At 74.5% G+C, this 47806-nt stretch carries 48 protein-coding genes (1 of these 48 running past the window's edge); 20 read left to right on the top strand and 28 right to left on the bottom strand.

Annotated features, from left to right (window positions below; all coding sequences use genetic code 11):
* Positions 1–133: 133 nt before the first annotated feature.
* Both ACFQ8T_RS17605 and ACFQ8T_RS17600 read right to left on the bottom strand, forming a co-directional pair.
* Positions 134–1456 (bottom strand): MFS transporter, encoded by a 1323-nt coding sequence (locus tag ACFQ8T_RS17605; protein WP_430547775.1) that lies wholly within the window; start codon positions 1454–1456, stop codon positions 134–136.
* Positions 1457–1582: 126 nt separating this feature from the next.
* A complete protein-coding gene (locus tag ACFQ8T_RS17600) occupies positions 1583–2278 on the bottom strand; it encodes a demethylmenaquinone methyltransferase (RefSeq protein WP_430547774.1) in 696 nt (231 codons plus the stop codon).
* A gap of 197 nt (positions 2279–2475) precedes the next feature.
* Here ACFQ8T_RS17600 and ACFQ8T_RS17595 point away from each other — a divergent pair, with 197 nt between their 5' ends.
* The 3 genes from ACFQ8T_RS17595 to ACFQ8T_RS17585 all read left to right on the top strand — a co-directional run bounded on the left by ACFQ8T_RS17595 (position 2476) and on the right by ACFQ8T_RS17585 (position 6918).
* Positions 2476–3831, top strand: a complete 1356-nt coding sequence (locus ACFQ8T_RS17595) for an 8-oxoguanine deaminase (protein ID WP_430547773.1) — start codon at positions 2476–2478, stop codon at positions 3829–3831.
* A 128-nt stretch (positions 3832–3959) separates the two neighbouring features.
* Positions 3960–5423, top strand: coding sequence for a nucleobase:cation symporter-2 family protein (locus tag ACFQ8T_RS17590; protein WP_430547772.1), 1464 nt, complete (start codon positions 3960–3962; stop codon positions 5421–5423).
* Positions 5424–5502: 79 nt separating this feature from the next.
* Entirely contained in the window at positions 5503–6918 is a 1416-nt protein-coding gene (locus tag ACFQ8T_RS17585; RefSeq protein WP_430547771.1) for an isochorismate synthase MenF, read from the top strand.
* 87 nt (positions 6919–7005) lie between these two features.
* Here the strand turns inward: ACFQ8T_RS17585 and ACFQ8T_RS17580 are convergent, their stop codons facing one another.
* Positions 7006–8586 carry a DUF6114 domain-containing protein gene (locus ACFQ8T_RS17580; protein WP_430547770.1) on the bottom strand — a complete coding sequence of 527 codons (1581 nt, stop codon included), beginning with the start codon at positions 8584–8586 and terminating at the stop codon, positions 7006–7008.
* 28 nt (positions 8587–8614) lie between these two features.
* Complete coding sequence (locus ACFQ8T_RS17575; protein ID WP_430547769.1) at positions 8615–9205, bottom strand: DUF6230 family protein; 591 nt, start codon at positions 9203–9205, stop codon at positions 8615–8617.
* 155 nt (positions 9206–9360) lie between these two features.
* On the opposite strand from ACFQ8T_RS17575, the gene ACFQ8T_RS17570 reads away from it, so the two are divergent.
* Positions 9361–9960, top strand: coding sequence for a TetR/AcrR family transcriptional regulator (locus ACFQ8T_RS17570; protein ID WP_430547768.1), 600 nt, complete (start codon positions 9361–9363; stop codon positions 9958–9960).
* 158 nt (positions 9961–10118) lie between these two features.
* On the opposite strand, the gene ACFQ8T_RS17565 is transcribed toward ACFQ8T_RS17570, so the two are convergent.
* The 4 genes from ACFQ8T_RS17565 to ACFQ8T_RS17550 form a co-directional block, all read right to left on the bottom strand.
* Positions 10119–11912 carry a S1C family serine protease gene (locus ACFQ8T_RS17565; protein WP_430547767.1) on the bottom strand — a complete coding sequence of 598 codons (1794 nt, stop codon included), beginning with the start codon at positions 11910–11912 and terminating at the stop codon, positions 10119–10121.
* Between the two features lie 96 nt (positions 11913–12008).
* Positions 12009–13844: a 2-succinyl-5-enolpyruvyl-6-hydroxy-3-cyclohexene-1-carboxylic-acid synthase gene (menD, locus tag ACFQ8T_RS17560; protein WP_430547766.1), complete on the bottom strand. Its 1836-nt coding sequence runs from the start codon at positions 13842–13844 to the stop codon at positions 12009–12011.
* Entirely contained in the window at positions 13841–14857 is a 1017-nt protein-coding gene (locus ACFQ8T_RS17555; protein ID WP_430547765.1) for an o-succinylbenzoate synthase, read from the bottom strand. Before ACFQ8T_RS17555 ends, menD begins: the two co-directional genes overlap by 4 nt.
* Before the next feature lie 91 nt (positions 14858–14948).
* Positions 14949–15116: a hypothetical protein gene (locus ACFQ8T_RS17550; protein WP_429764943.1), complete on the bottom strand. Its 168-nt coding sequence runs from the start codon at positions 15114–15116 to the stop codon at positions 14949–14951.
* 338 nt (positions 15117–15454) lie between these two features.
* On the opposite strand from ACFQ8T_RS17550, the gene ACFQ8T_RS17545 reads away from it, so the two are divergent.
* Positions 15455–17176, top strand: a complete 1722-nt coding sequence (locus ACFQ8T_RS17545; RefSeq protein ID WP_430547778.1) for a BCCT family transporter — start codon at positions 15455–15457, stop codon at positions 17174–17176.
* Positions 17177–17185: 9 nt separating this feature from the next.
* Here ACFQ8T_RS17545 and ACFQ8T_RS17540 read toward each other — a convergent pair whose 3' ends face one another.
* Positions 17186–18586: a PLP-dependent aminotransferase family protein gene (locus ACFQ8T_RS17540; RefSeq protein ID WP_430547764.1), complete on the bottom strand. Its 1401-nt coding sequence runs from the start codon at positions 18584–18586 to the stop codon at positions 17186–17188.
* Positions 18587–18722: 136 nt separating this feature from the next.
* Here ACFQ8T_RS17540 and ACFQ8T_RS17535 point away from each other — a divergent pair, with 136 nt between their 5' ends.
* The 6 genes from ACFQ8T_RS17535 (at position 18723) to ACFQ8T_RS17510 (ending at position 23510) form a co-directional block, all read left to right on the top strand.
* Complete coding sequence (locus ACFQ8T_RS17535; RefSeq protein WP_430547763.1) at positions 18723–19679, top strand: DMT family transporter; 957 nt, start codon at positions 18723–18725, stop codon at positions 19677–19679.
* Positions 19680–19683: 4 nt separating this feature from the next.
* Entirely contained in the window at positions 19684–20661 is a 978-nt protein-coding gene (locus ACFQ8T_RS17530; RefSeq protein ID WP_430547762.1) for a 1,4-dihydroxy-2-naphthoyl-CoA synthase, read from the top strand.
* 90 nt (positions 20662–20751) lie between these two features.
* Positions 20752–22380 (top strand): PQQ-binding-like beta-propeller repeat protein, encoded by a 1629-nt coding sequence (locus ACFQ8T_RS17525; protein WP_430547761.1) that lies wholly within the window; start codon positions 20752–20754, stop codon positions 22378–22380.
* Positions 22381–22401: 21 nt separating this feature from the next.
* Positions 22402–22791 (top strand): hypothetical protein, encoded by a 390-nt coding sequence (locus tag ACFQ8T_RS17520; RefSeq protein ID WP_430547760.1) that lies wholly within the window; start codon positions 22402–22404, stop codon positions 22789–22791.
* Positions 22763–23254 carry a hypothetical protein gene (locus ACFQ8T_RS17515; protein ID WP_430547759.1) on the top strand — a complete coding sequence of 164 codons (492 nt, stop codon included), beginning with the start codon at positions 22763–22765 and terminating at the stop codon, positions 23252–23254. Before ACFQ8T_RS17520 ends, ACFQ8T_RS17515 begins: the two co-directional genes overlap by 29 nt.
* Positions 23244–23510 (top strand): hypothetical protein, encoded by a 267-nt coding sequence (locus tag ACFQ8T_RS17510; protein WP_430547758.1) that lies wholly within the window; start codon positions 23244–23246, stop codon positions 23508–23510. The genes ACFQ8T_RS17515 and ACFQ8T_RS17510 overlap by 11 nt, the downstream gene beginning before the upstream one ends.
* Positions 23511–23531: 21 nt before the next feature.
* On the opposite strand, the gene ACFQ8T_RS17505 is transcribed toward ACFQ8T_RS17510, so the two are convergent.
* Both ACFQ8T_RS17505 and ACFQ8T_RS17500 read right to left on the bottom strand, forming a co-directional pair.
* Positions 23532–24593 carry a DUF3048 domain-containing protein gene (locus ACFQ8T_RS17505; protein WP_430547757.1) on the bottom strand — a complete coding sequence of 354 codons (1062 nt, stop codon included), beginning with the start codon at positions 24591–24593 and terminating at the stop codon, positions 23532–23534.
* Positions 24594–24670: 77 nt separating this feature from the next.
* A complete protein-coding gene (locus ACFQ8T_RS17500) occupies positions 24671–25783 on the bottom strand; it encodes a DUF3048 domain-containing protein (protein WP_430547756.1) in 1113 nt (370 codons plus the stop codon).
* A gap of 122 nt (positions 25784–25905) precedes the next feature.
* Here ACFQ8T_RS17500 and ACFQ8T_RS17495 point away from each other — a divergent pair, with 122 nt between their 5' ends.
* Complete coding sequence (locus tag ACFQ8T_RS17495; RefSeq protein WP_430547755.1) at positions 25906–27210, top strand: AMP-binding protein; 1305 nt, start codon at positions 25906–25908, stop codon at positions 27208–27210.
* Positions 27211–27259: 49 nt separating this feature from the next.
* Positions 27260–28129 (top strand): 1,4-dihydroxy-2-naphthoate polyprenyltransferase, encoded by an 870-nt coding sequence (locus ACFQ8T_RS17490; RefSeq protein WP_430547754.1) that lies wholly within the window; start codon positions 27260–27262, stop codon positions 28127–28129.
* A gap of 11 nt (positions 28130–28140) precedes the next feature.
* Here the strand turns inward: ACFQ8T_RS17490 and ACFQ8T_RS17485 are convergent, their stop codons facing one another.
* Entirely contained in the window at positions 28141–28416 is a 276-nt protein-coding gene (locus ACFQ8T_RS17485) for a DUF4229 domain-containing protein (protein ID WP_430547753.1), read from the bottom strand.
* A 55-nt stretch (positions 28417–28471) separates the two neighbouring features.
* Between ACFQ8T_RS17485 and ACFQ8T_RS17480 the strand changes: the two genes are divergently transcribed.
* The gene (locus tag ACFQ8T_RS17480; protein ID WP_430547752.1) at positions 28472–28828 is read left to right on the top strand and encodes a PLD nuclease N-terminal domain-containing protein; all 357 of its coding nucleotides are present in this window, start codon (positions 28472–28474) and stop codon (positions 28826–28828) included.
* Positions 28829–28876: 48 nt separating this feature from the next.
* Here the strand turns inward: ACFQ8T_RS17480 and ccsB are convergent, their stop codons facing one another.
* From ccsB to ACFQ8T_RS17450, 6 genes are all read right to left on the bottom strand, one after another.
* A complete protein-coding gene (gene ccsB / locus ACFQ8T_RS17475; protein ID WP_430547751.1) occupies positions 28877–29881 on the bottom strand; it encodes a c-type cytochrome biogenesis protein CcsB in 1005 nt (334 codons plus the stop codon).
* A 2-nt stretch (positions 29882–29883) separates the two neighbouring features.
* Positions 29884–31620, bottom strand: a complete 1737-nt coding sequence (locus tag ACFQ8T_RS17470) for a cytochrome c biogenesis protein ResB (RefSeq protein ID WP_430547750.1) — start codon at positions 31618–31620, stop codon at positions 29884–29886.
* Positions 31620–32399 carry a cytochrome c biogenesis CcdA family protein gene (locus ACFQ8T_RS17465; RefSeq protein ID WP_430547749.1) on the bottom strand — a complete coding sequence of 260 codons (780 nt, stop codon included), beginning with the start codon at positions 32397–32399 and terminating at the stop codon, positions 31620–31622. The genes ACFQ8T_RS17470 and ACFQ8T_RS17465 overlap by 1 nt, the downstream gene beginning before the upstream one ends.
* Positions 32399–33031 (bottom strand): TlpA family protein disulfide reductase, encoded by a 633-nt coding sequence (locus ACFQ8T_RS17460; RefSeq protein ID WP_430547748.1) that lies wholly within the window; start codon positions 33029–33031, stop codon positions 32399–32401. The genes ACFQ8T_RS17465 and ACFQ8T_RS17460 overlap by 1 nt, the downstream gene beginning before the upstream one ends.
* Positions 33031–33675 (bottom strand): histidine phosphatase family protein, encoded by a 645-nt coding sequence (locus ACFQ8T_RS17455; protein WP_430547747.1) that lies wholly within the window; start codon positions 33673–33675, stop codon positions 33031–33033. Before ACFQ8T_RS17455 ends, ACFQ8T_RS17460 begins: the two co-directional genes overlap by 1 nt.
* Before the next feature lie 66 nt (positions 33676–33741).
* The gene (locus ACFQ8T_RS17450) at positions 33742–34248 is read right to left on the bottom strand and encodes a MarR family winged helix-turn-helix transcriptional regulator (protein ID WP_430547746.1); all 507 of its coding nucleotides are present in this window, start codon (positions 34246–34248) and stop codon (positions 33742–33744) included.
* 102 nt (positions 34249–34350) lie between these two features.
* On the opposite strand from ACFQ8T_RS17450, the gene ACFQ8T_RS17445 reads away from it, so the two are divergent.
* Positions 34351–34899, top strand: coding sequence for a YceI family protein (locus ACFQ8T_RS17445; protein ID WP_430547745.1), 549 nt, complete (start codon positions 34351–34353; stop codon positions 34897–34899).
* A 119-nt stretch (positions 34900–35018) separates the two neighbouring features.
* Here the strand turns inward: ACFQ8T_RS17445 and ACFQ8T_RS17440 are convergent, their stop codons facing one another.
* Both ACFQ8T_RS17440 and ACFQ8T_RS17435 read right to left on the bottom strand, forming a co-directional pair.
* Positions 35019–35681, bottom strand: a complete 663-nt coding sequence (locus ACFQ8T_RS17440) for a redox-sensing transcriptional repressor Rex (RefSeq protein ID WP_430547744.1) — start codon at positions 35679–35681, stop codon at positions 35019–35021.
* 31 nt (positions 35682–35712) lie between these two features.
* Positions 35713–35949 carry a glutaredoxin family protein gene (locus ACFQ8T_RS17435; RefSeq protein WP_430547743.1) on the bottom strand — a complete coding sequence of 79 codons (237 nt, stop codon included), beginning with the start codon at positions 35947–35949 and terminating at the stop codon, positions 35713–35715.
* Positions 35950–36020: 71 nt separating this feature from the next.
* On the opposite strand from ACFQ8T_RS17435, the gene ACFQ8T_RS17430 reads away from it, so the two are divergent.
* Positions 36021–36824: an HAD family hydrolase gene (locus ACFQ8T_RS17430; RefSeq protein ID WP_430547742.1), complete on the top strand. Its 804-nt coding sequence runs from the start codon at positions 36021–36023 to the stop codon at positions 36822–36824.
* A gap of 97 nt (positions 36825–36921) precedes the next feature.
* Here ACFQ8T_RS17430 and ACFQ8T_RS17425 read toward each other — a convergent pair whose 3' ends face one another.
* Both ACFQ8T_RS17425 and ACFQ8T_RS17420 read right to left on the bottom strand, forming a co-directional pair.
* On the bottom strand, positions 36922–37020 hold the full coding sequence (locus ACFQ8T_RS17425) for a 30S ribosomal protein bS22 (protein ID WP_003792170.1): 99 nt from the start codon (positions 37018–37020) through the stop codon (positions 36922–36924).
* 154 nt (positions 37021–37174) lie between these two features.
* Positions 37175–38350, bottom strand: a complete 1176-nt coding sequence (locus tag ACFQ8T_RS17420; RefSeq protein WP_430547741.1) for an acetoin utilization protein AcuC — start codon at positions 38348–38350, stop codon at positions 37175–37177.
* A 64-nt stretch (positions 38351–38414) separates the two neighbouring features.
* Between ACFQ8T_RS17420 and ACFQ8T_RS17415 the strand changes: the two genes are divergently transcribed.
* From ACFQ8T_RS17415 to ACFQ8T_RS17405, 3 genes are all read left to right on the top strand, one after another.
* On the top strand, positions 38415–39806 hold the full coding sequence (locus tag ACFQ8T_RS17415) for a TrkH family potassium uptake protein (protein ID WP_430547740.1): 1392 nt from the start codon (positions 38415–38417) through the stop codon (positions 39804–39806).
* Positions 39807–39852: 46 nt separating this feature from the next.
* Positions 39853–40524: a potassium channel family protein gene (locus ACFQ8T_RS17410; RefSeq protein ID WP_429764974.1), complete on the top strand. Its 672-nt coding sequence runs from the start codon at positions 39853–39855 to the stop codon at positions 40522–40524.
* 74 nt (positions 40525–40598) lie between these two features.
* Positions 40599–41987: a phytase gene (locus ACFQ8T_RS17405; RefSeq protein ID WP_430547739.1), complete on the top strand. Its 1389-nt coding sequence runs from the start codon at positions 40599–40601 to the stop codon at positions 41985–41987.
* A gap of 84 nt (positions 41988–42071) precedes the next feature.
* On the opposite strand, the gene ACFQ8T_RS17400 is transcribed toward ACFQ8T_RS17405, so the two are convergent.
* The 6 genes from ACFQ8T_RS17400 to ACFQ8T_RS17375 form a co-directional block, all read right to left on the bottom strand.
* Positions 42072–42794 (bottom strand): ABC transporter permease, encoded by a 723-nt coding sequence (locus tag ACFQ8T_RS17400; RefSeq protein ID WP_430547738.1) that lies wholly within the window; start codon positions 42792–42794, stop codon positions 42072–42074.
* Positions 42791–43570 carry an ABC transporter ATP-binding protein gene (locus ACFQ8T_RS17395; protein ID WP_430547737.1) on the bottom strand — a complete coding sequence of 260 codons (780 nt, stop codon included), beginning with the start codon at positions 43568–43570 and terminating at the stop codon, positions 42791–42793. The genes ACFQ8T_RS17400 and ACFQ8T_RS17395 overlap by 4 nt, the downstream gene beginning before the upstream one ends.
* Entirely contained in the window at positions 43560–44228 is a 669-nt protein-coding gene (locus ACFQ8T_RS17390; protein WP_430547736.1) for a TetR family transcriptional regulator, read from the bottom strand. Before ACFQ8T_RS17390 ends, ACFQ8T_RS17395 begins: the two co-directional genes overlap by 11 nt.
* A gap of 23 nt (positions 44229–44251) precedes the next feature.
* A complete protein-coding gene (gene proC, locus ACFQ8T_RS17385; RefSeq protein WP_430547735.1) occupies positions 44252–45115 on the bottom strand; it encodes a pyrroline-5-carboxylate reductase in 864 nt (287 codons plus the stop codon).
* 35 nt (positions 45116–45150) lie between these two features.
* On the bottom strand, positions 45151–45777 hold the full coding sequence (locus tag ACFQ8T_RS17380) for a hypothetical protein (protein ID WP_430547734.1): 627 nt from the start codon (positions 45775–45777) through the stop codon (positions 45151–45153).
* A gap of 179 nt (positions 45778–45956) precedes the next feature.
* Positions 45957–46649: a DUF2087 domain-containing protein gene (locus tag ACFQ8T_RS17375; RefSeq protein WP_430547733.1), complete on the bottom strand. Its 693-nt coding sequence runs from the start codon at positions 46647–46649 to the stop codon at positions 45957–45959.
* A 75-nt stretch (positions 46650–46724) separates the two neighbouring features.
* Between ACFQ8T_RS17375 and radA the strand changes: the two genes are divergently transcribed.
* Positions 46725–47806 carry the 5' portion of a DNA repair protein RadA gene (gene radA, locus ACFQ8T_RS17370; RefSeq protein ID WP_430547732.1) on the top strand. The gene runs 364 nt beyond the window's last position, so only the first 1082 of its 1446 coding nucleotides appear in the window; it begins with the start codon at positions 46725–46727; its stop codon lies beyond the right edge, outside the window.

The raw sequence follows: 47806 nt of genomic DNA, 5'->3' as shown, positions 1-47806 counted from the left end.
CCAACCCCCCCCCCCCCCCCCCACAACACCCCCCCCCCCCGGGTTGTTCGCGGGGGGGTGTTCACTCTCCCCCACACCCCCGGTGCCGAACTGATCCACCCGCTGCCGAACGGACGAGGACCGACGGTCGGGGTCAGCGGACGCCCGAGACCTCCGCGTCGTCGAGGTCGGCGCCGTAGCGCTCCCTCTCGATCTCCTTGAGGCTCTTGCCCGCGGTGTCGGGCGTCCAGACGACGCCGATCACCAGCGAGGCGACGAGCAGCGCGACCATGATCCCGCCCACGAAGGGCACACCCTGCTCGGCGAGCATCGTCGGGAACAGGTAGCTCAGCAGGCCGACCGCGATGCGTGCGACGAAGAAGAGCACGCCCTGCGCCGAGGCGCGGTACGCCGTAGCGAACAGCTCGGCGGTCCACAGCGCGTAGAACGCCTGGGCGCCGATGCCTGCGGACACGCCCCACAGGACGGCGTACGCGATGAGCAGGGGCATCGAGACGTGCGGCACGAAGGCGAGGATCATCCACGCGGCGACGGCCATGACCGCGCCGATGCCGTAGAGCAGGCGGCGACTCACCCGGTCGCCGTACTTCATGAAGCCCCAGAACGTGGCCGCCGACGTGAGGCCCCAGACCAGCACCTGCAGCAGGTTCTGCGCGACGGCGCTCTCGACGCCGGCCGTCTGGTAGACGCGCGGCATGAAGATGCCGGCCTGCCCGGCCACCGTGTTCCACAGGGCATAGACGCCGACGAGGAACAGCAGCGCCTTGACGTTCTGCGGGTGCGAGATCAGCTCGCGGAAGCCGCGGCGCCTGCGACCGAGCGCGACCTGCTTGGCGTTGGACTCCTTCCAGACGTCCGACTCCGCCAGCCCGCGCCGCACCCACCAGGTGACGAACGCGATGACGAACAGGTGCGCGAAGATGATGCGGCTGCCGAGCAGGCCGAGGGGGACCAGCGCCGTCGCGAGCACGAAGCCGACGAACGGGCCGAGCGACCACGCGAGCTGGGCGGTGCCGACGTGCCTGGCGCGCTGGTCGTCGGGCGCCTCCTCCGCGATGTACGTCCACGCGACGGGCACGCCCGCGCCGACGGCGATGCCGGTGAGGACGATGCCGACGAACAGCATCCACGGGGCGCCGGCGAACACGATGAAGGCCGTGCCGAGCATGTAGAGCAGCAGGTCGTAGGTGTAGATGAACTTGCGCCCGTACCGGTCGCCCAGCGGGCCGCCGATCATGGCGCCCACCGCCGCGCCGAACGCGTTGGCGCTCAGGGCCGCGGCGAGCCCGACGGCGAGGTTGCTCAGCCCGAAGTGCTCCTGCCAGAGCGTGAGGCTGGTGGCGAGCGCGATGATCGAGCCCGCCTCGATGTAGTTGGACATCGCGACCGCGACCGTCGCCCGGTAGCCGTGCAGGCGGGTGCCGTCGCCCGCCGTCGCGCCGTGTGGTGTCGTCATCGACCGTGCCTTCCCTGCGTACGTCGTCGTGCCGATCGTCGTTGAATCGTTTCAGGATCGGATCGACGATACGCCGGGGCCCGCGCGGGCGTCAAAGAGCCAGGTCGGGACCGCTCGGCGGGGCGGTCAGGCCGGGCGCACGGCCCGGTGCAGCGCCACGATGCCGCCGGTGAGGTTGCGGTACGACACGCGGTCCCAGCCGGCATCGAGGAGGAGCCGGCCGAGGGCCGCCTGGTCGGGCCAGCTCCGGATGGACTCCGCGAGGTAGTCGTACGACCCGCGGTCACGCGTCACCGCGCCCGCCACCACCGGCAGCGCGCGCATCAGGTACTCCATGTACACCGTGCGGAACGGCGCCCACGTGGGCGTGGAGAACTCGCAGATCACCACGCGACCGCCCGGCCGCACGACGCGCAGCATCTCGCGCAGGGCGGCGTCGGTGTCGACGACGTTGCGCAGGCCGAAGCTGATCGTCACGGCGTCGAACGCGGCGTCCGCGAACGGCAGCCGGGTCCCGTCGCCCGCGACGAAGGACAGGTCGGGGCGCCGCTCCTTGCCCACCGCGAGCATGCCGAGGCTGAAGTCGGACGGGACCACCAGCGCGCCGTCCGCGGCGAACGGCTCGCTCGACGTCCCGGTGCCGGCCGCGAGGTCGAGCACCCGTTCGCCGGGGACGGCCGCGACGGCGTCCACCACCGCGCGCCGCCAGCGCCGGTCCTGCCCGAGGGAGACGAGGTCGTTGACGAGGTCGTACCGCTTCGCGATCCCGTCGAACATCGACGCGACCTCGGCGGGCTTCTTCTCCAGGCTGGCGCGGGACATGGACGTCATGCTCCCACGCACGGCGGTACGCACCGAGGCGTTCACCGAGGCCCGCACCGTTGACGGTGCGCGCGCCGGTCGCCTAGCGTCACCGGCAGAGGACGGCGCGGTGCCGTCGCTCCCTGGATCGGCAGACAGGACCACTGAGCCGGCGCGACGCGGCGCCGCTCCCCGGTGCCGCCGCCATGGAGGCACCGATGAGCACCTGGATCAAGAACCCGCTGGCCGTCTTCACCGCCGACGACGCACCCGGGGCGCCCGACGCCCGCGGCGGCGTCGTCGTCACGGACGGCGTGATCACCGAGCTTGTCGCGGCGGGGGCGAGCCCGTCGACCCCGGTCGACGCCACGTTCGACGCGTCCGAGCACGTGGTCACGCCCGGCCTGATCAACACGCACCACCACTTCTACCAGACCCTCACGCGCGCCTGGGGGCCGGTCGCCGACGCCGAGCTCTTCCCCTGGCTGACCACGCTCTACCCGGTCTGGGCGCGCCTCACGCCGCGCGCCCACGAGCTCGCGACGAAGGTCGCGCTGACCGAGCTGCTGCTGTCGGGCTGCACCACGGCCGCCGACCACCACTACGTCTTCCCGGCGGGCCTGGACGACGCGATCGACCTCCAGGTCGCGGCGGTCCGCGAGCTCGGCATGCGCGCCACCCTGACGAGAGGCTCGATGACGCTCGGCACGGACGACGGCGGCCTCCCGCCGCAGTCCGTGGTGCAGGACCCGGACACGATCCTGGCCGACTCCGAGCGGCTGATCTCCACGTACCACGAGCGCGGCGCCGGGGCACGGATCCAGATCGCACTGGCGCCCTGCTCGCCGTTCTCGGTGACCCCGGCGGCCATGCGCGACACCGCCGAGCTGGCCGAGCGGCACGACGTGCGCCTGCACACCCACCTGGCCGAGACGATCGACGAGGAGGACTTCCTGCGCGAGCGGTTCGGCATGCGCACCGTGGACTACCTCGAGTCGGTCGGCTGGCTCACCGACCGGGCCTGGCTGGGCCACGGCATCCACTTCGACGACGCCGAGATCGCCCGCCTCGGCGCGGCGGGCACGGGCGTGGCGCACTGCCCGACGTCGAACATGCGGCTCGCGTCCGGCATCGCGCGCGTGCTCGAGCTGGAGGACGCCGGCGCGCCGGTGGGCCTCGGCGTGGACGGCTCGGCCTCGAACGACGCGTCGACGATGATGCCCGAGGCCCGCCAGGCCCTGTACCTGCAGCGGCTCAAGTACGGCGCCTCGGTGCCGGTGGCGCGCGCCCTCGGCTGGGCGACGCGAGGTTCGGCCCGCGTGCTGGGCCGCGACGACCTGGGCGTGCTGGCCGTCGGCAAGCAGGCCGACCTCGCGCTGTGGCGGCTCGACGAGCCCCGCTTCTCGGGCTCGCACGACCCGGTCGCCGCCCTGCTGCTGTGCGGCGCGGACCGCGCCGACCGGGTGATGGTCGGCGGCGAGTGGCGCGTCGTCGACGGCGCGGTGGTCGGCCTCGACCTGCCCGCGCTCCTGGCCGAGCACCGTGAGGCGGCGCGCAGGCTCGTGGCGGGCTGAGCTCGCGGCAGCCGCAGATCCACCCCTCGGAAGGGGTTGACACAGATCACACTTGCCGGTCGAATAGTGGAAGGCTTCTTCCGCACACCGGAAGATATGACCATCGATAGCGAACGAGGAGGTCCGCTATGTCACGGTCCGCATCCCCCCGGGCGGCGGCGACCAGCCCCGCCCGCCCCGAGGACGAGCGCCTGCCGCTCGGCGCCACCGTCGGGTACGGCTTCCAGCACGTCCTCACGATGTACGGCGGCATCATCGCCCCGCCGCTCATCGTGGGTGGGGCCGCCGGCCTCACCTCGGCGGAGATCGGCACGCTCATCGCCGCCTCGCTCTTCATGGGCGGTCTCGCGACGATCCTGCAGACCGTCGGTATCAAGTTCTTCGGCTCCCAGCTGCCGCTCGTGCAGGGCGTGTCGTTCGCCGGCGTCTCGACCATGGTCGCGATCGTCGGGGGCGGCGGCGGGATCCCCGCCGTCCTCGGCGCGGTGCTCGTCGCCTCGGCGATCGGGTTCCTCATCACGCCGTTCTTCGCCCAGATCATCCGGTTCTTCCCGCCCGTGGTCACCGGCGTCGTCATCACGACGATCGGCCTGACCCTCATGCCGGTGGCGGCGAACTGGGCGATGGGCGGCAACGCCGAGGCGCCCGACTACGGCTCCACGAGCAACATCGGGCTGGCGTTCCTCACGTTCGCCATCGTCGTCCTGCTGTCCAAGGTGGGCTCGGGCGTCGTGTCGCGACTGTCGATCCTCATCGCGATCGTGGCCGGCACGCTGATCGCCCTCGCGCTCGGGATGGCGGACTTCGCCGGCGTCGGCGAGGGCCCGGTGGTCGCGTTCCCGATGCCGTTCAGCTTCGGCGCCCCGACGTTCGAGGTCGCCGCGATCGTCTCCATGCTCATCGTCATCCTGGTGACGCTCACGGAGACGACGGCGGACATCATCGCGGTCGGCGAGATCGTCGGCACCAAGGTGGACCGCAAGCGCATCGCCAACGGCCTGCGCGCCGACATGGCGTCCTCCGTCGTCTCGCCGGTCTTCGGCTCGTTCACGCAGTCGGCGTTCGCCCAGAACGTGGGCCTGGTCGCGATCACCGGGGTGAAGTCGCGCTTCGTGGTCACCGCCGGCGGCGGCATCCTCGTGGTCCTGGGCCTGCTGCCCGTGCTGGGCCGCGTCGTGGCCGCCGTCCCGACGCCCGTGCTCGGCGGAGCCGGCGTCGTGCTGTTCGGCTCCGTGGCGGCGTCGGGCATCCGCACGCTCGCCAAGGTCGACTACAAGAACTCGATGAACCTCATCATCGTGGCGGCGTCGATCTCCTTCGGCATGATCCCGATCGCGAAGCCCGACTTCTACGACCAGTTCCCCACGTGGTTCGGCACCATCTTCCACTCGGGGATCAGCTCGGCGGCGCTCATGGCGATCCTGCTGAACATCCTGTTCAACCACATCAAGGCCGGGACGCCCGAGAACCCGTCCGTCTTCGTCAAGGGCACCGCGAGCAAGGCCGTCGACGACGAGCAGCTCGAGGACCTCGCCGACGACGGCGTGCTCAACCGGTCCAACCGCCGGGAGGGCGAGGCGACCTCGAGGTGAGGTCGTCCGGCAGCACACGAGGCTTGACCCACGCACCGTGAGCGGGGCGTGGCGGACCGTCGGGCGTACCCTGGAGCCGATGTCCGCCACGCCCCTGCCGGCGCCGCGCCCCCTCCCGGGCGCGACCACCGGCACCAGCCCCGATCCCGCGACCGAGCCCCTCGCGCTCCTGGTCCGCACCTCCCGGATCGACGACCTTCCCGGCGGTCTCACCGCCCTCGTCGACCTCCTGCCGGACACGCGCCCGCTCAGCTGGGTGCGGCGCGGTGACGGCATCGTCGGCTGGGGCGAGGCCCTCCGCTTCGACACCTTCGGACCCGGCCGGTTCGCCGACGCCGAGGCCGCCTGGCAGACCACCCTCCAGCGGGCCGTGGTGCGCGACGACGTGCGCCTGCCCGGCACGGGGCCCGTCGCGTTCGGCACGTTCGCCTTCGACGACGCGGGTCAGCTCGACGACCAGGACGGCGACGACGCCGGCCACCTGCGGCCGGACGGGTCGCTCGTCGTCCCGCGCGTCGTCGTCGGCCGCCGGGCCGGCGTCACCTGGATGACCACCATCACCCCCGGCGCGAGCCTCGACGCCGCCCCCGGCACCGCGGCGCTGCGCCGCGAGCCGCGCACGGAGGTCGTCGCCCCCGGTCGCGTCCGCTTCGCCGACGGCGCCGTCGGCGCCACCGACTGGCCCGCCGTCGTGCGCGAGGGCGTGGCCCGCATCCGGTCGGGCGCCCTCGAGAAGGTGGTGCTGGCGCGCGACGTGCTCGCCACCACCGAGCACCCCCTCGACCCGCGTTGGCTGCTGCGCCGCCTCGCCGACCGCTACGAGGCCTGCTGGACGTTCTCCGTCTCCGGCATGGTCGGCGCCACCCCCGAGCTGCTGGTGCGCAGCGAGAAGGGGCTCGTCACGTCCCGCGTGCTCGCGGGCACGATCCGCCGCGAGGCCGGGATGTCCGACGACGACGCCCTGCTGCACGCGGCGCAGCTCGCCCGGTCCTCCAAGGACCTCGAGGAGCACGAGTACGCCGTGCGGTCCGTGGCGGCCGCGCTCTCGCCGTTCTGCTCGTCGATGAACGTCCCCGACGCCCCGTTCGTCCTGCACCTGCCGAACGTCATGCACCTCGCGTCCGACGTCACCGGCGTCCTCGACCGGGGCCACGACGCCGCCGGGCGGGCGCCGTCGTCGCTCACGCTGGCCGCTGCGCTGCACCCGTCGGCCGCCGTCTGCGGCACGCCGACGAACGTCGCCCGCGACCTCATCCGCGAGATCGAGGGGATGGACCGGTCCCGCTACGCCGGTCCGGTCGGGTGGGTCGGGGCCGACGGCGACGGCGAGTGGGGCATCGCGCTGCGGTCCGCCGAGCTCTCGGCCGCGGACCCGAGGCACGTCCGGCTGTTCGCCGGCTGCGGCATCGTCGCCGCCTCCGACCCGGAGGCCGAGCTCGCCGAGTCCGAGGCGAAGCTCGTGCCCATGCGCTGGGCGCTCGGCGCCGACTCCTGAGCCCTCCCCTCGAGACGCGTCGTGGGCGCTCTCTCGGCGTCGTCCCGGTCCGGGACGACGTCAAGAGAGCGCCCGCGACGGTTCGGGTCAGTCCTCCCAGACCTGCTCGCGGAAGCCGGACCAGACCTGCTTGTCGGAGGTGGCCCCCATGAGGCCGATCCGCGCGTCCGTCAGACCGAGCAGCATCTCGACCGGCGACGCTCCCGCCGCGATCTTCTCCCCCAGCTCGGCCCAGTCGTCGCCGTCGGGCAGGTCCGCGTGGATGGACGAGATGTACATCTGCGCGTCGCCCTCCATCGACACGTAGTCCGCGTCGGTGACGGTGCCGCCGACCTTGCCGTTGTTGTCGGCGTAGGTCTTGAGCCAGAACCCGGGCACCTTGACGTAGTCGACGCTGATCCGCAGCGCGTCACGGCGGGGACCGCCGTTCGTCACCGGCACGTTGACCACGTCGATGCCGTTGATGCCGGTGAGCGGGAGCTGCAGGTCCCGCGTCTCCAGCTCGCCGTCGACGGAGAACACGTTGGCGTCCTCGCGCGTGCCGCAGTCCCCCGGCAGCGAGACGTTGATGTCGTACTCGCCGCCGAACGTGATCCGCGCGCAGGGGCCGAGCTCGAGCTCGAACTCCTTCTCGACGTCGGCCTGCGCCTGCTCCTCGGCCGGGGCGGCCTCGTCGGCCTTGCCGCCCTTGTCGGCGTCCTTGCCGTCGGCGTCCTTGCCGTCGGCGTCCTTGCCGTCGGCGCCCTTCGGGGCGTCGCCGTCCGCGTCGGACGGGTCGGCGGCCTCGTCGCCCGCCGCCCCGGTGCCGGCGGACGCGCCGTCGCCCGTCGCCCCGGTGCCGCTGTCGTCCGTGGCCTCGCCGGAGCCGCCGGAGTCCTCCGACGCGGACGGCGAGGGGCTGGGCGTCGGCTCGGCGTCGTCGTCGCTGCCGCAGGCCCACTCGAGCCAGCCCAGCGGGTCCCAGCAGTCCGACGCCGAGCGCACCTGCGACGCGGGCGCGGCGGCCGCCTCGACCGACGTCGCCCCCGTGCCCCCCAGCGCGAGCACGACGACCGCGGCGGCGACGGCCACGTGCCGCCCGCCGCGGGCCGGCTCCTCGTCGAACGGCAGGATCTCGGCGAGGCCGACCTCCTGCACCTCCCGCGGGTCCGCGGGCACCGCGGTCGCGCCAGGGTCGGACGACGCCGCGGGCGCCTCGTCCGTCGCCGGCCCCGCCTCGGCGTCCCCGGCGGCGGGTCGCGGCATCCACGACACCGCGAGGATGCCACCCACGACGCCGAGGACCATGCCGACGCCGAAGCCGCCCAGGTTCACGCCCAGCAGCGAGTAGACCGAGATCGCCAGGGTGATGACCCCGTAGAACACCCGGAACTGCGGCTGCGTCATCACCAGGACGCCGAGGAGCACCAGCGCCACGGGCAGCAGCGTGGACTGCATGCCCTCGATGCCGAGCTGGATCTCGAAGTTGTCGATCTGCAGCCGGCCGGAGAACCACAGCACCACGCCCGACAGGATCGCCAGCGTGCCGCCCCAGAAGGGCCGGCCCCTCCGCCAGGCGGCGAACCGCTGGCGGCGGGTGGCCGGCCCCTCCGGGGTCGACGCCGCGGACGCCTCAGCGGTCGACCCCGTGGACGCCTCGGGGATCGAGGTGTTCTCGTCGTCGCTCACGCGTGGTCTCCCTGGTCGCCGGGGCCGCTCAGAAGCACTCGGTGCCGTCGGAGATCTTGAGGTGCAGGTCGGTGAGCGTGAAGACCGCGGCCGACGTGCTCGTCGAGACCTGCTTGAGGTCGTCGATGGTGATCGCGTCCGAGTCCATGGCGAAGTCGCCCTTGCTGCCGTGCGCCTTCGTGTTCACCGTGGAGGCGTCGACGCCGATCCGGATCTGGTTGAACTGCGCGGTGCCGCGCAGGTCGCTCATGCCGATCTGCAGGTCGGTCGCCTTGACCGGGTTCTTGGTGTCGGTCCCCGCAGAGATGAGCAGGCCCAGCGGCATGCCGGGGATCTTCACCGACTGGCACAGGTTGTACAGCGTCGCGTCCTTGATGTTGGCGATCGCCACCGGACGCGACTTGCCGTCGGCGTCCTTGGACTCGCCGGCGTACTGCGAGAATCCGGTCCCGTCGAGCTTGTCGGCCGCGATCTTGAACTGCTGGCCCGAGATCGCCATCGACACCGGGACGGCGCCCTGGGCGACGCCGCCCATGAGGACGCCGATCACCGCCACCGTCGGGACCGCCGCGAGCATCGCACGGCCTCGACGCGTGCGCGTCAGTGCGCTGAGCTTCATTTCCCCTCCAACAAGACGACATGGCGACCCCTGTGTCGCCGACGAGTGGCGACGGTACGCCGCTTACTGAGGCGACGTCAATAGCAACGGTTGCCCGCGGCGCTTCACCCTCCGGGCGGCGCCGTCACCTCGCGAAACGGCCATATGCTCGGGGCATGGCAGCCGCGCGACGCACCCGGATGAGCCCCGACGAACGCCGGCAGCAGCTCGTCGCGCTCGGCGTGGCCGCGCTGGCCGACCGCCCCCTGGAGGCCGTCACCGTCGAGGACCTGGCCGCCCAGGCAGGGGTCTCCCCCGGGCTCGTCCACTACTACTTCGGCAACCGGCAGGGCCTCCACTCCGCCATCGTCCGGACCGCGCGCGACGCGATGCTGCACGCCACGCAGCCGCGGCCCGAGCTGCCGCCTCGCGAGCGCCTCCGCGACACCCTCGACCGGTTCGTCGAGTTCGTGCACGACCACGACGCGACGTTCTACTCGCTCGTGCGTGGCGCGGCGTCGGGCGACGAGCACGTGCGCGCCACCATCCAGCACGCGCGCGACGTGCTGGCCGGGCACCTTCGCGACGCGTTCCAGGAGATCGGCGTCGCCGCCACCCCCCTGCTCGAGGTCGCGCTGCACTCGTGGATCTCGTTCGCCGAGCAGGCGCTCGTCGAGGCCGCGACCGACCCCGAGATCCCACCGTCCGACCTCGCCGACTTCCTCGAGCGCAGCGCGCTCGGCGTCCTCGCCGCCCTGCACCCCTCGGCCGGCTGACGGGGCGGACGCCCGCCCACCACCCCTCGGGCCGCGCGGTCCGCGCACGACAAAGCCCCGCGGACCGCGACGGGGAGGGGGGAGTCGTCGCGGGCCCGCGGGGCTGCTGGTGCGGCCGGCCGGATGCGCGTGCCGGCCGGCCGCGGCTCGGTCGCGGCTCAGTTGTTGCCGCTGCCGCCCTGGAGCAGGTCCTCGAGCCAGCCGGGCAGGTTGCCCGGGTCGGTCGAGTCGGAGCCGCCCTGGCCCTGGTCCTGACCGTCCTGGTCGCCCTGGCCCTGGCCGTCCTGCCCGTTCGAGTCCTGGCCCTGCTGGTCGTCCTGGCCGTTCTGGCCCTGGTCGCCCTGGCCGGTCGTGGCGGACTCGTCGCGGACGGCGAGGGTCACGTCGACGGTCTGCGTCTTGTCGTCGCGGACGTAGGTCAGCGTGACCTTCTGGTCGGCCGCCTTCTCCCGGACGTACGCCGTGAGCGACTCGGCGCCGTTGACGGAGTCGTCGTCGATCGCGACGATCACGTCGCCGGCCTGGAGGCCGGCGTCCGCGGCGGGAGACCCGGACGACACCTCGACCACCTTGGCGCCGCGACGCGTGACGCCGTCGGCCGTGGCCGTCGCGTCCTGCATGGTCACGCCGAGGAACGCGTGCTCCGCCGAGCCGTCCTTGATGAGCTGGTCGGCGATGTTCGTCGCGAGGTTCACCGGGATGGCGAACCCGAGCCCGATCGAGCCGGACTGCTCGCCGCTCATGCCGCTCGACATCGTGGCGATCGACGACGTGATGCCGATGACCTGGCCCTGCGCGTTGAACAGGGGGCCGCCGGAGTTGCCGGGGTTGATCGCCGCGTCGATCTGGATCGCGTTGGTGACGACCTGCGTGCTGCCGTCCTCCCCCGACGCCGAGACCGGGCGGTCGACGGCCGACACGATGCCGGTGGTGGCGGTGTTCGCCAGGCCGAGCGGGTTCCCGACGGCCAGCACGGCGTCGCCCACCGTGACGTCGTCGGACGAGCCGAAGGACGCGGGCTTCAGGTCGTCCGGCGGGTTCTTCAGCTTGACGACGGCCAGGTCGGTGGTCGGGTCGGTGCCCACGATCGTCGCCTCGTACAGGCGGCCGTCGGACAGCGTGACCTGCACGGTGTCGTTCTGCGCGCCCGAGACGACGTGGTTGTTGGTGACGATGTGGCCCTGGTCGTCGTAGATCACGCCGGAGCCCTCGGCGCCGCCGGACTGGCTCTGCACCTGGATGGCGACCACCGACGGCGCGACGGCGGTCGTGACCGCCTCCCAGTTCGGGTTGTTCGACGTCGAGTTCTTGACCGGGGCCTCGTCGGTGGCCTGCGAGCTCGCGCCGACGTTCGCCAGCGACGACGGGTTGCCCGCGTCGAACGCGCCGGTCGCCGCCGCGGTGCCCAGGCTCGCGAGGACGGCCGCGATCACCGCCGCGCTGGCCACCGGGACCCAGACGGACCGCTCGCGCTTCGTGGCGGTCCCTCCCCCGGGCCCCTGCTGCGGGGACGTCTGGTTCAGGCCGTAGGGGTTGCCCGGGTCCTGGCCGTACGGCTGACCCTGCGGCTGCTGGTGCTGCTGGTGCTGCTGCTGGTGCTGGTACTGCTGCGGCGCACCCTGCGGGTGCTGCGACTGCTGCTGCGCGTAGTACGGCGACCCGGCCGCCATCTGCCCGTACCGCGGCTGCTGCGCGCCGTACTGCTGCTGCGACGCCTGCTGCGGAGCGGGCGGCTGCGGGGGCCCCTGCTGGGGCGTCCCCTGGGTGGGGAGCTGCTGGGTCGGCTGCACGGTGAGGTGCTGGGTGTCCTGCGTGGCCGGCTGCGACGCGGTGCGGTCCGCGGCGCCCGGCTGCTCGGCCGGCCGCTCGGTCGGCCGCCCAGCGGGGTTCTCGCTCCGGTTCGGCTCGTCGGCGCCCGACGGCTGCGGTGCGCCCGGGGTGTCGGTGCTCATGGTGCCCTCCTCGATGTGTGCCTCCAGGAGACCACCCCATCCTGGCGTGGCGCTTGGCTCAACCTGAGAACTTCCTGCGAATCGTGGCGCCGCAGGTCAGAGCGTCTCCCGCACGGCGGCGGCGACCCGTGCCGCGAGGTCCCGCGTCTCGGACAGCCGGTCGGCGCGCGGCACGTGCACCTCGATCACCTGCACGCCCCGCGTCGGCGCCTGCAGGGCGTGCCGCAGCGAGCCGACGTCGAGCACGAGCTGATGGTCCACGCCGTACCCGGCGCACAGCTGGGCCAGGTTCGCTCCGTGCGGGGTGCCGAAGACGCGCTCGAAGGTGGCGGCGCCCCGCGTGGACGACGTCGCGAGCTCGCCGTGCTCGAGGGTGGCGAAGATGGACCCGCCGTCGTCGTTCACGACGACGACCTCGAGGTCGACGGGCGGCTCGTGCGGCCCGCGCAGCAGGCCGCCGGCGTCGTGCAGGAAGGTGAGATCGCCGACCAGCGCGCGGGTGCGGCGGCCCTGGCGGGCGGCGGCGTGCGCGACGCCCGTCGCGGTCGACACGGTGCCGTCGATGCCGGCCAGCCCGCGGTTGGCGAGCACGTCGGGCAGGTCGCCGGCCTGGGGGTGGTCGAGCCCGAGCACGAGGTCGAGGTCCCGGACGGGGTTGGACGAGCCGACGACGAGCAGGTCGTCGGGTCCGAGCACGGACGCCACGGCGCGCGCGACGGCGAGCGCGGCGTGGGGGGCCGTCAGCAGCCCCTCGGCGACGGCGGCGTCCGCGGTCGCGGCGTCCACGACGGCGGCGGCCGCGCGCCCGGCGGCGCGCCACCGGTCGAGGAACCCGCCGTCGCCCTCGGAGCCGGCCCCGACGGGCGCCGTCGGCGACGACCAGCGGTCGGCGAGCGCAGGAACGACCAGCTCCGCGTTGCGGGCGGCGTCCGGCCACGGCCCGCCGTCGGGCGCGACGACCGTGACGACGACGTCCGGCCGCCCCAGCAGCCGCTGCACGGGGCGGGACAGCGTCGGGCGCCCGAAGACGACCACCTGCTCGACGTCGCGGGTCAGCTCCTCGACGCCCAGCACCGAGCGGTACGCCGCCACCGCGTTCGGCCCGCCGCACGCGCCCGACGACGGCTCGGCGAGCAGCGGCCAGCCCTGGGCCTCGGCGACGGCGCGCGCGACCGGCCCCGCGCCGTCGCCGGCGACGACGAGCGTGCGCGCCGGATCGCCCTGCAGGGCGGGGTCCCCGGCGGGGCCCGGGGCGGGCGGGGCGACGGTCGTGCGGCGGAAGCCGACGGGCCAGGTCTCCGCGGGCGGGAGCGGGGCGAGCGGCACCGGCGGGTGGAGCGGGTCACGGAACGCGACGTTCACGTGCACGGGGCCGGGGTGCCGGTCGCGCAGCCCCTGCGCCGCCGCGAGCGCCCGGCCGAGCGTGCCGAGCAGGTCTCGTACCTCGCCGTCGCGCCCGTCGGGGGCGGGGAGGTCCACGGCGTACCGCACGGCGGTGCCGAAGATCCCCACCTGGTCGGTCGTCTGCGAGGCCCCGGTGCCGCGCAGCTCGTGCGGGCGGTCGGCAGCGAGCACCACGAGGGGCACGCCGGAGTGGTGCGCCTCGAGGACCGCGGGATGGAGGTTGGCCACGGCCGTGCCGGACGTCGTGACGACGGCGACGGGGCGCGGCACCTGGACCGGCTCGCCGCCCGCGTGCCGGAGCACCGGCTCGCTGCCGCGCGCGAGGCCCAGAGCGAGGAAGCCGGCGGTCCGCTCGTCGACGCGCACGTGCAGCGTGAGCAGGCCGGCGTCCGCGGCCTCGGCGAGCGCGTACGCGAGCGGGGCCGACCGGGAGCCCGGAGCCAGCACGACGTCCCGCACGCCCTGGAGCGCGAGGTCGGCCACGAGCGCCCGCGCCGCGACGATCGACGGCGGCAGGACGGCGCTCACGCGGCCGCCTCGAGCAGCGCGGTCAGGCGGGCGTACCGCGCCAGCCAGCGGTCGCGCGTGCCCGGGTCGGGCTCGGCCGCGGCGAGGGCGGCGGCGTCGGGCGCGGGGCGGCGCACGGGCAGCGCGCCGTCGACGGGCAGGAGCGGGTCGGCGACGACGTCGTGGACGAGAAGCTGCGACGTCGCGAGGCCGCAGGCGTAGGGCAGCTCCGGCAGCGCGGCCGCGAGCGCCACGCCCGCGGCGAGCCCGACCGACGACTCGAGGGCCGACGACACGACGACCGGCAGCCCCACCCGCTCGGCGAGGTCGAGGCAGGCGCGCACGCCGCCCAGCGGCTGCACCTTGAGCACGACGACGTCCGCGGCGTCCTCGCGCACCACCCGCAGCGGGTCCGCGGCGCGGCGGATCGACTCGTCCGCGGCGACCGGGACGGGAGCGCGCAGCCCGCGACGGACGGCGGCCAGCTCGGGGACGGTGGCGCAGGGTTGCTCGACGTACTCCAGGCCACCGGCGGCGTCGTCGAGCACGGGGATGCGCGCGAGCGCCTCGTCGGTGGTCCAGCCGCCGTTCGCGTCCACGCGGACGGCTCCGACGCCCGGGCCGTGCAGCTCGTCGAGCGCGGCGCGGACGGCCGCGACCCGGGCCTCCTCCGCCTCGAGCGGCTCGAGCGCGCCGGGACGTCCGCCGATCGACGGGCCGCGCTGCGCGACCTTGACCTTGGCGGTGCGGCAGCCGCCGGACGCGAGCACGATCTCCCGCGCCCGCCCGGGCCCGACGGCCGGCACGGTGACGTTGACCGGCACGCGGTCGCGGACCGGGGCGGGGAAGCCGATGTCGGCGGCCTCGCGCGCGGCGCGCAGCCAGGTCGCGGACTCGGTGTCGTCGTAGTCCCAGAACGGGGACAGCTCGCCCCAGCCGGCGTCGCCCCGCAGCAGCACGCCGTCGCGCACGTCGAGGCCGCGGAACCGGGTGGTCAGCGGGGTGCGGTACACGATCTCACGCAGCAGCTGCACCCGTTCAGGTTACTGGCCGGCACGGGGGCCGGTCGCAGGACGCGGGCGCGCCGGGACGCCGGAGGGCCCCGCCCCGGGGGTCGCCCGGCGGTCAGTCGGTGAAGTCCGTCAGCTCCGGCACGTACGACAACGGGCTCGGAGCGGGACGGCCACCGATGCGCTCGGCGTCGCGGCGGACCGTCTCGGCGTCGTACACGAAGATCTCGTGGGCGACGTCCTCCGGGTCCACCACGTCGTCGTCCGGTTCCCGCACGCTCATGCCTCCAGGGTGCGCCCGCTCCCGCCGCGCGGTCGGGAGGAGCGCCGGGCGTGCCGCGACGGGGGCGCGCCCACGGTCCCCAGCGGTTGCACGAGGCGGCCAGGTGCGAGACGGTCGGACGCCGTCCCACCTGGGTCACACGGAGCTGACGTCAAAGTCACGGACGGGGTCACGCAGTGAACGAGCAATCGGGCAAGGTCGAACAGCGCGGCGCGAAGCGGCACGCGCAGGACGCGGCGGACAGGGTCGGCCGCGCACTCAGGTCGCCCACCGCCGAGGTGGTGCCGCACCCTGCCCTGGACTACCCGATCGGGATCGACGAGCATCGGCGCAGCCCGATGGACTGGATCGTCTTCGGGGTCACCGCTGCCGTGGCCGTCGCCTTCCTCGTCTGGGGTTTCGTCGACACGGACGGCCTGGCGAGCGCCTCCAGCACGGCCCTGGGCTGGGTGACCACGAACATGGGCTGGCTCTTCGTGCTGACCGCCAGCCTGTTCGTCGTGTACAGCCTGTGGCTGGCGATCAGCAAGTTCGGCGCCATCCCGCTCGGCGCCGACGGCGAGGCACCCGAGTTCCGCACGGTGTCCTGGGTGGCGATGATGTTCTCCGCCGGGATGGGCATCGGGCTGATCTTCTGGGGGGTCGCCGAGCCGCTCGCCCACTACGTGGACCCGCCGCCGGGCACCGTCGACGCCGGCGACCCCGAGGCCGTCCAGCACGCGATGTCCACCACGATGTTCCACTGGACGCTGCACCCCTGGGCGATCTACGCCGTGGTCGGGCTGGCGATCGCCTACAGCGCCTACCGCAAGGGCCGCAAGCAGCTGATCTCCTCGGTGTTCGAGCCGCTGCTGGGCCGGCACGCGCACGGCCCGGCCGGGAAGGTCATCGACATGCTCGCGATCTTCGCGACGCTGTTCGGCTCGGCCGCCTCGCTCGGGTTGGGTGCGCTGCAGATCAAGAGCGGCCTGCAGGTCGTCGGCTGGGCCGGCGACGTCGGCAACGGCGTCCTGGTCGTGATCATCGCGGTGCTCACGGTCTGCTTCGTGCTCTCGGCGGTCTCGGGCGTCGCCCGCGGCATCCAGTGGCTGTCGAACATCAACATGGTGCTGGCCCTGGCACTGGCGGTGTTCGTCTTCGTGGTCGGGCCGACGGTGTTCATCCTGAACCTCATCCCGAACTCGATCGGCACCTACTTCCAGGACCTGGCGATGATGGCGGCCCGGACCGGCGCCGACAGCTCCTCCACCCCCGGCGGCGTCTCCACCAGCGACTGGCTCGCGCAGTGGACCGTCTTCTACTGGGCCTGGTGGATCTCCTGGACGCCCTTCGTCGGCATGTTCATCGCCCGGATCTCGCGCGGCCGGACGATCCGCCAGTTCGTCGGCGGGGTCCTCCTGGTGCCGAGCCTGGTCACCATCGTGTGGTTCTGCGTCTTCGGTGGCGCGAGCCTCTTCCTCCAGAAGGGCGGCACCGACATCGCCGGCGCCGGAGAGACGGAGGCGCAGCTGTTCGGGATGCTCGGCGAGTACCCGTGGCAGTCGCTCACCACCGTGGTCGTGATGATCCTGGTCGCGATCTTCTTCGTCTCCGGCGCGGACGCGGCCTCCATCGTCATGGGCACGCTGTCGCAGCGTGGCAGCGCCGAACCGAGCCGCCCCAACGTCGTCTTCTGGGGCGTCGCGACAGGTGCGGTCGCCGCGGTGATGCTGCTCGTGGGCGGGAACGACGCGCTCACCGGCCTCCAGAACCTCACCATCCTGGTCGCTCTGCCGTTCGTGGTCGTGATGGTGCTGCTGATGGTCTCGCTGACCCGGGACCTCAGCCAGGATCCGATGATCGTCCGCCAGAAGTACGCCCGCGAGGCCGTCAAGCAGGCGGTCATCGCCGGCGTCACCGAGCACGGGGACGAGTTCGCGATCGCGGTCGAGCCCTCCGACCGGCCGATCACGCCCGACGGCGTCGAGGTACCCGACGAGGTCGACCTTCCTGGCGACGTGGTGGCCCGCGCGGAGCCCACCGAGAGCGCCGACGGCGACCCCGGGGAGCCGCGGCCCTGACGCGGGCCGCTACGCGCGGGACTCGGCACCGTCGGCGGCCGCCCGCAGGATCTCGACGACGCGCGGGACGGCCGTCCCCTGCACCCGAGCCGCGCCCACGACGACGCCCCGGGTGCCGTCGTGCGCCGACGTGCCGGACAGCGGCTCGGCCGGCACGCCGGCGCCGCGCAGCGCGGACACCGCCCACGCCTCGCCGTCGCCGTCGGGCAGCCGCACGACGAGGTGCAGGCCGGCGGCGACGCCCTCGACGGGGACGTGCGGGGCGTCGCGCGCGAGCGCGTCGAGCAGCAGCCCCCGACGGCGCTTGTACGTCAGCCGGGCCCGGCGCAGGTGCCGCGCGTACGCGCCGTCGGCGATCAGCCGGGCGAACGCGGCCTGCTCCGGCACCGAGCAGCCGAGGTCGGCGCGGCGCTTGGCGTCGACGAGCGCCTCCCGCAGCCCGGCGGGCGCGACGACCCAGCCCAGCCGCAGCGCCGGGGACAGCAGCTTGGACACCGAGCCGAGCAGCGCGACGTGCTCCGGGTCCAGGCCGCGCAGGGCGCCGACGGGCTGCCGGTCGTACCGGAGCTCGGCGTCGTAGTCGTCCTCCAGCACCAGGCGACCGCCGGCCTGGGCCCAGGCGACGAGCTCGCGACGCCGGTCGGGCGCCAGGACGACCCCGAGCGGGAACTGGTGGGCGGGCGTCACGACGGCCGCCGCGGCGTCGGGCAGGGCGTCGGTCCGGAGCCCGCGGTCGTCGACGGGCACGGGGACGACCTCCAGGCCTGAGTCGCGCAGCTGTGCGACGACGCCGGGCGACGCGGGGTCCTCGACGACCACCCGATCGCCGCCGCCCCCGCCCGCGAGCACCTCGCCGAGCAGCGCCAGCCCCTGCGCGACGCCGCTCACGATCACCACGTCCTCGGCCTCGACCGGGGCGGCGCGCGCGGTCCGCAGGTGCGCGGCGAGCGCCCGGCGCAGCCCGAGCAGGCCCTGCGGGTCCGGGTAGCCCAGCTCGGCGTCGGGCAGCTCGCGCATCGCGTCGCGCACGGCGCGCGCCCAGGCCGCGCGGGGGAAGAGCGCCGGGTCGGGCGCCCCGACGCTGGCCGGGCGCTCCGCCCCCGGGCCGGGGCCTGCCGGCCCGGGCGTCGTGCCGCGGGGGCGCCGGTCGAGGTCGGCGACGACGACGCTCGAGCGCGGCCGGCTCTCGAGCACCCCCTCCCCCACGAGCTCGTCCACCGCCGCCGCCACCGTGCCCCGCGAGACGCCCAGCCCCGCCGCCGCGGTGCGCGACGACGGCAGCGTCGCGCCGGGCTCGAGCCGGCCCGTCGCGACCGCGTCCCGCAGGCCGTCGCGCAGCCAGGCGCCCACGTCGGTCGGCGGGCGGGCACCGAGCACGAGGAGCAGGTCCTCCGGCTGCAGCCGCCTCATCGCGTCACGCTCCTCGTCCGGCCGCACGTCGGCATCCGGCCACCGTCGTCATCGGGACACCTTGGCCATCTGGACCAGTGAACCAGCACCGAACTGGCCCTGCCCGCCGGTCCAGCGCGCTCGTAGCGTCGAGGGCATGACCACCTCGACGGGCGCCGCGGGCGCCGCCACCGCCGTCGCGCCACCCGTGACGCCACCCGGCACGGGCGATCTCGCCGGCGCGTACGCCCGCTGCGCCGCCGCGATGGCGCTCGTCGGCGCGTCGTTCACCGCCTCGGCGGCGCTCTCCGACTACCCCCTGGCGGGCGGGCAGGCCGTCCGCTACGCCGTCGCCGCCCTGTGCCTGCTCGCCGTCATGCGGTGGCGACGGGTCGCGTTCGTGCTGCCCCGCCCGCGCCAGGCCGCCCGCCTGCTGGCGCTCGCGGCCACGGGCCTCACCGGGTTCAGCGCGTGCGTCGTCCTCGCCACCCGGCACGCCGAGCCCTCGCTGGTGGGCGCGGTGGTGGGTGCCACGCCCGTCGTCCTGGCCGCGACGCAGGCCGTCCGCGAGCGGCGCCTCGCCCCTCGGACCCTCGCGGCGGCGGTCGTCGTGACGGCGGGGGTGGCGCTCGTCGAGGGCCTCGGGTCGGCCGACCCGCTCGGGCTGGCGCTCGCCGTGGGGGCGCTCGCGTGCGAGGCGGCGTTCTCGCTGCTCGCCGTGCCGCTGCTGCCGACGCTCGGGCCGCTGCGGGTGTCGGCGTACGCCTGCGTCGCGGCGGTCCCGCAGCTCCTGCTGCTCGGTCTGCTCGCGCCCGGGCCGCTGCTCGCCGTGCCCGACGGCGGCGAGCTCGCGGCCCTGGCCTACCTGTCCGTCGTCGTCACCGCGGTCGCCTTCCTGCTCTGGTACACCGGCCTCGCCCAGGTCGGCCCCGCCCGGGCCGGGCTCTTCGCCGGGCTGATGCCCGTCGCGGCCCTCGCGGCCTCCCTCGCGCTCGGCGTCGAGGCGCCGACGGCGCACGGCGTCGCCGGAGCACTCGTCGTGGCGGCGGGTCTCGTGCTGGGGCTGTCATCCCGACGAGCCGCGCCGACGAGCCGCGCCGACGAACTAGGGTGACGGCGTGAGCAGCGCACCCCTCCCCCGCACCGTCTCCCACACGTTCGACCCCGCGCGATGGCGCGAGGTCGCCGGGTTCGAGGGCCTCACCGACCTCACCTACCACCGCGGCGTGGAGCGCGACGCCGACGGCGCCGTCGTGCGCGACCTGCCCGTGGTGCGCGTCGCGTTCGACCGCCCCGAGGTGCGCAACGCGTTCCGCCCGCACACCGTCGACGAGCTCTACCGCGTGCTCGACCACGCCCGCATGACCTCCGACGTCGGCACCGTGCTGCTCACCGGCAACGGCCCGTCCCCGAAGGACGGCGGCTGGGCGTTCTGCTCCGGCGGCGACCAGCGCATCCGGGGGCGCTCGGGCTACCAGTACACGACCGCCGAGGACGGCGGCGGCGAGGAGCACGGCGCGGACGCCGTCGACCCCGCGCGCGCCGGGCGCCTGCACATCCTCGAGGTGCAGCGACTCATCCGCACCATGCCGAAGGTCGTCGTCGCCGTCGTGGACGGCTGGGCCGCGGGCGGCGGGCACTCGCTGCACGTCGTGGCGGACCTGTCGATCGCCTGCCGCCAGCACGGGCGGTTCAAGCAGACCGACGCGGACGTCGGCTCGTTCGACGGCGGCTACGGCTCCGCGTACCTCGCCCGCCAGGTGGGGCAGAAGCGCGCGCGGGAGATCTTCTTCCTCGCCCGCGAGTACTCGGCGGACGACGCCGAGCGCTGGGGCGGCGTCAACGAGGTGGCCGAGCACGACGACCTCGAGGGCCTGGCGATCGAGTACGCGCGCACCATCGCGGGCAAGTCCCCGCAGGCCGTGCGGATGCTGAAGTTCGCGTTCAACCTCGCCGACGACGGCCTCATGGGCCAGCAGGTCTTCGCCGGCGAGGCCACGCGCCTGGCCTATCTCACCGACGAGGCCGTCGAGGGCCGCGACGCCTTCCTCGAGAAGCGCGACCCCGACTGGTCGCGCTTCCCGTACGCCTTCTGACCCGGCGCTGACCCTCTCACGACGGTTTCTCACCCGGGTGCGGCAGCGGCGACCACGTCCGGACCGCCGCCCCGCGGGTAGCCTCCCGTCATGCCGCCGAGGTTCCGTCGCGCCGAGCCGATGACCACCTTCGAGCTCGTGCCGGACGACGAGCGCGAGGACGGGCCCGGCCATGGCCCGGCCCCGGACGACCCGGAGCCCGGCCCCGCCCGACGACGGCTCGCCGCCCTGCGCGACCGCGCCGTCATCCGCTGGCGCGCCCTGTCCCGCCGCGGCCGCGTGGTCGTCGCGGCCGGCACCGCCGTCGTCGTGCTCGCCGCCGCCACCGCGGTGGTCACCCCCGGCCTGCTGGACGCCCGCGCGGAGCGGCTGCGCGCGGAGGCCGTGCAGGGCCTGCCCGGGGCCGTCGACGACCTGTCCGAGCCACTGACCGAGACGTGGCAGCTCACGAACGGAACCGGCACCCTGGCGACGCTGCGCGGCGGCCTCGTGCTCACGACGGAGGGCACGGCCGTGTCGGCGGTCGACGCCGGCACCGGCCGCGAGGCGTGGCGGCACGACGTCGGGACGTTCCCGACGTGCGGCCCGCAGCGGGGCTACCGGACGGACCCGGTCCCGCCCGCCGACGTCGTCGTCTGCGTCAGCGGCGACCCGGACGACCGCACCGTCACGGTGCTCGACGCCGCCGGCGAGGTCGTCGGCGAGCGCTCGATCGGCCCCGCGCGCATCGACACGTTCGGCGACGGGGGCCCGGCCGGTGCCCCTCTGGTGCTGCCCGCCGCCGCGGGGGCGATCGCGGTGGTCGACGACATCTCGGACGCCACCGCGCCCTGGCCCTCGGACGACCTGCCCGACGCGGACACCCTGCGCGACCTCCGGGCCGACGGCTGGCGGGACCCGACGCTGCGCCTGGAGGACGCGCTCACCGGCGAGGTGCGGGGCGAGGCGACCGTACGCCTCCGGCCCGAGGACCTCGGGGAGTGCGGGATGACGCAGGACGAGGGCACCGACCCCGAGCTAATGACGGAACCCCAGGTCGACGCGTCCCCGTCGATGACCGCGCTCTCCGTGTGCGGCGCCGCCGTCCGCCTCACCCCCACCGGCACCGCGATCGACACGAGCACCGACGGCCGGTGGGCGATGCCGCTCCCCGGCGGGGGCCACGTCGTCCCGGGCGAGGACGAGAGCACCGTGCTCGACGCCGACGGCACGGTCGTGGCCACGGTGCCGGGATGGTCGGTCCCGCCGACGGTGGACGACGCCCCCGGCTCCTCCTACCTCGCGCTGACGGAGGTGGGCGAGAGCCGGTCGGCGGTGCGCCTCGCGTCGTTCGACCCGGACGGCGCGGAGCGGTGGGCCGCGACGGTCGACGACCTGGGCGGGGTGCTCGCGCGGGTCTCGGGCGTCGTCGTCGTGCAGGACGCCGACGGGTTCGTCGGCCTCGACGCGCGGACCGGCGACGAGGTCTGGGCGCGTGACGACCTGCTGCAGGTCTCGGGCTACGGCTCGGGCGACTGGGTCGCGGGGGCGGTCACCGACGGCACCCGCCTGCTGGTCGGCATCGGTGGCGACGGCGAGCACCACAGGCTGGTCGCCCTCGACCTGCGGGACGGCACGACGGCGTGGGAGCGGCGGAAGCAGGCCGGGTTCCTCGAGTGGTTGATGGCGGTCGACGGCCACGCGGTGGCCTTCGACGGCGTCGTGCACGGCCTGGGCTGACGGCGCCGAGAGCCTCCGGTCATGCCTCCGCGGTTCCGTCGCCCCGAGCCGATGACCACCTTCGAGCTCGTGCCGGACGACGAGCGCGAGGACGGTCCCGACGGTGCCCCGCACGTCGGGCCCGAGCAGGGCCGCCGCCTGGCGGACCTGCGCGACCGCGCCCACACCCGCTGGCGCGCCCTGTCCCGCCGGGGCCGCGCGGCCGTCGCGGGCGGCACCGCCGTCGTCGTGGTCGTCGTGGCCGGGGCCGCCGTCGCACCGGGCCTGCTCGACGCCCGCGCCGAGCGGCTCCGCGCCGACGACCGAGATCCCGTGGCACGAGGGCGACGCCGACGCGGACGTCCTGCGCACGCTCCGGGACGCGGGCTGGGCGGACCCGACGATGCGGGTGCTGGACGCCGTCACCGGTGAGGAACGCGCCGAGGTGACCCTCCACCTGTCCGCGGACGACCTCGACAGCTGCGGGTTCTCGGAGGACGGCCCGGGCGGCACGGTCCTCGCGCCCCAGCCCTGGATCGACGCGACGCCGACGTCCACCGTGCTCAGCCTGTGCGGGCTCGCGCGCGCGGTGACGCCCACGGGCGACATCGTCTCCCTCGGTGACGGGGCGAGCACGCTGGCGCCGCTGCCGGGCGGCGGCTACCTCGCCCAGGGCGACGCGAGCGAGGTCCTCGACGCGCGCGGCGCGCGGCTGACGGCCGTCCGTGGCCTGGCGCAGGTCCCCCTCGTGGACACCGAGCCGGCAGGTCCGGTGCTCGCCCTGCGCGGCGGCGACGGGGACGCGCCGGTGCTCGCGGCGGTGGTCGGCGCGGACGGCAGCACCGTCTGGTCGTCCTCGATCGACGAGTACGCGACGGGCGGACGTGATCGGTGACCACGACGGGGGCGGCAGCGCGTACGTCAGCGGGGCCGTGACGGACGGCACGCGCCTCCTGCTCGCGACCACCGGCGCGACGGTGGATGCCGACACCGGCGAGTCCGTGTCCGGCAGCCGGCTCCTCGCCCTCGACCTGCGCGACGGGACCGCTGTGTGGGAGCAGCCCTGCAAGAACGACCTGTGGGGGCTGTTCTCCGCCGGCGGTCGCCTGGTGTCCGCCGGGAGCGTCGTGTCAGGGCTCGGCCGGCCGTAGCCGCGGGCGCACCCTGGCAGGTCAGGACGTCTTCCAGCTCCCGCCGTCCTTCGGGACGAGCTCGATCCACGTGCTGCCGGGGTCGAGCTCGACGGGCTCGCCGTCACGGGTCAGCTCGACCGGGGACTTCTGGTCCTTCTTCGACCACTGCACGGGCACGGTCCTGCCCGCGGACGCCAGCACCCCCTTGCCCTTCCCGATCAGCTCGGTCCGGGGGACGGGGGCGCCGGCCGGGTCCTTGTACTTCGTGTCCACCACGTCGACGGACAGCGCGAGCACGTTGGCGGCCGCGTGCCGCGCCCCGGACGACGAGACCGACTTGTCCGAGCCCTCGCTCCGCAGCCACCGCTTCTCGTCGCCGGACCAGTCCCAGACGCTGCGCTGCGCCGGGCTGAGGGTCACGGCGAGGGTGGAGGTCTTCGACCCGTCGGCCGCCGCGGTGCCGCCGCCCGCCTTGCCCGCGTACCGGAACTGGGCGGGCGGCGGCACGGTGCGCTCGTCGTCGGCCTGGTCGAGGAAGGCCTTCGGGTCCCCGACGACGTTGTGCGGTGCGGCGCGACCCGGGTCGCGGGAGAAGCCCCCGTCGCCGCGGTCCATGATCACCGACTGGGTGCCGGACTCCTCCACCGCCGCGATGAACGGCGGCTGGCCGCCCGAGTAGGCGAGGATGCCACCGAGCGGGGCGACGACGTCGGGGTCCATGGGCCGCACCGAGCGCACGGGCTCGACCGCCTTCGGGATCCGCGAGTGGTACACGGCGACGAATCGCGTGATGCCGCCCTCGACGACCTCCTCCCACACGAGGTCGGCGTCCTCGAGGCCGGTCTGCGGCCGCGCCTCCGGCGCGTTCTCGATCTTCACCGCGAGCGCCGGTCGGGCTGCCACGTCGTCCGACCGCACCCCGGTGAGCGGCCAGGCCGACGGCATCGTGGGCGACGGCGGGGCGCCCTTGTCGGCGGTGCTGCCCGGCGTCACGGTCGGCGTCGGAGACCCGCCGGACGAGCACGCCGCCAGCGCCAGGACGGCGGCGACCGTCAGCGCTGCGGCGCGCCGGGTGCGGGACGGGCGGGGCGTGGCGGTCATGCAGGTCCTCCCGGGGTCACGGGCCGTGCGCGCGGTCACACGCCCTCACCGTAGGCCGGGAATGCCCCGATCCGGCGTCACCGCACCCGCCACGACCCGGTGCCGCGCGGCACGAGCTCGATCCAGAGGTTGCCCGGGTCGAGGCGGACGGGGTCGCCGCCGCGGGTCTTCAGCATCAGCTTCCTGCCCGTCGACTTCTTCGACCAGGTCACGCTGAGCGCCTTGCCGCGGGTGAGGAGCACGCCCTTGCCGCGGCCCACCATCTGCGTCTCGGGCACCGGGGCGCCGCTCGGGTCGCGGTACCTCGTGTTCTTCATGGTCACGGACAGGAGCAGCACGTTCCGGGCCCGCAGCTGGCTCCCGGAGGAGACCGAGGGGGCCGAGCCGTCGAAGCGGGCATAGGTCTTCGTCTTCGACGTCCACCGCCACACGGTGCGCTGCGCCGGGGAGAGCCGGACGTCGGCGACGCGCCCCTTGCGGTCGTTCGTCGCGGCGGTCCCCTGCCCGACCTTGGCGGCGTAGTTGAACTGTGCGGCTGGCGGGGTCGCGCGGCTCTTGGTCGCCTGCTTGGCGAACGCGTTCACCGAGCCGTACACGTTGTGCGGCGCGGCCCGGTCGCCGCTGCGCCGGAAGCCGGGGTCGCCGCCGTCCATCGTCACGGACTGCACCTTGGCTCGGCCGACGGCGCGGATGAACGGCGGCTGCCCGCCCGAGTAGGCGAGGATGCCGCGCATCGGGGCGACGATGGCCGGGTCCATGGGGCGCACGGACCGGACGGGCCCGACGGTGCCGGGCAGCTTGGAGTGGTAGACGGCGACGTACCGGCTGATGCCGCCCTCGACCACCTGCTCCCAGACGATGTCCGCCTGCTGCAGCCCGGACTGCGGACGTGCGGCGGGCGAGTTCTCGATCTTCACCGCGACGGCCGGCCGGGCGGGGACCTTCTTCGTCCCGGTCAGCCTGCCGTTGAGCGGCCAGAGGACGGGCTTCGGCTGGGGCTCGGGCTTCGGCTTCACCGGGTCGGGCGGTGCCGCCTTCGGCACGGAGACGTCCGGCGCGGCGGTGACGGTGGGCGGCGCGGCGGGCTCGCCGACGCCGCAGGCGGCCGTGGCCAGCAGGGCGAGCGCGACGAGCGCGCCGACCGCCCCGGTCCGGCCGCCGCGGGGCGCGCCTGCGGGCTTCGTGGGCATCCTCGGCGTCCTCCTCGACGTGCGTGCGGCCCGGGGGCTCCCGGGCCGGGACCGTGCCACCCTACGGCAGGCCCGTCGCGGCCCGGACGGGCCCCGGACCGGCCCGGACCTACCCTGGTGCGGTGCCCCTCGCGTCCCTGCCCCCGTCCGTCGACGCGCTCCGCGACGCCGTGCGCGCCGCGCTCGACGGCGGCCCCGCCGTCGTCCCGCTGCCCCGCACGACGACGGCCCCCGTGCCGCCGGGCACCGCGCTGGTGGTGCGCACGTCCGGCTCGACGGGGACGCCGCGCGAGGTCGCGCTGCCGGCCGCCGCGCTGCGCGCGTCCGCGGCGGCCACGGACGAGCGACTCGGCGGCCCCGGTCGGTGGGTGCTGACGCTGCCGCCCACGCACGTCGCCGGCCTGCAGGTGGTGGTGCGGTCGGTGCTCGCGGGCACGCCGCTGGCGGCCGCCCACCCGGACGCGCGGTTCACGCCCGACGGCCTGGCCGACCTGCTCGAGCCGGTCCTCGACGCCGGCGACGACCCGGTGTACGTGTCGCTGGTCCCCACCCAGGTGCACCGCCTGCTCGCCGGCGCGCAAGACGGCGCGCCCCGCGGGCTGGCGGCGCTGGCCCGCTGCGCGGCGGTGCTGCTGGGCGGCGCGGCCTCCCCGCCCGCCCTGCTCTCGCGCGCCGCGGAGGCGGGGGTGCGCGTCGTGACGACCTACGGCATGTCCGAGACCGCCGGCGGCTGCGTGTACGACGGCGCGCCCCTGCGCGGCGTCCGGGTCCGCGTCGCCCCTCCCGAGCTGTCAGGGCCACACGCACGTTCCCATGCTCCTGGCCCGGACGACTCTGCGACCCGGGAGTTGTCGGGGCCACGCGGAGGTTCCCCTGGTCCTGGCCATGACAGGTCCGGGAAGGTGGGGGTCGTCGAGCTGGGTGGGCCCACCCTCGCGGCCGGGTACCTGGGCGACGACGCCGCCACGGCCGCGGCGTTCCGCACGGACCCCGACGGGTCGCGCTGGTTCCGCACGTCCGACCTGGGCCGGCTCACCCCCGACGGCACGCTGGAGGTGCTCGGACGGGCGGACGACGTCGTCGTCACCGGCGGGGTGAACGTGGCCCCGGCGCCCGTCGAGGCGCTGGTCGGCGAGCTGCTCGGCGGCGAGGCGTGCGTCGTCGGCGTGCCCGACGCCGAGTGGGGGCAGGCGCTCGTGGCCGTGGTCGCGACCGCGGCGGGGCCGAGCGGGCCGAGCGGGCCACGGATCCTTCCCGTCGACGACGACGCGCTGGCGCGGGTCCGGTCCGCGGTGGCGACTAGGCTGGGTGCGCCGTCCGCGCCCCGCCGCGTGTACGCCGCGGCCGCGCTCCCGCTGCGCGGCCCCGGCAAGGTGGACCGCAGCGGCGTCGTCGCCCTCGTCCGCGAGCACGAGGCGCACGCCTGACCTGCTCGCGCACGCGACGCCCCGGCGCCGCACCGACGGACGGAGAACCATGGCCACGACGAGCGAGTGGATCGCCGGAGCACGCCCCCGCACCCTGCCGGCCGCGGCCGCGCCGGTGCTGATCGGGTCGGGTGCCGCGGCGGACGTCGACGCCTTCGCGTGGCTGCCCGCCGTCCTCGCGCTCGGCGTCGCGCTCGCCCTGCAGGTGGGCGTCAACTACGCCAACGACTACTCGGACGGCGTCCGCGGCACCGACCTGGACCGTGTGGGTCCGCTGCGCCTCACGGCGTCCGGCATCGCCCCGCCCCGCCGCGTCAAGGGCGCAGCGTTCGCGTCGTTCGGCGTCGCCGGGGTGCTCGGGCTGGCGCTGTGCGCCGTCAGCGGGCACTGGTGGCTCCTCGCGGTGGGCGTGCTGTGCGTGCTGGCCGCCTGGTACTACACGGGCGGCAAGCACCCGTACGGCTACGCGGGGCTCGGCGAGGTGGGCGTGTTCGTGTTCTTCGGGCTCGTCGCGACGCTCGGCACCACGTACACCCAGGCGGACACCCTCACCTGGCCGTCCGTGCTCGGCGCCGTCGGCGTCGGCATGATCGCGTGCGGCCTGCTCATGGTGAACAACGTGCGCGACATCCCGACCGACGTCGTCGCGGGCAAGCGGACCCTCGCCGTCCGCCTCGGCGACCACCGCGCCCGGCGCTGGTACGCCGCCTGCGTCCTGCTGCCCGTGGTGCTGGGCATGGTGTGCGCGGCCTGGTCGCCGTGGGCGCTGATCGTCGCGGTGCTGCTGCTGCCCGCCGCGCTGCTCGTCGCCCCGGTGATCGCGGGGGCGCGCGGACCGCTGCTCGTCAAGGTGCTCGCCGGCACCGGGATGTTCGAGCTCGCCTACGGCGTCCTGCTGGCCCTCGGCCTGGCGCTCTGACGCCTGCTCGCTCAACCGGCCGTGGGGTGCTCCCGGTCCACGACGGAGTCCTCGTAGTCGGAGTCGACGTCGTGCTTGTCGGAGCCGTCCTTGCGCCGCTGCTCCTTCTCCGCCAGCCAGCGCGCGGCGGCGTCCCGCGGCCTGCTCAGCGCGAGGTACGAGACGGCGAACGCCACGACGGCGGCGACCAGGACGAGGAGCCAGCTGCGCAGACCGAGCAGGTAGCCGGCGCCGAGGGCGGCGACGAACAGCAGGATCCGCCAGACGGTGTACATGACGAGGGGCACGGTTCCAGGGTAGGCGCGATTCCTGAGCATCCCGACGCCGAACTAGGCTGGAGGCATGTTCGCGCGTGTGATCCTGCCCCTCCTCGTGGTGGGGCTCGCCCTGTACGCCCTCCTCGACCTGTTCGGCTCCGAGGAGGACGAGCGCGGCGGCCTCCCCCGCTGGTTGTGGGCGGTGATCATCGTGCTGCTGCCGATCTTCGGCGCCGTCGCGTGGATCGTCGTCAAGCAGTCAGCGCGCCGGGCGTCCGGCGGCCGCGGGCCGTCGTCCCGCCCCCGGCGGCCCGGCCCCTCCGGCCCGCGCCGCCCGTCCGGCCCCGTGGCGCCCGACGACGACCCCGAGTTCCTGTGGCGCCTGGAGCAGGAGAAGCGCCGCCGCGAGCGCGAGGGCGGCGGCAACGGCGACACCCCCTGAGACACGTGCTGGGCGCTTGTCCGGCGCGCTCGGGTAGGTGCGGGTGGGTCAGGCGCCGCCGGTGCCGTCGGTGTTGAGGCCCGAGTACGAGTGCTTGCCGTTGAAGATGAGGTTCACGCCGGTGAAGTTGAACAGCACGCACAGGTAGCCGACGACCACGAACCAGGCGGCGCGGCGGCCGTCCCAGCCGCGGGTCGTGCGGGCGTGCAGGTACGCCGCGTACACGACCCAGATGACGAAGCTCCAGACCTCCTTGGGGTCCCAGCCCCAGTAGCGGCCCCAGGCGTGCTCGGCCCAGATGGCGCCGCCGATGATGGTGAAGGTCCACAGCACGAAGCCGACGGCGTTGAGGCGGAAGGACAGGGCCTCCAGCGACGTCGGGGTGGGCACGCGGTCGAGCCAGCGGAAGCCGGGGCGCTGCAGGTACGGGGACCCGGAGTCGCGGCTGTCGCGCACGAGCTGCAGCACCGAGGCGACGAACGCGACCGTGAAGATGCCGGTGGCGCTGATCGCGACGCCCACGTGGATGACCAGCCAGTAGTTCTGGAGGGCGGGCTGCACGCCGGTCGCCGCCACGTAGAACACGTTGAGGCCGAGCACCAGGAACAGCACGGACAGCCCGGTGACGAAGGCGCCCAGGAACTTGAAGTCCTTGCGCACGTTCATGCCGAGGAACACGGCGAGGGCCATGAACGACCCCACGAGCGTGAACTCGTACATGTTCGCCCAGGGGGTGCGGCCCGCGGCGAGCCCGCGCAGCACGATGGCCACGAGGAGCATCGCGGTGCCCAGCCAGGTGGTCGACATCGCGATGCCCGCGGCACGACGGCGCCCGGGGGCGGCCGCGCCGTCCCCGGTGCCGGACACCGTGCTCGCAGGTGCGAGCGTGGGCCGGGGCTCGGCCCCCACGGCGACAGGGGTGCGCGCCTCGGCGTGGGCCTCGGCGCGCGCCTCGGTGCGGCGGCCCAGGTCGATCGCGAACGCGACGAGCGCGATCGTGAGCGCCGTGGCGGCGCCCCAGACGAGCAGCACGCTCAGCTCGGCGATCTGCATGGTCAGTCCTCCGTGGCGGTTCTGTGGTTGTCGTCGGGATCGTCGGCGCGGCCCGGCACCGCTGCCAGGGCCTTGTCGACCTCGCGCTGCAGGCCGGCGTCGTCCCCGCGCGCGAGCCCGGCGAGCTCGACGTGCGTGACGGCCCGGCCGTCGTCGTCCGTGGTCTCCCATGATCGCACCCACACGCGGCGGCGCGGCGTGAACAGCGAGACCGCGAGGCCGGCGAGGGCCAGCAGGGAGAAGGTCAGCACCCAGGCGAGGGACGGGTCGTAGCGCAGGTCGAGGGCGACGTAGCGGGGCACGTCCTCCCCCAGGGTGACGGTGCCGAGGCCGTCGGGCAGCTCGACCGTCTCCCCCGGCTTCACGAGCAGCTTGATCGTCTCGCCCTCGTCGTCCACCGACGGCGTGAGGGACGCGGTGTCGAGGCGGTACACGTTCTGCGGCACGCCGTCGTCCAGGCCCAGGTCGCCGCGGTACACCTCGAGCACCAGGAGCGGGTTCTGCGGCTGCGGGAAGACGGAGCGGGCCGACCCGTCCTGGTCGACGACGGCGGTGGGCAGGAAGTAGCCGACCAGGCCGATCTGTTCCTGGCCCTCCGACACGTCCGGCACCTTCACGACGCCGCGTGACGTGTACATGGTGTCCTCGGGCAGGAACGGGACGCGGCCGGAGAACGCCATCTCGCCGGCGCCGTCCTCGACGGTGATCTCCGGGGCGAAGCCGTTGCCCTGCAGGTAGATCTTGGCGCCGTCCACCGTCAGCGGGGAGTTGACCTTGATCTGGTCGGAGTGCTGGCCGCCGTCCGGCTCGGTGACCGTCACGTGGGCGGTGAAGTCTCGCGCCTGCGCGAACGCCACGGTGTCGGAGGCGAACTCGGAGTCGAACGAGTCGAGCGTCATCGAGAACGGCGACAGCGACGCCGCCCGGAACCAGGCGCCCTTGTCGAAGGTGTCGTAGTCCACGACGGCGTTCGCGAAACCGCGGCCCTCCGTGACGATCGCCTGGCCGCGGTAGTGCATCAGCTGGCCGAGGGCGACCGACACCAGGAGGCCCAGCAGGGCGAGGTGGAACACGAGGTTGCCGGTCTCGCGCAGGTAGCCACGCTCCGCCGCCACCGTGCGGGTGGCCGGGCGGCCGAGCCGCGGCTCCTCCGACCCGACGTCGACGCGGAACGTGGGCAGGCGGCGCAGCGGGCCGCGCAGGTGGCCGGCCACGGCCTCGACGACCTCGTCGGGCGACGCCGTCGTGCTGGTCTCGGCCGTGGCCGGGAAGCGGCCGAACCTCACCGGCGTCCGGGGCGGCCGGTTCCGCAGGTTGCGTGCGTGCGCGAGCGTGCGCGGCACGATGCAGCCCACGAGGGAGACGAACAGCAGGATGTAGATGGCCGAGAACCAGACCGAGCTGTAGACCTCGAAGAAGCCGAACCGGTCCAGCCACTCCCCCAGCGTGGGGTGGTCGCCGAGGTACTCCAGCACCGCGGCGGCGTCCTGGCCGCGCTGCGGCAGCACCGAGCCGGGGACGGCCGCGACGGCGAGCAGCATGAGCAGCATGAGCGCCACGCGCATGCTCGTGAGCTGGCGCCACGTCCAGCGCAGCATGCCGCGCCAGCCCAGCGAGGGCAGGGTCGGGCCGGCGGGCTTGGCCGGCCCCTCGGCGGGGGACGAGGGCCCGGCGTCGGCGCGGCCCTCGACGAACGCGTCGTTGATGCCCTCCGGTCGGTACGTCGCCTTCTCGCTCATCACACCACCGTCACGAATCCGCCGATCCAGCCCTGGAGCTGGCTGGTCCACGTGGACCACAGCCCCGTGACCAGCGCCAGGCCGACCAGCACCAGCAGGGCGCCGCCCGCGCGCTGGATGCCCAGGCGGTGCCGACGCAGGAAACCGAGCATGCGCTGCGAGGACTGCAGCCCGAGCGCCACGAGCAGGAACGGCACGCCCAGCCCGACGCAGTACGCGACGCCGAGCACCAGGCCGCGGCCGGCCGACGCCTGGTCGAGCGCCAGCGTCTGCACGGCCGCGAGCGTCGGGCCGATGCAGGGGGTCCAGCCGAGGCCGAACACGACGCCCAGCAGCGGCGCGCCCCACAGGCCCGCCCGGGGGCTCAGGTGCATGCGCCGCTCGCGCTGCAGGAACGGCACGGCGCCGAGGAAGGCGAGGCCCATGAGGATCACGACGACCCCGAGGACCCGCATGATCGTGCCCTCCCACTGCACCAGGTAGGAGCCGATCGCCCCCGCCGCGGCCATGAACGCCACGAACACCGCGGTGAAGCCGAGGACGAAGAGGGCCACGCCGGCGACGACGCGGCGCCGGGCCGGGTCCTGGGGCACCCCGGGCCGCCGCTTCGCGCCCGTGCCGGCCGACGCGGCGGCCATGCCGCTGACGTACCCGACGTAGCCGGGCACCAGCGGCAGCACGCACGGCGAGGCGAACGACACGAGGCCGGCGATCAGCGCCACGGGCAGCGCCAGCAGCATCGAGCCGCTGAACACCGTGGTCGCGAACGTCTCGCCCATCAGGCGCCCTTCGCGCCGTCGCCCGAGCCGCCGCCCGACTCGGCGAGCACCTCGTCGACGATCGCGTCGAGCGTCGACGCCTCGGCCTGGCCGATGACGCGGGCCGCGACGCGGCCCTCGGCGTCGAGCACGACGGTCGACGGCACGGCCTGCAGCGGCACGACGCCGGACAGCCTCGCCACGACCTGGCCGCTACGGTCCTCGATCGACGGGTAGGGCACGTCGAAGGTGCGCTGGAACGAGGTGGCGGCGCCGGCCTCGTCCTCCGTGTTGATGCCGAGCACCCGCACGCCGTCTGCCTCGCGCTCGTCGGCCAGGGCCACGAGGTCGGGGGCCTCGGCGCGGCACGGCGCGCACCCGGCGTACCAGGTGTTGACCACGACGACGTCGCCGAGCCAGTCGGCGGTGCTCACCTCGTCGCCCTCGAACGACGTGCCCTCGACGGTCACGGGGTCGTCCCGGTCGCCCGCGTCCCACTGCTTCACGGAGCCGTCGCCGGAGACGAAGCCCTGCCCGACGACGTCGCCGGCGCCCGAGTCCTGCGCACCGCACGCGGCGAGCAGGCCGAGGCCGAGGACGGCGCCGACGGCGGCGGAGGCGCGCCGGAGCGCGCGCGGACGAGCGGTGCGCATCATGCCCCCGGCACGGGGTCGGCGCCGGCGAGCAGGTCGGCGGCGGGCTCGGTGTAGTGCAGGCCCACGAACGTCTCGCCGTCGAACGTCAGCGACGTCATCGACGCGAGGGCGCACTGCCGGCGGCGCGGGTCGTGCGCCAGGGAGCCGCCCTCGTACGACCGGCGCGTGACCCACACGGGCAGCTGGTGGCTGACCAGCACGACCTCGTGGCCCTCGTGGGCGCGCCGCGCGTCGTCCACGGCGGCACGCATCCGGGTCACCTGGTCCGCGTACGGCTCGCCCCACGACGGGCGCAGCGGGTTCCACAGGTAGCGCCAGTACTTCGGGTTGGCGAGCTGCCCCGGGTTCTTCCCGATCGTCGTGCCCTCGAAGTGGTTCCCCGCCTCGACGAGCCGGTGGTCGGTGGCGAGCGTCAGGCCGAAGGCCTCGGACGTCGGCGTCGCGGTCTCCTGCGCGCGCTGCAGCGGGGAGGCGACGACGGCGACGACGTCGCGGCCCGCGCCGGACAGGTGCTGCGCCACGCGGCGCGCCATCGCCTGGCCGCGGTCGGACAGGCGGTAGCCGGGGATGCGCCCGTAGAGGACGCCGTCCGGGTTGTGGACCTCGCCGTGCCGTACGAGATGGACGGTGGTGGTGGCCATGGGTCCCAGTGTCCCAGAACTCCGGGGTACCCAGGTCCCGTCCAGCCAAGCGTGACGGCGCTCACGTCAGGGGGCCGCCGGCCCCCTGGCCGCGTCCGCCACCTTCGCCATCGCGCGGCCCAGGGTCGCGAACTCCTCGGGGGTGAGGGTGTCCACCAGCAGGCGACGGACGGCGGTGACGTGGCCCGGTGCGGCATCGACGAGCGCCGCGTACCCGGCGTCGGTCATGACGCAGTTCACCCCGCGCCGGTCGCCGGGCACCGGCGTGCGGACCACCAGCCCGCGCTTCTCCATCCGGTCGACGGTGTGCGTGAGGCGGCTGCGCGACAGCGCGAGGAACTCCGCGAGCGCCGACATCCGCAGCGTCCTGTCCGGCGCCTCGGAGAGCTGCACCAGCAGGTGGTACTCGCCGAGCGTGACGGGCAGCCCCTCGTCGTGCGCGTCCCCGAGCGCCTCGAAGAAGCGGGAGGTCCCCTCGAGGAACCTCCGCCACGCCCACTGCTGCTCCTCGTCGAGCCAGCGCACGTCCGCGCGGCCGTCGTCGTCGCGCTCCCGCGCCCTCGTCGCACCCACGGGAATAGGTTACGAGAGCGCCGCGTTCCACCCCCCGTGACGATAGTTGATTCATCAACTATCTTGGTGAACGTCAGCACGACCCAACCCGAGGGAGACACCATGACCGCGCTGCCCGCAGGCCTGACCGCCGGTACCTACGCCATCGACACCGCCCACTCGACCGCCTCGTTCTCCGTGCGCCACGCCGGGATCGCCAAGGTGCGCGGCACGATCGCCATCACGTCCGGCGCGATCACCGTGGGCGACGACCTCGAGTCGTCGGCCGTCTCCGCCGAGCTCGACGCCGCGTCGGTCAACACGGGCGACGAGAACCGCGACGGCCACCTGAAGAGCGCCGACTTCTGGCACGCCGAGGAGAAGCCGGTCTGGTCCTTCGCGTCCAAGGGCATCTCCACCGACGGTGACGACTACACGATCACCGGCGACCTCACGATCAACGGCGTCACCAACTCGGTCGAGCTGCCGACCGAGTTCACCGGCACCGCCACCGACCCGTTCGGCAACCCGCGCGCGGGCTTCGAGTCCGAGATCGAGATCTCGCGCAAGGACTACGGCCTGACCTGGAACGCCGCGCTCGAGACCGGCGGCGTCCTCGTCGGCGACAAGGTCAAGATCGCCCTCGACGTCTCGGCCATCAAGCAGAACTGAGCCTTTGCCGAGGTAGTACGACAAGCGCCGAGGTAGTTCCGGTCCTGGTGAGGTAGTCCGCTACCTCACCGGATCTCGAACTACCTGGGCGCTTGTCGTACTACCTCGGCAGTCTCGTCCTACCTCGTCGGCGCGCCGTTCGTCGCCGCGCGGGCCGCGGCGTGGAACGCGAGTATCTGCAGCTCGCCGGCCACGTCCACCGAGCGCACGACGACGTCGTCGGGCAGCTGCAGCGCCACCGGCGCGAAGGACAGGATCTCCCGCACCCCGCACGCCACGATCCGCTCGGCGATGGCCTGCGCCACCGGCCCGGGGGTCGCCAGCACCACCATCGACACGCCGGTGCGCGCGAGCACGTCCTCCAGCGCGTCGACGTGCTCGATCGTCAGCCCGGCCGCGGAGTTCCCGACCACCTGCGGGTCGGCGTCCAGCAGCGCCACGACCTGGAACCCGCGGGCCGCGTACCCCGAGTAGTTCGCCAGCGCGTGGCCCAGGTTGCCGATGCCGACGATCGCCAGCCGGTGCTCGGACCCGAGCCCCAGCGCCGTCGCGATGTACTGCGCCAGCGACTGCACGTCGTAGCCCACGCCGCGCGTGCCGAACGACCCGAGGTAGGACAGGTCCTTGCGCAGCTGCGCCGACCCCACCCCCGACCGCTCCGCCAGCTCCGACGACGACGTCGTCGTCACACCGCCCTCCGCCAGGTCGCGCAGGGCGCGCAGGTAGTAGGGCAGCCTCGCCACCGTCGCGGCCGGCACCGTCGCCTCACCGAGCTCGATCACTGCTGGATCACCCTGTCGTCCTCTCCCGGGCTCAGCGGGCCAGCCGGCGCGCCAGCCGCGCGCCGTCCACCCGCCAGAAGCCCTGCTGCACGCCGTCCACCTCGACGACGGGCACGTAGTCCCCGTACTTGCCCACCAGGTCCCCGCCGGGGCCGTCGACGTCGATGTCGACCTCCCGGAAGGTCTCGCCCGCGGCCCCGCACACGTCCGCGACCACCGCCCGAGCCTCCTCGCACAGGTGGCAGCCGGCACGCGTGTACAGGAGCACCCGGGGTTCACCTTCGGATCCCTGCGGCATGCTCACCTGCCAAGACTAGCGGCGCCGATACAGTGGACCGCATGCCGTCGCCCGTCGAGTCGTCCCCGCCGGCGCGCGCCGCAGCCTTCTTCGACGTCGACAACACCATCATCCGGGGCGCCAGCGCCTTCCACCTGGCGCGCGCCCTGTACCAGCGGCGGTTCTTCGGCACCCGCGACCTGCTGCGGTTCGCACTGATCCAGGCGAAGTACGTGGTGTTCGGCGAGTCCCGCTCCCAGATCGAGACCGTGCGCAGCCGGGCCCTGTCGCTCATCGCCGGGCGCTCGGTGGCGGAGATCACGGCCGTGGGCGAGGACGTGTACGACACCGTGCTCGAGCTGCGCATCTTCCCAGGCACCAAGCGGCTGCTCGACGAGCACCTCGCCGCCGGCGACCAGGTGTGGCTCGTGACCGCGACGCCGGTCGAGATCGGCGGGCTCATCGCCCGCCGCCTCGGCGCCACGGGGTGCCTCGGCACGATCGCCGAGCACTCCGGGGGCTTCTACACCGGCCGCCTCATGGGCGACCTCATGCACGGGGAGGCCAAGGGCGCCGCCGTCCGCGAGCTCGCCGAGCGCGAGGGCATCGACCTGTCCGCCTCGTACGCGTACGGCGACTCCCTCAACGACCTCCCGATGATGCGCACCGTCGGGCACCCCTGCCCCATCAACCCCGACGTGCGCCTGCGCCGGCACGCCAAGGAGGTCGGCTGGCCCATCCGCGAGTTCCGCGGCCGCGGACGGCGCGTGGCCGGGCGCGGGATGAAGACGGCGTCGTGGGCCGGCGCCGCCTGGGTCGCCGGGCTCGTGCTCCGCAGCATCCGGCGGCGGCTGCAGGGCCGCTGACGGCGGCCGCACCGGCCGGGAACAGCGAACGGGCCCGGCACCTCCGTGGAGGTGCCGGGCCCGTTCGTGCACGCTGTCCGCCGTCAGGCGGACGGCGTCACTTCTTGTTGCGACGCTGGTGACGCGTCTTCCGCAGCAGCTTGCGGTGCTTCTTCTTCGCCATGCGCTTGCGGCGCTTCTTGATGACGGAGCCCATGAGGTCCTCACAATGCTTGTCGGTCGGTGGAACACGGTTGGTCCCAGGAGCCCTGTCTCCAGGAGCAGCCGACCAACGCGGAAAAGTCCGTCCCCCAGGGTACCCGATGCCCGGCGCCCTCCCGACCGGCGCCCGTCCGACCGGCGTCGTGACGTCAGTCGCGGTACGGGTCGAGGCCCCACACGGGGAACACGTGCCGCCGGGTGGCGAGGACCGCGCGGTCGACGTCGTCGGCCGGGTCGTAGCCGTCCGACCAGGGTCGCCACTCGACGTCGCCGCTGCCCAGGCGCTCGGCCGGGTCCAGCCCGGACAGCTCCTCGACCTCCCGCCGCCAGGACTCCGGCAGCTCGATGCCGATCGCCAGCGGCGCGTGCGCCGCCTCCGCCACCAGGCTCGCCCACACCAGCGGCACCACGTCGACCACCGCGTACCCGCCGCCACCGAGGGCGACCCAGCGGCCGTCGGCCAGCTCGTGCGCGAGCTCGTGCACCCAGCGCGCGGCCGTCCGCTGCGCGGCGACGCCCACGTTCAGGTCGGTGAGCGGGTCGTTGCCGTGCGCGTCGCAGCCGTGCTGCGACACGATCACCTGCGGCCGGAACTCGCGCACCACGGCGGGCACGACGGCGTCCACCGCGCGCAGCCAGTGCGCGCCGTCGGTGCGCGGCGGCAGCGCCACGTTCACCGCGGTGCCCTGGGCCGCCGTCCCGCCCGTGTCGCCGGCGTTCCCGCTGCCCGGGAAGAGCGTGTGCCCGTCCTGGTGCACGGAGACGGTGAGCACCCGCGGGTCGTCCCAGAAGATCGCCTCGACACCGTCGCCGTGGTGCGCGTCCAGGTCGACGTACGCGACCCGCTCGGCCCCGAGGTCGAGCAGGCGCCGCACGGCCGCCGCGGCGTCGTTGTAGATGCAGAAGCCGGACGCCGCGCCGCGCTGGGCGTGGTGCATGCCGCCCGCGATGTTCACGCCGTGGGCCACGTGCCCCGACCAGACCGACTCCGCCGCGTCCACCGACGCCGCCACGAGGCGCGCCGCGGCCTCGTGCATCGCCGGGAACACCGGGTCGTCCTCGGTGCCGAGGCCGCGCGCCGGGTCGGCGGTGCCGTCGGCGGCCGCGCGCCGCACCGCTGCGACGTAGGCGGCGTCGTGCACCGTCTCGATGAGCGCGTCGGGGGCGGGCTCGACGTCCGCGAGCTCCAGCGTGGGCTCGTCGAGCAGGCCGAGGTCCGCCACGAGCCGCATCGTGAGGTCGAGGCGGGCGGGCGCCATGGGGTGCCCGGGGCCGAAGTCGTAACGCAGGAGCTCGGGGCTCCACAGCAGCCGGGCGACGCGCATCCCGTCACGGTAGCCGACGCCGTGGCAGGCTGTGCCCAGCGACTGAGGGGCGGAAGGGGACAGGGTGCCGGGGAGCTGGGGCGGTCGCGCGCTCGCGCTGCGCGGATGGGCGAACCGCGCCGCCCGCGAGTACCCCGCCCGGCTCGCGATGACGGTGTTCGCCGCCGTCATCACCGTCATCTGGCTGCTGCTCCTCACCCCCTGGGCGACGGCGTCCGGCCGCGGCGCCTCCGTCGTCGACGCCCTCTTCACGGCGACCTCGGCCGTCTGCGTCACGGGCCTCGTCGTGCAGGACACCGCGACCTACTGGTCGGAGTTCGGGCACGTCGTCATCCTTGTGGGCATCAAGGTGGGCGGCCTGGGCGTGATGACGCTCGCCTCGCTGCTGGGCCTCGCCGTGTCGCGCCGGCTGGGCCTCACGCAGAAGCTCCTCACCGCCTCGGAGACGAAGACGGAGCGGCTCGGCGAGGTCGGCGCCCTCCTGCAGACGATCATCATCACCGCCACCAGCATCGAGCTGATCCTGTCGCTGCTGCTGTTCCCCCGGTTCCTCGTCCTCGGCGACCACGCCGGGACCGCCGCGTGGCACGCCCTGTTCTACGGCATCTCCTCGTTCAACAACGCCGGCTTCGTGCCCACCCCGGACGGCCTGCTCCCCTTCGCGTCGGACTGGTTCGTGCTGGTGCCGATCGCGCTCGGCGTGTTCATCGGCTCGCTCGGCTTCCCCGTCATCCTCAACGTGATCACCAACCGCCGGCGCAAGCACAAGCACTGGGTGCGGGCCCTGTCGCTGCACACCAAGCTCACCGTGACCACGAGCCTCGCGCTCCTCGTGTCCGGGGCGATCCTCATCGGCGCGCTGGAGTGGAACAACCCCGCCACCTTCGGCGAGCAGAGCTTCTCCACCAAGATCCTGTCGTCGGTCTTCGCGTCGGTGATGCCGCGGTCGGCCGGGTTCAGCTCCGTGCCCGTGCACGAGATGACCCAGGAGACGTGGCTGCTCACGGACGCCCTGATGTTCGTGGGCGGCGGCTCGGCGTCGACCGCGGGCGGCATCAAGGTCACGACGTTCGCCGTCATGCTGCTCGCGATCGTCGCCGAGGCGCGCGGCGACGCCGACACCGAGGTGTTCGGCCGGCGCATCCCCCGCGACACCCTGCGGCTGTCCATCGCGGTGGTCTTCGTGGGCGCCACCGCCGTGCTCGTCTCGTGCCTCGCGCTGCTGCGCATGACCGACCTGCGGCTGTCCGAGGCGCTGTTCGAGGTGATCTCCGCCTACGCCACCGTGGGCCTGTCCACCGGCGTCACCGCGGCCCTGCCCGACGGCGCGAAGTACCTGCTCGCGGGTCTCATGTTCGTCGGCCGCGTGGGCGTCATCTCGCTGCTCGGCGCCCTGGCCCTGCGCGACCGGCGACGCATCGTACGCTTCCCCGAGGAGCGCCCGATCATCGGGTGACCCGTACCGACGACCCGGCCGGCGACCCGGCCGACAGAGGAGAACCGTGGCGGACAAGAAGGCACCCGCGCGCGACGCGGGCGTGCTCGTGATCGGCCTGGGCCGCTTCGGCTCCTCCCTCGCGACGGTGCTGGACCGGCTCGGTCAGGACGTGCTCGCCGTCGAGCGTGACGAGAAGCTCGTCGCGCAGTGGTCCGGTCGCCTGCCCCTGGTCGAGGCGGACGCCTCGGAGTCGGAGGCCCTGGTCCAGCTCGGCGCCAAGGACTTCGGCGTCGCCGTGGTCGGCGTCGGCACCGAGCTCGAGGCGTCAGTGCTCATCACCGCCAACCTGGTGGACCTCGGCACGCCGCAGATCTGGGCCAAGGCGATCTCCGCGGAGCACGGCCGCATCCTCACCCGCATCGGCGCGCACCACGTCGTCTACCCCGAGGCCGACGCCGGCTCCCGCGTGGCGCACCTCGTGAGCGGCAAGATGCTCGACTACATCGAGGTGGAGGACGGCTTCACCATCGTCAAGATGCGGCCGCCGAAGGAGATGCAGGGCTTCACGCTCGCCCAGTCGGACATCCGCAAGCGGTACGGCGTCACCGTCATCGGCGTGAAGTCGCCCGGCGTGGAGTTCCAGTACGCGACGCCCGAGACACGCGTGAGCGCCAACGACCTGCTCGTCTGCTCCGGCCACGCCGACCTGCTGGAGCGGTTCTCCGCGCGGCCCTGACCCGGGCGGGTGTTCGGCCACCGTTCACGAGGGCGCCACCGCCCGGCCAACGGCGCCCGGCACGCTCGGGGTCCATGCGATCCCCCCGACGCGCCCTGCCGGCGCTGCTGCTGCTCCCCGCCCTCGCCGTCGTGCCCGCGTCCGCGGCGTGGGGCCACGGGCCCGGTCACGGCCACGACCGCCCCGGTCGCGACGTCGCGACCGTGACGACCGACGTCGAGACGCCCGTGCTGTACGACGACGAGGCGGGCGGCGACGCGTCCGGCGACGACCCCGCGATCTGGGTGCACCCGGGCGGCTCCCGGGACTCGCTGGTCCTCGCGACCGCCAAGGAGGGCGGCCTGCGCGTGTACGACACGGCCGGCCGCGAGCTGCAGGCGCTGGCCGCGGACCCGGCGCCGCGGGCGGACGGCGTCGCCGGCCGGTACAACAACGTGGACCTCGCCTACGGCCTGCGCGTGGGCGGCGAGACCGTGGACGTCGCCGTGGTGTCCGACCGGTACAACGACCAGCTCCGGTTCTTCGCGGTCGACCCGGACGGCGCCGCCGCCGACGTGCCGCTCACCGAGATCACCGCGGCGGAGCAGCCGTTCCTCTTCCAGCCCGACCGGGCGGGCGTCGACTCCGAGCACACCGCGTACGGGCTGGCGGTGTGGCAGCCCCGCGACGGCGAGGCGTACGCGGTCGTCACGCAGGAGGGCACGACGGCGGTCGCGACGGCCCGCCTCGTCCCCCGCGCCGACGGCACGGTCGGGTACACGGACGTCGACCATCTCGACCTGCCCGCGTCGTTCGACCTGCCCGACGGCAGCACGTGGACGGCGTGCGAGGAGCCGGGCGTGGGGCCGCAGCTCGAGGGGCTCTCCGTCGACCAGCGCACCGGCACCCTGTACGCCGCGCAGGAGGACGTCGGCCTGTGGCGCCTGCCGCTGCCGCTGGGGTCCGGCGAGCCGCGGCTCGTCGACACGGTCACCGACTTCGGCGTCGAGGACGCCTACGACCCCGAGACCGAGGAGTGCTCCCCCGCCGACGGCTCGTCCGAGGCGGAGGCCGTCGCCGCGAACCCGTTCGGCGGCGACCTGCTCACCGCCGACGCGGAGGGGGTCGACGTCTACCACGGGCCCGGCCGCGCGGGGTACGTCATCGTGTCCAGCCAGGGCGACGACACCTACGCCGTCTACTCCACGACGGGCCGCAACCAGGCCGTCGGCTCCTTCCGCGTCGCAGGGACGGGCGGCGTGGACGAGGTCAACGGCTCCGACGGACTCGCCGTGACGAATCGCCCCGTCGGGCCGTACCGCCAGGGCCTGCTCGTCACCCACGACGAGCCCGAGACCGGCGCCGACGTCGAGCCGGGCCGCGGCGACGCCACCGGGTTCTCGTACGTCGCCTGGGACGACGTCGCCGACGAGCTCGGCCTCGTCGTCAGCACCCGCGCCGGGAACGACCCGCGCTTCCGCTGACCACCCCTTCGCCGTCGAGCGTGCTGAATTGCTCCCCAAACGGGCCGTTTGAGGAGCAATTCGGCACGCTCGATGCATCGGTGGTCACGCGGTGCGACGGCGCAGGGTCGCGACGCCGAGGACGACGGCGCCGACGATGAACAGCGCGATGGCGCCGACGGCGCCCTGCACGTCCGCCCACTCGCCGCCGGCAGCGAGGGTCTGCATCGCCTCGACGGCGTAGGTGAGCGGGAAGACGCGCGAGAGCCACTCGAGCACCTCGGGCATCTGGTCGCGCGGCATGAGCAGCCCGCAGGTGATGAGCTGCGGGAAGATCACCGCGGGCATCATCTGCACGGCCTGGAACTCCGTGCGCGCGAGCGCGGAGGCGGCGAGGCCGAGGCAGCAGCCGAGGACCGCGTCGAGCATCCCCACGACCAGCACCAGCCACAGCGGGCCGAGCACGTCCATCCCGACGGCGAGCGCGAAGCCCACGACCACCAGCGACTGCAGCAGCGCGAGGGCGGCGAAGGCGAGCGCGTAGCCGGCCACGAAGTCGCCCTTGCGCAGCGGCGTCGTCATGAGCCGCTCGAGGGTGCCGGACTGGCGTTCGCGCAGGGTCGCGACGCTCGTCACCAGGAACATCACGATGAGCGGGAAGAGCCCCACGAGCATCGGCCCGAACTGGTCGAGCACCGGGGTGCCGTCGAACATCCACGCGATGAGGCCGAGCAGCAGGCACGGCAGCACGAGGATGAGCGCGACGGTGCGGCGGTCGAAGCGGAGCTGGGCCAGCACGCGGCCCGCGGTCGTGGCGGTGAGCGTCATCGGGAGCCCTCCCCGGTCGTCGAGCCGGTCGTCGAGCCCGACGTCGTGGCCTGCTGGTCGATGAGCGCGAGGAAGGCCCGCTCGGCGTCCGGGGCGCCGGTCGTGGCGAGCAGCTCGGCCGGTGTCGTGTCGGCGACGAGGGCGCCGTCGCGCAGCAGCAGGAGCCGGTCGCACTGGGTGGCCTCGTCCATGACGTGGCTGGAGACCAGCAGGGTGCGCCCCTCGCCCGCGAGACGGCGGAACATCGCCCACAGGTCGCGGCGCAGCACGGGGTCGAGGCCGACGGTGGGCTCGTCGAGCACGAGGAGCTCGGGGTCGGCGACCAGCGCGGCCGCGAGGGAGACCCGGGAGCGCTCGCCGCCGGACAGCGTCCCGACGCGCTGCCTCTCGTGCCCGCCCAGGTCGACGGCGGCGACGGCGCGCCGCACGGCGGCCTCCGCGCCGGTGCGCGGGAGGCCGGCGAGGCGGGCGAAGTAGCGCAGGTTCTGCACCACGGTGAGGTCGGTGTAGACCGACGCCGCCTGGGTCACGTACCCCACGCGGCGCCGAAGGCCGGGCGAGCCGGCCGCCTCGCCGAGCACGGTCACCTCGCCCGTCACGCGCGCCTGTACGCCGACGACGGCGCGCAGCAGCGTCGTCTTGCCCGAGCCGGACGGGCCGAGCAGGCCCACCACCTGACCCGCGGGCACCGCCACGTCCAGGCCGTCGATGATCGGCCGGCCGCCGCGCTCCACGCGCAGCCCCCGGACCCGCACCGCGGCGTCGCTATTCCCCATGTGGGGAATTGTGCTCCTCGCTCCCACGGGACGCAATGCCCTCGGGCAGGTCTCCCGTGAGGTAGCGCTGCACGGTCGGGCCGACGAGGGCCGCGACCCGGGCAGGCGGGAGGGTCGCCAGCGGGTCGATCGGCACGAGGAACCGCGTCAGGAGGACACCGACCATCTGCGACGCGACCAGCGCGGTGCGCAGGCGCGCGTCGTCGACGTCGAGTCGGCGCACGAGGGGCCCGAGCAGCTCGGCGCCCAGGAACTGCGGCAGCAGCGCGCGCAGCCCCGGGTCGGACATGACCGCGGGGACGACCAGCCGCACCGTCTCGCCGTAGTCCGTGTCCCACACCTCGACGACCGACCGCACCAGCCGCTCCCCCAGGCTCTCGACGGGGCCCTCGGCCGCCGCCCGCACGATCGCCGCCGGGTCGATGTCGACCAGGCCGAGGGAGGCGGTGAACAGGTGCGTCTTGTCGCCGAACCAGTGCCGCACCGTGCCCGGGTCGACGCCCGCGCGCCGCGCGACCGAGCGGACGGACGCCGCCTCGTAGCCGCGCTCGAGGAACTCCTGGCGCGCACCGGCCAGCACGACCTCGCGGGTCTCCTGGCCCGCGGGACGCCTCCCCCGGCGCGCGGGGCCCCCGCCGTCGTCCCGACCGCCCGTCACGACCGCTCCCCCGCCGGACCGGCTCAGGCGTGCTCGGCCGCGAGCTCGCGGGACCGGTCGCGCGCGGCCTCGAGCGCGTCGAGGAACGCGGCGCGCACGCCGCCGTCGTCGAGCTTGCGCAGGGCGGCGACGGTGGTGCCGCCGGGCGAGGAGACCTTCTCGCGCAGCAGCACAGGGTGCTCGCCCGTCTCGTCGAGCAGCTTCGCCGAGCCGAGCACCGTCTCGACGGCGAGCCGGCGCGCGACGTCGCGCGTGAGGCCGAGCAGCACGCCCGCCTCCGCCATCGCGTCGACCACGTAGAACACGTACGCCGGGCCCGAGCCGGCCAGCGCGCCGAACGCGTCGATGTCCTTCTCCGTCACGCGGAAGACGTGGCCCGAGCCGGCGAGCACCTGCTCGACGAGCGCGACGTCGTCCTCGCGGGCCGCCGTCCCGCCGACGACGGCGGTGACGCCCGCGCCCACCAGCGCGGGGGTGTTGGGCATGGCGCGCACGACGGGCGTGCCGGAGGGCAGCCGCTGCTCGAAGAAGGACAGCGGCAGGCCCGCCGCCACGCTCACGACGACGGCACCCGGCTCGAGCGCGTCGGCGACGCGGTCGAGCATCGCGCCCACGTCCTTGGGCTTGACCCCGATGACGACGACGTGCGCGCCCTCGACCGCGGCGACGTTGTCCGTCGTCGCGCGGACGCCGAACCGGTCCGTGAGGTGCGCGCCGCGCTCGGGCCGGCGGGAGGTGGCCACCACGTCCTGCGGCGCGACCCCCGCGGACAGCGCTCCGGCCAGCACCGCCTCGCCCATGTTCCCCGTCCCGAGGAACGCCATCTTCACGCCGCCCACCTGGGTGTTCTCGGGGGTACCGGCCTGCTCGTCAGTCTGCTCGCTCACGGGCACCACGGTACGTGCCCGCGGACGGCGGTGGACTACAACGGATAGGCGGAGTAGAAGTCCTCGACGACGTCCGCCGGGCCGGTGGCCTGCAGCACCGCGGTGCCGTTGCGCCAGGTCACGACGGCGGTGCCCTCGGTGGAGCCGGGCGTCACGACGTACGCGCCGGTGGCCTTGCCGTCGACGGACACCTCGCCCTCGCCGGTCGCGTCGCCCGCCGCCTTGACCAGCGCCTCGTACGCGGCGGTCGCCGCCTCGTCGTCCTCCCACTGACCGGCGTGCACCTGGACCGTCGTCGCGCCCGCGCCGTCGCCGTCCGCGTAGACGAGCTGCCAGGACTCGACCGCGTCCGCGTCGTCCTCCCAGGACTTGTCCTCCGTGGCCTCGCGCAGCGCCAGCGCCAGCACCGAGTCCGGCTGCGCCTTGACGAACGCCGTCTGGTCCTTCGGGCGCCCGCTGGGCGAGATCGTCGGCGTCGGCACCGGCGCGGTCACCGTGGCCTGCGGCTCCGGCTCGCTCATCGCGAACCCGGGCCACACGAACGCCGTCAGCAGCACGATCGCCAGCACCAGCGCGCCCGCGGCCGACGCCACCACGATGCGCCGGCGCCGGAACACCTCCGGCGACGGGCGACCGTTCCCGCCCGTGCGTGCCTGGCTCACGATGTCCTCCTGCGGGGTCGGCGGCGGTGCACCCGGCAGCCTAGGGCGTGTGGGTCGGTGCGGGCGGGACCCTCGCACGCGATTGCCGTTCTGTTCGGCAAGCCACTGATCTGTTCGGCACGGACGACGGCCGAACAGATCAACGGGGTGCCGAGGTGAAATTCGGCCGCCGGTCCTCATCAGCGCAGGAGGAGCTCGACGTCGGGATGGTCGGCGAAGACCTCGAGGACCAGCTCCGCATAGGTATTGCCACGCCCCGCCTCGAGATCGTCGAGCCGCCCTTGGAACAGCGCGGTGTCGCACCGCGGGTCGGCGACCTTTTCCCGGTAGTACCCACGCGTCGCGGCGAAGCCCAGGGCCTCGCGCGAGCGGGCGAAGCCGTGCCAGACGACCGTCAGCCGGTCCGCGCCGTGCGCCGCGCCGAAGCCGCCGTGCAGCAGGTCGTCCAGGGCGTCGAGGCTCGGGCCGAGCCGCCAGCCCTCGCCCGCCATGAACACGCGGTTCAGCTCGTCGTAGAACGTGGCGATCGAGTGGACCCGGTCGCCGTCGAGGTGCAGCGTCACGTGCCCGGCGTCGTCGGCCGACCCGACGTCGTCGAACTCGGTGACCTCCGTGCGCCAGTACTCCGCGCCGTCGCGGGTGCGGTGCACGACGCCGAGGTCCACCAGCGCCCGGCGCACCCCGACGGGGTCGTCGGCGAGCCGCGCCAGCCGGTCGGTGAGCTCCCGCTCGCCGACCGTGTCGAGCAGCGCCGGCAACGCGGCGTGCGCGAGCCAGCGGGCCACCGTGCGGCGGTGCTCCCGGCGCCGGGGCATCGTCTCCAGGCGGCCGTCGTGCAGGAAGCGGCTCACGTCCGGGGGCGCTGAGGACATGTCGCCATCATCGCGCGCGGCGCGCACGCGCCGCCGAGGGGCCGCTGTCGGTGCCGGGACCTAGCGTCTGACGACGTGAGCACCACGACGTCGTCCCGCACCCGCGCCAAGCAGTCGCGCCCCGGCTACCGCTGCACCGAGTGCGGGTGGACCACGCCCAAGTGGGTGGGCCGGTGCGGCGAGTGCCAGGAGTGGGGCACGGTCACCGACGAGGGACCCGCGTCGGCCGGGCCGCGCACGGTCGCGACGAGCCCGGGGCGCGCGCCCGCGCGGCCGATCGCGGAGATCGACGTCGCGGCCGCGCAGGCGGCGCCCACCCAGGTGCCGGAGCTGGACCGCGTGCTCGGCGGGGGTCTCGTGCCGGGCGCCGTCGTGCTGCTCGCGGGCGAGCCCGGCGTCGGCAAGTCGACCCTGCTGCTCGACGTCGCGGCCTCGTACGCGCGCGGCGCCGACGGCCGCGACGCCCGGACCGTGCTGTACGTGACGGGCGAGGAGTCCGCCGGGCAGGTGCGGCTGCGCGCCGAGCGGGTCGGCGCGCTCGCGCCCACGCTGCTGCTCGCCGCCGAGACCGACCTCGGCACCGTGCTGGGGCACGTCGAGGCCAACGAGCCCGACCTGCTGGTCGTCGACTCCGTGCAGACCATCGCGTCCGCCGAGGTGGACGGCGCCCCCGGCGGCGTGAGCCAGGTGCGCGAGGTGGCGGCGTCGCTCATCGCCGTCGCCAAGTCCCGCCAGGTGCCCGTGCTGCTGGTCGGGCACGTCACCAAGGACGGCACGGTCGCCGGGCCGCGCACCCTGGAGCACCTCGTCGACGTCGTGTGCCAGTTCGAGGGCGACCGGCACTCGCGGCTGCGCATGGTCCGGGCCGTGAAGAACCGGTACGGCCCCACCGACGAGGTCGGCTGCTTCGAGCTGTCCGAGCGGGGCATCATCGGGCTCAGCGACCCGAGCGGGCTGTTCCTCTCCCATCTCGGCGCGGGCGTGCCCGGCACGTGCGTCACCGTGACGCTCGAGGGCCGCCGCCCGCTCGCCCTCGAGCTGCAGTCGCTCGTCGCCCCGTCGCCGCTCGCCAACCCGCGGCGCACGACGAGCGGCGTCGAGTCGTCGCGGCTGGCGATGATCCTCGCCGTCCTGCACCGGCACGCTGGCCTCCGCCT

The organism is Isoptericola sp. NPDC056618, assembly GCF_042792715.1.
Taxonomy (GTDB): Bacteria; Actinomycetota; Actinomycetes; order Actinomycetales; family Cellulomonadaceae; genus Isoptericola; species Isoptericola nanjingensis.
Note: the sequence above shows the minus strand (reverse complement) of the source record. Positions and strands in the feature narration are given on the sequence as shown.

What these genes read in the sequence shown, in the direction of transcription:
- ACFQ8T_RS17455 (WP_430547747.1), bottom strand. Translation starts at nt 33,675, where the DNA reads ATGGCCACCACCACCGTCCATCTCGTACGGCACGGCGAGGTCCACAAC.
- ACFQ8T_RS17515 (WP_430547759.1), top strand. Translation starts at nt 22,763, where the DNA reads ATGCGGGTGCTGGACGCCGTCACCGGTGAGGAACGCGCCGAGGTGACC.
- ACFQ8T_RS17585 (WP_430547771.1), top strand. Translation starts at nt 5,503, where the DNA reads ATGTCCGCCACGCCCCTGCCGGCGCCGCGCCCCCTCCCGGGCGCGACC.
- ACFQ8T_RS17430 (WP_430547742.1), top strand. Translation starts at nt 36,021, where the DNA reads ATGCCGTCGCCCGTCGAGTCGTCCCCGCCGGCGCGCGCCGCAGCCTTC.
- ACFQ8T_RS17405 (WP_430547739.1), top strand. Translation starts at nt 40,599, where the DNA reads ATGCGATCCCCCCGACGCGCCCTGCCGGCGCTGCTGCTGCTCCCCGCC.
- ACFQ8T_RS17540 (WP_430547764.1), bottom strand. Translation starts at nt 18,586, where the DNA reads ATGAGGCGGCTGCAGCCGGAGGACCTGCTCCTCGTGCTCGGTGCCCGC.
- ACFQ8T_RS17550 (WP_429764943.1), bottom strand. Translation starts at nt 15,116, where the DNA reads ATGAGCGTGCGGGAACCGGACGACGACGTGGTGGACCCGGAGGACGTC.
- ACFQ8T_RS17575 (WP_430547769.1), bottom strand. Translation starts at nt 9,205, where the DNA reads ATGAAGCTCAGCGCACTGACGCGCACGCGTCGAGGCCGTGCGATGCTC.
- ACFQ8T_RS17505 (WP_430547757.1), bottom strand. Translation starts at nt 24,593, where the DNA reads ATGACCGCCACGCCCCGCCCGTCCCGCACCCGGCGCGCCGCAGCGCTG.
- ACFQ8T_RS17535 (WP_430547763.1), top strand. Translation starts at nt 18,723, where the DNA reads ATGACCACCTCGACGGGCGCCGCGGGCGCCGCCACCGCCGTCGCGCCA.
- ACFQ8T_RS17600 (WP_430547774.1), bottom strand. Translation starts at nt 2,278, where the DNA reads ATGTCCCGCGCCAGCCTGGAGAAGAAGCCCGCCGAGGTCGCGTCGATG.
- ACFQ8T_RS17520 (WP_430547760.1), top strand. Translation starts at nt 22,402, where the DNA reads ATGCCTCCGCGGTTCCGTCGCCCCGAGCCGATGACCACCTTCGAGCTC.
- ACFQ8T_RS17525 (WP_430547761.1), top strand. Translation starts at nt 20,752, where the DNA reads ATGCCGCCGAGGTTCCGTCGCGCCGAGCCGATGACCACCTTCGAGCTC.
- ACFQ8T_RS17420 (WP_430547741.1), bottom strand. Translation starts at nt 38,350, where the DNA reads ATGCGCGTCGCCCGGCTGCTGTGGAGCCCCGAGCTCCTGCGTTACGAC.
- ACFQ8T_RS17465 (WP_430547749.1), bottom strand. Translation starts at nt 32,399, where the DNA reads ATGGGCGAGACGTTCGCGACCACGGTGTTCAGCGGCTCGATGCTGCTG.
- ACFQ8T_RS17545 (WP_430547778.1), top strand. Translation starts at nt 15,455, where the DNA reads ATGGACTGGATCGTCTTCGGGGTCACCGCTGCCGTGGCCGTCGCCTTC.
- ACFQ8T_RS17500 (WP_430547756.1), bottom strand. Translation starts at nt 25,783, where the DNA reads ATGCCCACGAAGCCCGCAGGCGCGCCCCGCGGCGGCCGGACCGGGGCG.
- ACFQ8T_RS17590 (WP_430547772.1), top strand. Translation starts at nt 3,960, where the DNA reads ATGTCACGGTCCGCATCCCCCCGGGCGGCGGCGACCAGCCCCGCCCGC.
- ACFQ8T_RS17395 (WP_430547737.1), bottom strand. Translation starts at nt 43,570, where the DNA reads ATGGGGAATAGCGACGCCGCGGTGCGGGTCCGGGGGCTGCGCGTGGAG.
- ACFQ8T_RS17565 (WP_430547767.1), bottom strand. Translation starts at nt 11,912, where the DNA reads ATGAGCACCGACACCCCGGGCGCACCGCAGCCGTCGGGCGCCGACGAG.
- ccsB (WP_430547751.1), bottom strand. Translation starts at nt 29,881, where the DNA reads ATGCAGATCGCCGAGCTGAGCGTGCTGCTCGTCTGGGGCGCCGCCACG.
- ACFQ8T_RS17375 (WP_430547733.1), bottom strand. Translation starts at nt 46,649, where the DNA reads ATGTCCTCAGCGCCCCCGGACGTGAGCCGCTTCCTGCACGACGGCCGC.
- ACFQ8T_RS17445 (WP_430547745.1), top strand. Translation starts at nt 34,351, where the DNA reads ATGACCGCGCTGCCCGCAGGCCTGACCGCCGGTACCTACGCCATCGAC.
- ACFQ8T_RS17460 (WP_430547748.1), bottom strand. Translation starts at nt 33,031, where the DNA reads ATGCGCACCGCTCGTCCGCGCGCGCTCCGGCGCGCCTCCGCCGCCGTC.
- ACFQ8T_RS17425 (WP_003792170.1), bottom strand. Translation starts at nt 37,020, where the DNA reads ATGGGCTCCGTCATCAAGAAGCGCCGCAAGCGCATGGCGAAGAAGAAG.
- ACFQ8T_RS17595 (WP_430547773.1), top strand. Translation starts at nt 2,476, where the DNA reads ATGAGCACCTGGATCAAGAACCCGCTGGCCGTCTTCACCGCCGACGAC.
- ACFQ8T_RS17400 (WP_430547738.1), bottom strand. Translation starts at nt 42,794, where the DNA reads ATGACGCTCACCGCCACGACCGCGGGCCGCGTGCTGGCCCAGCTCCGC.
- ACFQ8T_RS17490 (WP_430547754.1), top strand. Translation starts at nt 27,260, where the DNA reads ATGGCCACGACGAGCGAGTGGATCGCCGGAGCACGCCCCCGCACCCTG.
- ACFQ8T_RS17470 (WP_430547750.1), bottom strand. Translation starts at nt 31,620, where the DNA reads ATGAGCGAGAAGGCGACGTACCGACCGGAGGGCATCAACGACGCGTTC.
- ACFQ8T_RS17480 (WP_430547752.1), top strand. Translation starts at nt 28,472, where the DNA reads ATGTTCGCGCGTGTGATCCTGCCCCTCCTCGTGGTGGGGCTCGCCCTG.
- ACFQ8T_RS17605 (WP_430547775.1), bottom strand. Translation starts at nt 1,456, where the DNA reads ATGACGACACCACACGGCGCGACGGCGGGCGACGGCACCCGCCTGCAC.
- ACFQ8T_RS17570 (WP_430547768.1), top strand. Translation starts at nt 9,361, where the DNA reads ATGGCAGCCGCGCGACGCACCCGGATGAGCCCCGACGAACGCCGGCAG.